This window comes from uncultured Sphingomonas sp. (assembly GCF_937871615.1).
In the GTDB taxonomy this organism is placed as follows: domain Bacteria; phylum Pseudomonadota; class Alphaproteobacteria; order Sphingomonadales; family Sphingomonadaceae; genus Sphingomonas.
Map to the genome: position 1 here is coordinate 115,344 of NZ_CALMPA010000070.1, position 57,671 is coordinate 173,014.

51 protein-coding genes (2 of these 51 cut by a window edge) are annotated in these 57,671 nt (G+C 64.8%); 22 read left to right on the forward strand and 29 right to left on the reverse strand.

What is annotated here, in order from left to right:
* The 3 genes in view from Q0316_RS18555 to Q0316_RS18565 are tightly spaced (at most 8 nt apart) and all read right to left on the reverse strand, a layout consistent with a single transcriptional unit that may run on beyond the window.
* Positions 1 to 293, reverse strand: the 5' portion of a protein-coding gene (locus Q0316_RS18555; RefSeq protein ID WP_298675184.1) for an acyl-CoA dehydrogenase family protein. 886 nt of this gene lie to the left of the window's left edge; 293 of the gene's 1,179 nt are visible here — the first part of the coding sequence; the start codon lies at positions 291 to 293; the stop codon falls past the left edge of the window.
* Positions 294 to 301: 8 nt separating this feature from the next.
* On the reverse strand, positions 302 to 811 hold the full coding sequence (locus Q0316_RS18560) for a MaoC family dehydratase (protein ID WP_298675187.1): 510 nt from the start codon (positions 809 to 811) through the stop codon (positions 302 to 304).
* Positions 811 to 1,656, reverse strand: a complete 846-nt coding sequence (locus Q0316_RS18565; RefSeq protein WP_298675190.1) for a CoA ester lyase — start codon at positions 1,654 to 1,656, stop codon at positions 811 to 813. The genes Q0316_RS18560 and Q0316_RS18565 overlap by 1 nt, the downstream gene beginning before the upstream one ends.
* A gap of 204 nt (positions 1,657 to 1,860) precedes the next feature.
* Between Q0316_RS18565 and Q0316_RS18570 the strand changes: the two genes are divergently transcribed.
* From Q0316_RS18570 to Q0316_RS18595, 6 genes are all read left to right on the forward strand, one after another.
* Positions 1,861 to 4,371 carry a TonB-dependent receptor gene (locus tag Q0316_RS18570; protein WP_298675193.1) on the forward strand — a complete coding sequence of 837 codons (2,511 nt, stop codon included), beginning with the start codon at positions 1,861 to 1,863 and terminating at the stop codon, positions 4,369 to 4,371.
* 186 nt (positions 4,372 to 4,557) lie between these two features.
* Positions 4,558 to 5,832 carry an MFS transporter gene (locus Q0316_RS18575; protein ID WP_298675196.1) on the forward strand — a complete coding sequence of 425 codons (1,275 nt, stop codon included), beginning with the start codon at positions 4,558 to 4,560 and terminating at the stop codon, positions 5,830 to 5,832.
* A gap of 14 nt (positions 5,833 to 5,846) precedes the next feature.
* On the forward strand, positions 5,847 to 7,391 hold the full coding sequence (locus Q0316_RS18580) for an FAD-binding oxidoreductase (RefSeq protein ID WP_298675199.1): 1,545 nt from the start codon (positions 5,847 to 5,849) through the stop codon (positions 7,389 to 7,391).
* A complete protein-coding gene (locus Q0316_RS18585) occupies positions 7,388 to 8,446 on the forward strand; it encodes a nitrilase-related carbon-nitrogen hydrolase (RefSeq protein ID WP_298675202.1) in 1,059 nt (352 codons plus the stop codon). Before Q0316_RS18580 ends, Q0316_RS18585 begins: the two co-directional genes overlap by 4 nt.
* Complete coding sequence (locus Q0316_RS18590; RefSeq protein ID WP_298675207.1) at positions 8,443 to 9,651, forward strand: class I SAM-dependent methyltransferase; 1,209 nt, start codon at positions 8,443 to 8,445, stop codon at positions 9,649 to 9,651. Before Q0316_RS18585 ends, Q0316_RS18590 begins: the two co-directional genes overlap by 4 nt.
* Positions 9,648 to 10,010 (forward strand): hypothetical protein, encoded by a 363-nt coding sequence (locus tag Q0316_RS18595; protein ID WP_298675210.1) that lies wholly within the window; start codon positions 9,648 to 9,650, stop codon positions 10,008 to 10,010. The genes Q0316_RS18590 and Q0316_RS18595 overlap by 4 nt, the downstream gene beginning before the upstream one ends.
* A gap of 48 nt (positions 10,011 to 10,058) precedes the next feature.
* On the opposite strand, the gene Q0316_RS18600 is transcribed toward Q0316_RS18595, so the two are convergent.
* The 4 genes from Q0316_RS18600 to Q0316_RS18615 are packed head-to-tail and all read right to left on the reverse strand — an operon-like array spanning position 10,059 to position 13,985.
* Positions 10,059 to 11,486, reverse strand: coding sequence for an aldehyde dehydrogenase family protein (locus Q0316_RS18600; protein WP_298675214.1), 1,428 nt, complete (start codon positions 11,484 to 11,486; stop codon positions 10,059 to 10,061).
* Positions 11,483 to 12,412 (reverse strand): polysaccharide deacetylase family protein, encoded by a 930-nt coding sequence (locus tag Q0316_RS18605; RefSeq protein ID WP_298675216.1) that lies wholly within the window; start codon positions 12,410 to 12,412, stop codon positions 11,483 to 11,485. Before Q0316_RS18605 ends, Q0316_RS18600 begins: the two co-directional genes overlap by 4 nt.
* Positions 12,409 to 13,305 carry a polysaccharide deacetylase family protein gene (locus Q0316_RS18610; protein WP_298675218.1) on the reverse strand — a complete coding sequence of 299 codons (897 nt, stop codon included), beginning with the start codon at positions 13,303 to 13,305 and terminating at the stop codon, positions 12,409 to 12,411. Before Q0316_RS18610 ends, Q0316_RS18605 begins: the two co-directional genes overlap by 4 nt.
* Positions 13,302 to 13,985: an isochorismatase family protein gene (locus tag Q0316_RS18615; protein WP_298675220.1), complete on the reverse strand. Its 684-nt coding sequence runs from the start codon at positions 13,983 to 13,985 to the stop codon at positions 13,302 to 13,304. Before Q0316_RS18615 ends, Q0316_RS18610 begins: the two co-directional genes overlap by 4 nt.
* A gap of 84 nt (positions 13,986 to 14,069) precedes the next feature.
* Here Q0316_RS18615 and Q0316_RS18620 point away from each other — a divergent pair, with 84 nt between their 5' ends.
* Genes Q0316_RS18620 through Q0316_RS18650 form a run of 7 tightly spaced genes read left to right on the forward strand, consistent with a single transcriptional unit; the run spans position 14,070 to position 20,945 of the window.
* Positions 14,070 to 15,620, forward strand: a complete 1,551-nt coding sequence (locus Q0316_RS18620) for an alpha/beta fold hydrolase (RefSeq protein ID WP_298675223.1) — start codon at positions 14,070 to 14,072, stop codon at positions 15,618 to 15,620.
* On the forward strand, positions 15,620 to 16,120 hold the full coding sequence (locus Q0316_RS18625; protein WP_298675226.1) for a DUF3598 domain-containing protein: 501 nt from the start codon (positions 15,620 to 15,622) through the stop codon (positions 16,118 to 16,120). Before Q0316_RS18620 ends, Q0316_RS18625 begins: the two co-directional genes overlap by 1 nt.
* Positions 16,113 to 17,495 (forward strand): 3-isopropylmalate dehydratase large subunit, encoded by a 1,383-nt coding sequence (locus tag Q0316_RS18630; RefSeq protein WP_298675353.1) that lies wholly within the window; start codon positions 16,113 to 16,115, stop codon positions 17,493 to 17,495. The genes Q0316_RS18625 and Q0316_RS18630 overlap by 8 nt, the downstream gene beginning before the upstream one ends.
* Positions 17,492 to 18,124 (forward strand): 3-isopropylmalate dehydratase small subunit, encoded by a 633-nt coding sequence (gene leuD, locus Q0316_RS18635; protein WP_298675229.1) that lies wholly within the window; start codon positions 17,492 to 17,494, stop codon positions 18,122 to 18,124. The genes Q0316_RS18630 and leuD overlap by 4 nt, the downstream gene beginning before the upstream one ends.
* The gene (locus Q0316_RS18640) at positions 18,121 to 19,050 is read left to right on the forward strand and encodes a hydroxymethylglutaryl-CoA lyase (RefSeq protein ID WP_298675232.1); all 930 of its coding nucleotides are present in this window, start codon (positions 18,121 to 18,123) and stop codon (positions 19,048 to 19,050) included. Before leuD ends, Q0316_RS18640 begins: the two co-directional genes overlap by 4 nt.
* Positions 19,047 to 20,231 (forward strand): CaiB/BaiF CoA-transferase family protein, encoded by a 1,185-nt coding sequence (locus Q0316_RS18645; RefSeq protein WP_298675235.1) that lies wholly within the window; start codon positions 19,047 to 19,049, stop codon positions 20,229 to 20,231. The genes Q0316_RS18640 and Q0316_RS18645 overlap by 4 nt, the downstream gene beginning before the upstream one ends.
* A gap of 42 nt (positions 20,232 to 20,273) precedes the next feature.
* Positions 20,274 to 20,945 carry a hypothetical protein gene (locus Q0316_RS18650; protein WP_298675238.1) on the forward strand — a complete coding sequence of 224 codons (672 nt, stop codon included), beginning with the start codon at positions 20,274 to 20,276 and terminating at the stop codon, positions 20,943 to 20,945.
* Here the strand turns inward: Q0316_RS18650 and Q0316_RS18655 are convergent, their stop codons facing one another.
* A complete protein-coding gene (locus tag Q0316_RS18655; protein WP_298675242.1) occupies positions 20,946 to 21,839 on the reverse strand; it encodes a LytTR family DNA-binding domain-containing protein in 894 nt (297 codons plus the stop codon).
* Positions 21,840 to 22,101: 262 nt separating this feature from the next.
* Between Q0316_RS18655 and Q0316_RS18660 the strand changes: the two genes are divergently transcribed.
* The 5 genes from Q0316_RS18660 (at position 22,102) to Q0316_RS18680 (ending at position 33,306) form a co-directional block, all read left to right on the forward strand.
* Entirely contained in the window at positions 22,102 to 23,691 is a 1,590-nt protein-coding gene (locus tag Q0316_RS18660) for a carboxylesterase family protein (RefSeq protein ID WP_298675246.1), read from the forward strand.
* 4 nt (positions 23,692 to 23,695) lie between these two features.
* Positions 23,696 to 25,105 carry an FAD-dependent oxidoreductase gene (locus Q0316_RS18665; RefSeq protein WP_298675249.1) on the forward strand — a complete coding sequence of 470 codons (1,410 nt, stop codon included), beginning with the start codon at positions 23,696 to 23,698 and terminating at the stop codon, positions 25,103 to 25,105.
* A gap of 90 nt (positions 25,106 to 25,195) precedes the next feature.
* Positions 25,196 to 27,502: a TonB-dependent receptor gene (locus Q0316_RS18670; protein WP_298675252.1), complete on the forward strand. Its 2,307-nt coding sequence runs from the start codon at positions 25,196 to 25,198 to the stop codon at positions 27,500 to 27,502.
* A 317-nt stretch (positions 27,503 to 27,819) separates the two neighbouring features.
* On the forward strand, positions 27,820 to 30,054 hold the full coding sequence (locus Q0316_RS18675; protein WP_298675255.1) for a TonB-dependent receptor: 2,235 nt from the start codon (positions 27,820 to 27,822) through the stop codon (positions 30,052 to 30,054).
* Between the two features lie 114 nt (positions 30,055 to 30,168).
* Positions 30,169 to 33,306 (forward strand): amidohydrolase family protein, encoded by a 3,138-nt coding sequence (locus Q0316_RS18680; protein WP_298675257.1) that lies wholly within the window; start codon positions 30,169 to 30,171, stop codon positions 33,304 to 33,306.
* A gap of 52 nt (positions 33,307 to 33,358) precedes the next feature.
* Here the strand turns inward: Q0316_RS18680 and Q0316_RS18685 are convergent, their stop codons facing one another.
* The 4 genes from Q0316_RS18685 to Q0316_RS18700 form a co-directional block, all read right to left on the reverse strand.
* Positions 33,359 to 34,663: an MFS transporter gene (locus Q0316_RS18685; RefSeq protein ID WP_298675260.1), complete on the reverse strand. Its 1,305-nt coding sequence runs from the start codon at positions 34,661 to 34,663 to the stop codon at positions 33,359 to 33,361.
* Positions 34,664 to 34,777: 114 nt separating this feature from the next.
* Entirely contained in the window at positions 34,778 to 36,295 is a 1,518-nt protein-coding gene (locus Q0316_RS18690; protein WP_298675263.1) for an AMP-binding protein, read from the reverse strand.
* A 38-nt stretch (positions 36,296 to 36,333) separates the two neighbouring features.
* A complete protein-coding gene (locus tag Q0316_RS18695; RefSeq protein ID WP_298675266.1) occupies positions 36,334 to 37,311 on the reverse strand; it encodes a nitronate monooxygenase family protein in 978 nt (325 codons plus the stop codon).
* A 172-nt stretch (positions 37,312 to 37,483) separates the two neighbouring features.
* The gene (locus tag Q0316_RS18700; protein WP_298675270.1) at positions 37,484 to 38,353 is read right to left on the reverse strand and encodes a LysR family transcriptional regulator; all 870 of its coding nucleotides are present in this window, start codon (positions 38,351 to 38,353) and stop codon (positions 37,484 to 37,486) included.
* Between the two features lie 230 nt (positions 38,354 to 38,583).
* On the opposite strand from Q0316_RS18700, the gene Q0316_RS18705 reads away from it, so the two are divergent.
* Positions 38,584 to 39,321, forward strand: a complete 738-nt coding sequence (locus Q0316_RS18705; protein ID WP_298675273.1) for an enoyl-CoA hydratase-related protein — start codon at positions 38,584 to 38,586, stop codon at positions 39,319 to 39,321.
* Positions 39,322 to 39,331: 10 nt separating this feature from the next.
* Here Q0316_RS18705 and Q0316_RS18710 read toward each other — a convergent pair whose 3' ends face one another.
* Together Q0316_RS18710 and Q0316_RS18715 are read right to left on the reverse strand one after the other, a co-directional pair.
* Positions 39,332 to 40,381 carry a PLP-dependent cysteine synthase family protein gene (locus tag Q0316_RS18710; RefSeq protein ID WP_298675275.1) on the reverse strand — a complete coding sequence of 350 codons (1,050 nt, stop codon included), beginning with the start codon at positions 40,379 to 40,381 and terminating at the stop codon, positions 39,332 to 39,334.
* Between the two features lie 26 nt (positions 40,382 to 40,407).
* On the reverse strand, positions 40,408 to 41,391 hold the full coding sequence (locus Q0316_RS18715) for a nitronate monooxygenase family protein (RefSeq protein ID WP_298675278.1): 984 nt from the start codon (positions 41,389 to 41,391) through the stop codon (positions 40,408 to 40,410).
* A gap of 578 nt (positions 41,392 to 41,969) precedes the next feature.
* Here Q0316_RS18715 and Q0316_RS18720 point away from each other — a divergent pair.
* On the forward strand, positions 41,970 to 43,280 hold the full coding sequence (locus Q0316_RS18720; RefSeq protein ID WP_298675356.1) for a site-specific integrase: 1,311 nt from the start codon (positions 41,970 to 41,972) through the stop codon (positions 43,278 to 43,280).
* A 28-nt stretch (positions 43,281 to 43,308) separates the two neighbouring features.
* Positions 43,309 to 43,452 carry a hypothetical protein gene (locus Q0316_RS18725; protein WP_298675281.1) on the forward strand — a complete coding sequence of 48 codons (144 nt, stop codon included), beginning with the start codon at positions 43,309 to 43,311 and terminating at the stop codon, positions 43,450 to 43,452.
* A gap of 311 nt (positions 43,453 to 43,763) precedes the next feature.
* Here the strand turns inward: Q0316_RS18725 and Q0316_RS18730 are convergent, their stop codons facing one another.
* From Q0316_RS18730 to rfaE2, 7 genes are all read right to left on the reverse strand, one after another.
* Positions 43,764 to 44,417, reverse strand: a complete 654-nt coding sequence (locus Q0316_RS18730) for a DUF4143 domain-containing protein (protein ID WP_367179706.1) — start codon at positions 44,415 to 44,417, stop codon at positions 43,764 to 43,766.
* Positions 44,418 to 44,429: 12 nt separating this feature from the next.
* Positions 44,430 to 44,984: an AAA family ATPase gene (locus Q0316_RS18735; protein ID WP_298675284.1), complete on the reverse strand. Its 555-nt coding sequence runs from the start codon at positions 44,982 to 44,984 to the stop codon at positions 44,430 to 44,432.
* A gap of 700 nt (positions 44,985 to 45,684) precedes the next feature.
* Positions 45,685 to 46,362 carry an RES family NAD+ phosphorylase gene (locus tag Q0316_RS18740; RefSeq protein ID WP_298675287.1) on the reverse strand — a complete coding sequence of 226 codons (678 nt, stop codon included), beginning with the start codon at positions 46,360 to 46,362 and terminating at the stop codon, positions 45,685 to 45,687.
* Positions 46,363 to 46,395: 33 nt separating this feature from the next.
* The gene (locus Q0316_RS18745) at positions 46,396 to 46,776 is read right to left on the reverse strand and encodes an MbcA/ParS/Xre antitoxin family protein (protein WP_298675290.1); all 381 of its coding nucleotides are present in this window, start codon (positions 46,774 to 46,776) and stop codon (positions 46,396 to 46,398) included.
* A 110-nt stretch (positions 46,777 to 46,886) separates the two neighbouring features.
* Positions 46,887 to 47,936 (reverse strand): mannose-1-phosphate guanylyltransferase/mannose-6-phosphate isomerase, encoded by a 1,050-nt coding sequence (locus Q0316_RS18750; RefSeq protein ID WP_298675294.1) that lies wholly within the window; start codon positions 47,934 to 47,936, stop codon positions 46,887 to 46,889.
* 264 nt (positions 47,937 to 48,200) lie between these two features.
* Positions 48,201 to 48,725 carry an HAD family hydrolase gene (locus Q0316_RS18755; RefSeq protein ID WP_298675296.1) on the reverse strand — a complete coding sequence of 175 codons (525 nt, stop codon included), beginning with the start codon at positions 48,723 to 48,725 and terminating at the stop codon, positions 48,201 to 48,203.
* Positions 48,722 to 49,243 carry a D-glycero-beta-D-manno-heptose 1-phosphate adenylyltransferase gene (gene rfaE2, locus Q0316_RS18760; protein ID WP_298675299.1) on the reverse strand — a complete coding sequence of 174 codons (522 nt, stop codon included), beginning with the start codon at positions 49,241 to 49,243 and terminating at the stop codon, positions 48,722 to 48,724. The genes Q0316_RS18755 and rfaE2 overlap by 4 nt, the downstream gene beginning before the upstream one ends.
* Here rfaE2 and Q0316_RS18765 point away from each other — a divergent pair.
* The gene (locus tag Q0316_RS18765) at positions 49,211 to 49,804 is read left to right on the forward strand and encodes a D-sedoheptulose 7-phosphate isomerase (RefSeq protein ID WP_298675301.1); all 594 of its coding nucleotides are present in this window, start codon (positions 49,211 to 49,213) and stop codon (positions 49,802 to 49,804) included. The two genes, rfaE2 and Q0316_RS18765, sit on opposite strands and share 33 nt — an antisense overlap.
* Here the strand turns inward: Q0316_RS18765 and rfaD are convergent.
* The 8 genes in view from rfaD to Q0316_RS18805 are tightly spaced (at most 10 nt apart) and all read right to left on the reverse strand, a layout consistent with a single transcriptional unit that may run on beyond the window.
* Positions 49,777 to 50,766, reverse strand: coding sequence for an ADP-glyceromanno-heptose 6-epimerase (gene rfaD / locus Q0316_RS18770; protein WP_298675303.1), 990 nt, complete (start codon positions 50,764 to 50,766; stop codon positions 49,777 to 49,779). The genes Q0316_RS18765 and rfaD overlap by 28 nt on opposite strands.
* Positions 50,763 to 51,710: a D-glycero-beta-D-manno-heptose-7-phosphate kinase gene (rfaE1, locus tag Q0316_RS18775; protein ID WP_298675306.1), complete on the reverse strand. Its 948-nt coding sequence runs from the start codon at positions 51,708 to 51,710 to the stop codon at positions 50,763 to 50,765. Before rfaE1 ends, rfaD begins: the two co-directional genes overlap by 4 nt.
* Positions 51,707 to 52,579, reverse strand: coding sequence for a hypothetical protein (locus tag Q0316_RS18780; protein WP_298675309.1), 873 nt, complete (start codon positions 52,577 to 52,579; stop codon positions 51,707 to 51,709). The genes rfaE1 and Q0316_RS18780 overlap by 4 nt, the downstream gene beginning before the upstream one ends.
* Positions 52,576 to 53,889 (reverse strand): hypothetical protein, encoded by a 1,314-nt coding sequence (locus Q0316_RS18785; protein WP_298675312.1) that lies wholly within the window; start codon positions 53,887 to 53,889, stop codon positions 52,576 to 52,578. Before Q0316_RS18785 ends, Q0316_RS18780 begins: the two co-directional genes overlap by 4 nt.
* 10 nt (positions 53,890 to 53,899) lie before the next feature.
* Positions 53,900 to 54,829: a GDP-L-fucose synthase gene (locus Q0316_RS18790; RefSeq protein ID WP_298675315.1), complete on the reverse strand. Its 930-nt coding sequence runs from the start codon at positions 54,827 to 54,829 to the stop codon at positions 53,900 to 53,902.
* Positions 54,826 to 55,803, reverse strand: a complete 978-nt coding sequence (locus Q0316_RS18795; protein ID WP_298675318.1) for an NAD(P)-dependent oxidoreductase — start codon at positions 55,801 to 55,803, stop codon at positions 54,826 to 54,828. Before Q0316_RS18795 ends, Q0316_RS18790 begins: the two co-directional genes overlap by 4 nt.
* A complete protein-coding gene (locus tag Q0316_RS18800; RefSeq protein WP_298675320.1) occupies positions 55,791 to 57,227 on the reverse strand; it encodes a nucleotide sugar dehydrogenase in 1,437 nt (478 codons plus the stop codon). The genes Q0316_RS18795 and Q0316_RS18800 overlap by 13 nt, the downstream gene beginning before the upstream one ends.
* Positions 57,188 to 57,671: the final stretch of a glycosyl hydrolase family 28-related protein gene (locus Q0316_RS18805; protein WP_298675323.1), read on the reverse strand. The gene runs 974 nt beyond the window's last position; 484 of the gene's 1,458 nt are visible here — the last part of the coding sequence; the start codon falls outside the window, past its right edge — the gene reads right to left on this strand; it ends in the stop codon at positions 57,188 to 57,190. Before Q0316_RS18805 ends, Q0316_RS18800 begins: the two co-directional genes overlap by 40 nt.

A 57,671-nucleotide genomic window follows, 5' to 3' on the forward strand; every position in this document is an offset into this window, starting at 1 on the left:
TGCGAATTGATGATCCCGCTCAGCGCCATCCAGTGCGACGCGATCTTCGCGACGATATTGGCATAGGTCGTGGCGGGCAGGCCAAGGCCGCCATATTCCTGCCCGATCGTCGCGCCGAACAGCCCAAGCTCTTTCATCTGCTCGACCAGTTCGGTCGGGTAGATATCGTCATGATCGTGCTTCATCACGATCGGCTGCACCTCGCGCTCGATCCAGCGATCAATCGTGGCGAGCAGGGCTGCTTCCTCGTCCGGATCAATCGTCCGGATCGCGCTTTCGGCATGGCTGGTCATTGCGCGCCTCAGCTATCCATCGGGCCGAAGCCGCGTTTCCAGATCAACATCGTGCGATTGAACGTGCACACGATATCGCCATTCTGATTCTTGCCGGTGGTCTTCACCGTCACGATCCCCTGTTCGGGGCGCGATTTGGACTCGCGCTTCTCCAGCACTTCGCTTTCGGCGTAGAGCGTGTCACCGGGAAACAGCGGGTGGGTGAGCCGGATATTGTCCCAGCCGAGATTGGCGATCGACTTCTGGCTCAGATCGCTGACGCTCATCCCCACCATCAGCGCAACGGTGAGTGGCGAGCAGACCAGCGGCTTGCCGAATTCGGTCTTCCGCGCGAATTCGTAATCGAAATGCGCCGGATGCGTGTTCATCGTCAGCAGCGTGAACCACACGTTGTCGGCGTCGGTGATCGTCCGTCCGGGGCGATGTTCATAGACGTCGCCCTCGACGAAATCCTCGAAATAGCGCCCGAACGATTCGCGATAGCGATTCGGGCCGACCTTGATGCTTCCTTCACGCATTACTGATTTTCCCCATTGGTCAGGATTTGATGATAGCGGCGCATCACGGGCGCCTCGAGCAGCCGGCCCTTGAAGCGCACCGCGCCGCCGCCGGCGGCGGCGAACGCCTCGATCGCGCCGCGCGCGTCCTCGATTTCCTGCGCGGTCGGGCGCATCACGCGGTGGATGGTCGTTATCTGATCCGGGTGGATCGCGGCCTTGGCGGTGAACCCGGCAGCCTTTGCGCGCCGCGTTTCGTCCTCCAGCCCCGGTTCGTCGGCGAGGTGGACGAAGGGCACGTCTATCGTGCGAACGCCCGCTTCGGCGCATCCGATCAGGAACTGGCCGCGCGCCGCCGCGAGCGGCTCCCACGCGAGTTCCACGCCCAGCTCGGCTGAAAGGTCGCCGCCGCCGAACATCATCGCGGCAACGCCGTCCGCCGCGGCGATGGCATGAGTCGCGCGCAGCCCGCGCGGCGTTTCGATCAGGGGGACGAGATAGCGCCCCGCGCGACCGAGCGCCGCGCGGACGATCACCACTTCCGCAGCACTTTCCACCTTGGGCAGCAGCAGCGGAGGCGTGGTGCCGGATTCGGCGAGCGCGAGCAGGTCGGCAAGCCCGGCGCGCGTCGCAACGCCATTGATCCGCAGCGCGAGCCGGCCCGTGCGATCCGCGGCAACGGCGGCGATCGCGGCGGCGCGCGCCGCATCCTTGCCCTCCGCCGGCACCGCGTCTTCCAGATCGATGCAAACGATGTCGGCCCCGCTCGCCAGCGCCTTGGCGAAGCGATCGGGGCGGCTGCCTGGAACGAACAAAAGGCTCTGCAGCCGGGCGGCGTTTTCGTCTTGATGGGCGCTGGCGTTCATCGGCTTACAATTTGTCCGGACAAATATAAAGTCAACCGCATTTTTTCCGCGCCTGAATTTGCGGCCTCGTGGTTCAACCCGGAAAACGCGACGCTCCATGCGTGCGGCGAACGAGCGGCTTGACATATTCCGCGTATTTGCCGAAATTTGTCCGGACAACTGGAAAACTGACCGGACGAATCGGCAATTTCAGGGAGCAGGATTATGATGCGCAACACGATGCTTCTGACGACGGCGGCGCTCGCGGTGATCGCGGCGGCGCCCGCTTTCGCCCAGGCGCGCGATGGCGATTCCGAAGCGGCGCAGCCATCGCGGGCGGCGCAGGGGGCGGGGGCGATACAGGATATCGTCGTCACCGCGCAGCGGCGCAGCGAGAATGTTCAGAACGTGCCGATCGCGATTTCGGCGTTCTCGTCGGAACAGTTGCAGTCGCGTGGCATCTCGAACACGCTGGCGCTCGCGGAATATGTTCCGAACTTCGTTGCGATGAACAATACCGGCATCGGCTCGGCGAACGCATATTATCTGCGCGGGCTGGGCAATACCGAATCGATCGCCACCTTCGATCCGCCGGTCGGCACCTATGTCGACGATGTGTATATGTCTCGGCAGAATGCGAACAATCTCAGTATGTTCGATGTGGAGCGCGTCGAGGTGTTGCGCGGCCCGCAGGGCACGTTGTTTGGCCGGAACACCACCGGCGGCGCGATCAGCGTCATCATGCGCAAGCCATCCGATACTTTCGGCGGCTATGGCGAGGTCGGCTATGGCAGCTACAACAAGCGCGTGGTGCGCGGCTCGGTCGATATCCCGCTGGCGCCGACGTTCTTCGCCAAGGTCAGCGGTTATTGGCAGAATGACGATGGCTATGTGAAGGATGTGACCACCGGCCAGCGGCTCAACGACGATGACGGCTGGGGCGTGCGCGTGGGGCTGCGTGGCGAGCTGGGTTCAGCGGCGACGTGGAACGCATCTTATGCCCATATAGTCTCGAACGGCGAGAATATCGTCAATTTCAAGTGCAATCCGGCCAAGCCCACCGAATGCGACGGGCGCTATGCGACGACCGGGATGAGCCAGACGCAAAGCGCGACCTCGCCCTATGCGCCGCTCGTCATCGCGGGGCGCAAGGCATATTATCCGCTCGGCAACCGCACCAATACGGAACTCGTCACCTCGAACCTCGGCTTCGATCTGGGGCCGAATGCGCAGCTCAACCTCATCACCGGCTTCGTCGATGTGAGTCAGCAATATGCGCTGGACTTTTTCGACGGTCGCGGCGGCCCCTCGATCAGCCGCCCCTATCCGCCCGTCATGGGCTTCACGCGCGGCGGCTTCACTTATCTGAACGACGCGCGCAGCACGCAATTCACCCAGGAAATCAAGGCCAGCGGGCATCTGTTCAACGGGTTCGTCGATTATGTCGCGGGGCTCTATTATATCAATGAGAGCAATAAGACCGATTTGGCGGGCATCCTTTCGATCACGCAGAACATCCCGCTGCTGCTGAACGACGATATCGTGCGCAACAAGACCGAGGCCGGTGCGGCTTATGCCCAGGCGGATTTCAACGTCACCGAACAGCTCAAGCTGACGGCGGGCATCCGTTATACGGACGAGACGAAGACGCTGCGCCTGAACGACAATCGACCGCAGTGCGCGGGGCTCGGCGGGGCGCTGCCGGCCAGTTGCATGGATAACGCCAATCTGATCGCGCCTTCGGGCAAGGCGATTCCGACGAAACTCAACAGCAAGATGTGGACCCCGCGTTTCGCGATCAACTACAAGGTCGCCAGCGATGTGCTGTTGTTCGCCTCGGCAACGCGCGGCTTCAAATCCGGCGGCTGGAATGCACGGTCGACCAGCCCGCGCCAGGTGCTGCCGTTCGGCCCCGAAAAGGTGTGGAGCTATGAAGCCGGGGTCAAATCGGAATTCCTCAATCATCATGTCCGCGTGAATCTCACCGCGTATCTGATGAATGTCAGCGATCTCCAGACCCCCTCCGCGCTGATCGCGCCCAACGGTTCGGCGACGTTCCTGACGCGCAATTTCGCGGATCTGCGCAACAAGGGCATTGAGGGCGAGTTCACCGTCGTGCCGGTGAACGGCCTCAATCTCTACGCCAATTTCGGTTATCAGGACGCGAAATACCGCATCAATCGCAACGCGCCCGATTTCGATGAATATGGCATCCAGTCGGTCGCGGCGCAGCAGCGGCAATGCCTTGCCGAGCTTGCGGCGGGCAATATTCCGGGCGCTGCGGGGGCGTCATCCTGTCTCGCCGGGATCATCACCGCCAATGGCAGCATCGCTCGCCCGGTGCGGACCCCGAAATGGTCGCTCGCGCTGGGCGGCAGCTATGAGGCGCCGATCGGCGCGAACGGGATGACCCTCGTGCCCTCGGTAAACGCCAGCTATCGTTCGGATTCCGAAGTGGCGACCGCCAACGACAATCTCTATACCGGCGCGATCACGGGAACCAACGGCACCTTCCCGGCCAATCCGTTCGGCGGCGGCTTCATCACCGGATCGCACAGCGACCCGGCGTGGCTGTTCAACGCGGCACTGGCGCTGAACGGGCCGGGCGGCAAATGGCAGCTCAGTGCCGACTGCATGAATTGTTTCAACAAATCGTTCGTGCAGACCTATCTGGCCGGCTACACCTATATCAACCCGCCGATGACCTGGCTGGTCAAGGCGCGGATCAATTTCTGACATGGCGGATCCGGCGTTTTTCGGATGTGCCGGCGCCAATGGTGTCGGCGCGACGGGATCGCCGGATCGGCGGGAACAGACGGTTGCGGGTTTGATCGGGGCGGGCGGGCCGGGATCGCTCCGGCTGACGGCGGAAGAGTCGGTGTGGGCAGATGCGACCATGCTGAAAATAATGGGGAAATTCGTATGACGCATCCGCGGGCGGCTCGATCCGAATTCAGCCTTGGCGGCAAGCCATTGTTCGCCGCCGTGATCGGGGTGACCTGCGGCGCGTCGCCGTTGCCGTTCAACGCGTTGCCGCTGGTGATGGGGCCGATCCACCAGGAATTCGGCTGGGATTTCGCGGTAATCAGCGCGGGCGTGACGATTTTCGGGGTGCTCGCCGCGCTGTTGGCGCCCGTTTTCGGCGCGATGGCCGATCGTTATGGCGTGCGCCCCGTCGCCTTATGGTCAACCTTCGCTTTTGGCGTGGTGTTTGGCGCCTTCTGGTTCATGCCCTCGTCGCCGATGGGCTATTTTCTGTTCTGGGCGGCGCTTGGCATTGTCGGCATTGGCTCCACCCCGGTGACATGGAGCCGCGCGGTCAGCATGTGGTTCGTCCGCAATCGTGGGCTCGCGCTGGCTCTGATGCTGATCGGAACGAGCATCGCTGGCATGGTGGTGCCGCAGATCGCGGAAGCGGCGATCCGCGCCGGCGGCTGGAGGCTGGTTTTCCCCGCACTGGCGATATTGCCGCTGTTCCTCGCCTTGCCCGTCGGGCTCCGCTGGTTTCGCGAGCCGGGGCCGGAGGAGCGGCCGGCGGGGGTGTCCGACGCTTCGGGGCAGGTGGTCGGGCTGTCGCTTGGCCAGGCTGTGCGCGGCTATCGTTTCTGGCTGCTGTTCGCCGCGATCGCGATCATCGCGCTCGCTTATGGCGGCGCACACATCCACATGGCGCAGCTGGTCCAGCTTCACGGCTTCGGCGCCGGCGTCGCGGCCACGGTGATGGGCGTGGTCGCGCTTGGCATTCTGGCCGGGCGGCTGATTATCGGGGTTCTGTTCGATCGCTTCTGGGCGCCGGGCGTCGCCTTCCCCGCGCTGCTCCTGCCGACGCTCGGCTGCTTCCTCCTGATGGGGACGACGGGTTCGCTGCCGATGGTGATTGCCGGCGCGTTCATGCTGGGTTTCGCGGCGGGAACCGAATCCGACGTGATCGCCTTTCTCGCCGCGCGCTATTTCGGGATCGCGCATTACGGTCGGATTTACGGCCTGCTCTACATGCCGTTCGGGATCATGTCCGGCGTCTCGCCGATCGTTTACGGCATGGTGCGCGATGCGACCGGCAATTACGATGCGATGCTGATCGCCGCGATGGGGCTGTTCGCGGCGGGCGGGGCGATGCTGCTCGCGCTCGGGCGCTATCCCGATCTGTCGAGGCCCGCCACCGATCCCGCCTTCGATGCCGTTGCCGAGGCGGCGTGATGGTGGAGCGCGTGTTGCAAAAAGCCGGTATCCTGTCCGATCTGGCGGCGGCGGTCGGCGACGAGGGGTTGATTACCGACCCCGCCGAATGCGCCTTTTACGCGCAGGACATCTATTCCGCAGGCCCCGCCCTGCTCGCGGTGCTTCGCCCCGCCAATAAGGAGGCGCTTGCGCGCGCGGTGGGGCTGGCGACGGCGGCGGGCGTCGCCCTGGTCCCGCGCGGTGGCGGGATGAGCTATACGGGTGGATATGTCGCCCCGGAAGCCGGCGCGCTGATCGTCGATCTGGGGCGGATGCGCCGGGTTCTGGCGATCAACCCGATCGACATGACCGCGACGGTCGAGGCGGGGTGCACGTGGGAGGAATTGCGCGTCGCACTCAGGCCGCATGGATTGCGTGCCCTTGCCTGGGGTACGCTCTCGGGCCTCAGGGCGAGCATCGGCGGGGGCATGAGCCAGAACGGCGTGTTCTGGGGCGCGCGCGACGGCACGATCGTCGATGCCGCGCTGCGTTTCGAGGTGGTGCTGGCGGATGGCCGGATCGTTGATACCGGCTCCGCGTTTTTCCGCCCGTTCGGCCCGGACGTGACCGGGCTGTTCGCCGCCGATACCGGCGCGTTCGGGATCAAGGCGACCGTCACGCTGCAACTCGTGCGCGAGGCGATGGCGTTCGGCTATGGCTCCTATGCGTTCGACGATGCGGGCGGCTTCTTCACTGCGATGAGCGCGGTGGCGCGGGAGGGGCTGGCCGCCGAGAGCTTCGGCTTCGATCCGTTCCTTCAGGAACAGCGGATGAAGCGCGACAGCCTGGCGAGCGATGCCAGATCGCTGGTTGCGATGATGAGGGGGCAGGGCTCGCTCTGGAAGGGGATCAGGGAAGGGGCGAAGGTGGTCGCGGCGGGGCGCTCGTTCCTCGAAGGCGCCAGTTTCTCGCTCCACCTGATCGCCGAAGGGCGCAGCGAAGCCGCGGTTGCCGCGGACATGGCCGCGATCGAGCGGATCGTTGCCGAAGCGGGTGGGCGCGCGGTTGAAAACACGATCCCCAAGATACTGCGCTCCAATCCGTTTCCCCCGGTCAATTCGATGGTCGGCCCGGCGGGCGAGCGCTGGGTGCCGGTTCATGGCTTCCTGCCGCACAGCCGCCTGATCGAGGGGTGGGAGAGGCTGCAGGCGCTGTTCGCCGCGCACCGCGCCGAGATGGATCGGCTGGGCGTCGGCGCCGGCGCGATGCTCGCGGCGGTCAGCCGCTCCGCCTGCCTGATCGAGCCGGTGTTCTACTGGCCGGATGCGCTCGGCGAGATTCACCGTCGCTCGATCGAGCCGGCGCACCTTGCTCGGCTTGAATGCTTCCCGGCCAATGCCGAAGCGCGCGCGTTGGTCGCGCGGTTGCGCCAGGCGGTGATCGACTTGTTTCACGGGCTTGACGCCACCCACCTTCAGATCGCGCGGACCTATCCGCTCAAACAATCGAGCGATCCCGTCGCCTGGGAAATCCTGCGCGCGCTGAAGGCGGCGGTCGATCCCAAAAGCCTGATGAATCCGGGGAGCCTTGGCCTGTGACCGAAAACGCCGCCACCTATGCCGCGATCGCCCTGCAGCTTGCCGCGCGATCGGTGGAGGGCGCCCCCGATCGCGCCGCCGCGCGCGCGCAGATGCTCGCACAGATCGAGGAAGTCGGCGCGAAGCTCACCGCCTCGATGATCTTTGTTGAGCAATATGGGGGCGCGCCGGTGCGATTGGCCGTGCTGCCCGAATATCTGCTGACCAGCTATCCAGGGCGCATCTCGATCCCCGAGTTCGCGCACAAGGCCGCGCTTGAACCCGATGGCCCGGAATATGAGGCGTTCGGGCGGATCGCCCAGCGCCGCAATGTGTTCATCGCGGGCAATGCCTATGAGATCGACGATCATTTTCCGGGCCTGTATTTTCAGACGAGCTTCGTCGTCGCGCCCTCGGGCGAGGTTGTGTTGCGCTATCGCCGGCTGAACTCGATGTTCGCGCCGACGCCGCATGACGTGCTATCGAAATATCTCGACATCTATGGGATCGACGGGGTGTTTCCGGTGGCGCGGACGGAGATCGGCAATCTCGCCGCGATCGCCTCGGAAGAAATCCTCTATCCCGAGATCGCGCGCGCCCACGCGCTGCGGGGGGCAGAGGTGTTCGTTCATTCCTCGTCCGAGATCGGCTCGCCGATGGCGACGCACAAGGCGATCGCGAAACGCGCGCGCGCCTTCGAGAATCTGGCTTATGTCGTCTCGGCCAATACCGCGGGGATCGCGGGAACGATGATGCCCCATGCCTCGGCCGACGGCAATTCGATGGTGGTGGATTACAAGGGCATGGTGCTCGCCGAATCCAATGCGGGCGAGACCTTCACCGCCTTCGCCGAGATCGACCTTGGCGCATTGCGGCGCGCGCGGCGCAAGCCGGGCATGACCAACTATCTCGCGCGCCAGCGAACCGAATTGTTCGCGCCCGTCTATGCCACAACGACGGTGCAGCCCGCCGACGGGCTGATCCGCGACGGCGCGATAGAGCTTCCCGATCGCAACCACTTCGTTGAAGCGCAACAAAGCGTGCTGGATCGGCTTTGCAAGGATGGACTGATATGAACCGCGACGAAATTCCACCGCCCTATACCGCGCTGGCCCGGCACGGCATGTTTCCCACCGCGAGCCACGATGAGGCGGCGCGGTTCAATCTCATCACGCACCTCAACCGCCATCTCTCGCGCACGCTAGGCCCCGGCAATGTCGTCGCTTACGAGCGGCGTGCACTGCCCGCCTTCGTCGCCGAGCATGGGCGCGAGCCGAAGGACCGCTTCGAGGTGCGCGAGGCGATGAACCGGGTGCCGTATCATCGCTTCTGGTCGGCGCTCAAACGCAACACGATGGAGATGCGCCAGCAGGCCGGGCGCGCGATGGCGCTGCGCCAGCTCGATCAACTTGATGCGCAGGCGCGCCAGTATAATGAGGGCCGCGATACGCTCGAACTCGATCCCGCTATCGCGATCCCGCATTATCAGGCGGCGGTCGATATCCATTGTATGCCCGGCAGCTACCATGGCGAGGAACGGCCCGGCGATGTCTCGGCGGGGGCGAATTACGATTGCGGCTTCTTCGCGACCGTCGGCGGCGCCATGGGGGCGCTGAACGATGGCGGCGGGGTGGCGCTGGCCGAGTGGGTGAAGCGCGAGCGACCGGGGTGGCAGCCGCGCCGCATCCTCGATATCGGCTGCACGATCGGGCACAATGCCGTGCCGCTGGCACAGGCCTTTCCCGATGCGGAGGTGATCGCGATCGACACCGCGGCGCCGTCGCTGCGCTACGGCCATGCGCGCGCGCAGGCGCTTGGCGTCCGCAATATCCGTTTCGTGCAGGCGAACGCCGAGGATTTGTCGCGCTGGCCCGACGGGCATTTCGACTGGGTGCAGACGACGATGTTCCTGCACGAACTGTCGATCAAGGCGTTCCCGCGCATTCTCGGCGAATTGTATCGCGTGCTCGCGCCGGGCGGCCTGATGCTCCACCTCGAACAGCCCGAATATAGCGCGGACATGCCGGTTTACGAACAGTTCATCCGCGATTGGGATGCGTTCAACAACAACGAGCCGTTCTGGTCGGCGATGCACGCGCTCGATGTGCGGCAGGAGTTGATCGACAGCGGGTTCGGCGCGGATGATCTGTTCACCACCGGCGTCACCGCGGTGGTCGATGAGACGGTTTTCCCCAAGGCGAAGCTCGGCGGCGCGGAGGATCATGGCCGCGCGGCATCATGGCACGCTTATGGTGCGTGGAAGAAGGACAATGCGAAATGAGCGACGAACCGATCGACTGGATGCTGCGCGCCAACGCCAAGGCGAAGGGCCTGCGCCCGCAATATTTCGATGATCCCGCGCTTGATACGATGCTGTCGATGGTGATGGCGCTGGTCGGCGAGGTATCGGTGGTGCGCGAGCGGCTCGATACCGTCGAGCGGCTGCTGGACGCGAAGGGCACGATCAGCCGCGCCGATATCGAAAGCTATGCGCCCGATCGCGATGCGGCGTTCGAGCGCGGCAGCCTGACGCGCGAATATGTCGCGCGCATCATGCGCGGGATGCAGCAGAATATCGAGACGATGCAGGCGGATGAGCCGTCCGTCGAGGACGTGCGGCAAAGCCTGCTCCATAGCTGATGGAGGGCGCTCCGGGCATCACCCGGAGCACCCCCGAACCAGCTTTCGCTATCCCGCGCGCTCGGCATAAGCGGCGAGCGGGAGCGCATCGCCCGCCTGGCGGATCAGCACGCGCCGGCGGAAAAATCGGGTGAGGCCGCTATCGCCCATCCGCGATGGGCCGAGGCCCGACTGGCGGAAGCTCGATTTTTCCGCCTCCCACACCATCGCGGTAAGGCTGCCGTCGTTGATCGACACCGCGCCGACTTCCAGCCGCGCGCCGACCGTTTCCGCCTCCTCAATCGAACCGGCGACGACGGCGGCGGAAAGGCCGTAAACGCCGCTGTTGGCGAGGGCGACCGCCTGATCGACATCATCGAATATCGCCACGGGGATGACCGGGCCGAACGTCTCGTCGGCCATTACCGCCATCTCGGGCGTAGCGTCGGCGATCACCGTGGGGCGCAGGTACAGCCCGCCGCCATGCTCCTCGATCTCGCCGCCGCTCAGCACCCGCGCGCCCTTGCTTCGCGCATCCTCGATCTGCGCCGCGACGATATTTGCCTGGCGATCGAAGATGAACGGGCCGATATCGCCCTCCGCGATATCGGGATGATTGAGCCTGACCGCGCGCGCCTGCCGCACCAGCGCATCGAGGAACGGCGCGGCGATCGCGCGCGCGACATAGACGCGCTCGATCGACTGGCACGCCTGCCCGGTGTTGACCACGCTGGCCCTGAGCGCGATCCCCGCGGCGCGCTCCGGATCGGCGCTCGCCAGCACGATCATCGGATCCTTGCCGCCGAGTTCGAGGCTGGCGGGGATGAAGGCCCGCGCCGCCGCCTCGCCCACCTTGCGCCCGGTGGGCACCGATCCGGTGAAGCAGACGAAATCGACCTGTTCGATCAGCGCCGCGCCCGTTGCGCCATCGCCAAGCGCGAAGGCGAGCACCTCCGCAATTTCGGGCACTTCGGCGGTGGCCGCCGTGAATGGCGCGACGAAGCGCGGGGTCACCTCGGACGGCTTGACCAGCACCGCGCAGCCGGCGGCGAGCGCCGGCACCGCGTCGATCAGCGAGAGGGTGAGCGGGAAATTCCACGGGCTGATGACGCCGACGAGCGGATAGGGGATCAGCGCCGTCGTGGTGGTGATCGTGGGCTGCGAAGTCGGCTGGTCGCGCCGGGCATGGCCTGCGATCAGCGCCGGCGCGCGATCGGCCCAGCGGCGGACGAGCTGGGCGACGCCCGCCACCTCGATCCGCGAGATGGTCTGTCGCCCGGTGTCGTCGGTCAGCGCCGCCGCGATCGTGGTCGCATGGCGCTCGATCGCCTCGGCCCAGCGCCTGAGGATCGCGCCGCGCTCGTCGGGCGTGCGCGCCGCCCAGGCGGGTTGCGCCGCGCGCAGCCTGCGCGCCAGCGCGGCGAGATCTGCGGGGCTGGCGGGGTCGATCGTATAATCGTTCGCGCCAGTGCGCGGATTGCGGACCGCGATGGTCATGCTTCTTGCTCGTTCCAGCTAGCGACGATCGCGCTGCCTGTGGCGAACCAGGCGCCCGGCTGCGCGCCGATCCAGCCGAGCAATTCCTCGAACGCGGCGATGCGATAGGGCAGGCCGATGATATAGGGCGTCAGGTGCAGTGGCAGCATCCGTCCGCCGCCGCCGCTCGCCGCCTCCGCCGCGAGCCAGCCGTAAGCGTCCCTGATCTGTTCGGCGTAACTGTCGACCGATTGCTGTTGCACGGTGAGGATCTGGCGATCCGACAATTCGTGGTTGAGCGGCAGGCTGACGATGCCGCCCGCCGTTGTCGCCATGCGGTAGGGCAGTTCGTCATTGGGCCAGTCGCACAGATAATCGAACCCCGCCTCGGCGAGCAGGCGCGGCGTATTCCAGCTTTCCGAGCGCGCGATCGAAAGCCAGCCGCGCGGGCGCGTGCCCGAAACGCGGGTGAGCGTGTCGAGCGATGTCGCGATCAGCGCGCGTTCGTCTTCCTCGGCAAGGCCGGTGGCGATCGTGCCGTTCATGTCGGTCGAATGCGCGATGATCTCATGCCCGCCCGCGACGATATCGGCGATGATCTCGGGATAGCGTTCGGCGATCACCGCGTTGGTGGCGATCGAGGCGCGCACGCCTGCCTTGGCGAACGCGTCGAGCAGCCGATAGAAGCCGATCCGCGTGCCATATTCGCGCGCGGTATAATGGCGGTAATCGGGATAGGCGGTCTGCATGTGCCCCGGCGCGCGGAACGGCGCGTCGCTGGGCGTCATCGGAAACCATTCGAGGCTGACGACGCAGGCGATCGCCACCTTCGCGCCATCGGGCCACACAACCGGCGCGCGCTCTGGCAGCTTCGAATAGGGATAAAGCGCGTGATCCATCCCCCGGCGCCGCGCGCGATATTCGAGATAGGCGGGATCGAGGCTCATCGCACAGCCTCCCCGGTTTGCGCGACATAGGCATCGACGATCTCGCCCGCGCGCGCGATCCAGGCGCGGCCATCATCGGCGATGTGGCGGAGCACTTCCTCGAACGCACCGATGCGATGGGGCTGCCCGATCAGATAGGAATGGAGCGGAATGCACATCACGGTGCCGGATCGCGCGCCTTCCTCCGCCAGCCGATCGAACTGGCGGATCAGCGTCTGCGCATATTCGCGCGGGCTCATATTGTAGATGAAGAAGCCATAATGGTCGTTGACCTCAAGGCTATAGGGGATCGCGGTCAGCCGGCCCTTCGCCACCTTGATGTCGGTCGGCTGATCGTCGTGATAGAGATCGCAGGTGTAATCGAGGCCGTATTCGGCGATCAGATCGAGCGTGCGTGGCGTGTGGGTCAGCGCGGGCGCCAGCCAGCCGCGAATGCGCTGCCCGGTCGCGGCTTCGACCGTGCGGATCGAATCCTCGATGATCGCGCGCTCCTGGCGTTCGTCCATGCCGTAGCTGTAGCGCGTGTTGTAGATGCCGTGGCTGAAGAATTCCCAGCCGCGCGCGGCGGCATCCTCGACCACTTCGGGGATATGATCGCACAGCGCGACCGACAGGCTGACCGAGCCGGGAAAGCCGTATTTGCTCATCATATCGGCCATCCGCCAATGGCCGACACGGTTGGCGTGATCGCGATGGGCATAGCCGACCACATCGGGATGCGGCTTCGTCCAGCTCTTGCGGTGCGGATTGGCGGGCGGGTCGATCTCGTAGAATTCAAGGTTCGGGGCGATCCACACCGCGCAGGTCTTGCCCTCGGGCCAGACGAGCTTTGGCCGATCGCGATACCGCTGGAAATCGTAGAGGCCGGGATCGGCCTTCTGCGCCTCGCTCATCGCGCCGCCTCCAGCCAGTCGATCACCGCCTGCACCGGCTCGACATCGGCATATTTCAGCTGAAGATCGGTGAGATTGGCGAAGTGATAGCTCTCATGCTTGTCGGCGCAGGTTTCGATCGGAACGATCGTGCGATAGCCGTGGCTGAGCGCGTCCACCGCCGTCGCGCGCACGCAGCCCGATGTGCTGCCGCCGGTGACGATGACGGTATCGACCTTGTGCCACACGAGATAGCTCGCCAGCGGCGTTTCGAAGAAGGCCGAGGGCATCCGCTTGGTGAACTGAAGATCATCGTCCGCGATCTCGCAGCGCGGATCGAAGGCGTGGCGGTCGCTGGCGCACTTGATGTTCTGGAGCGAATCGGGCGTGTCGGTGCGCGTGCCCCACACGCCCGCGTCGCCCGCGTCGGCTTTGTAGGCGACATGGCTCCAGATGATGGGCATTCCCTTTGCGCGCGCCAGCCGGGAGATCTGATTGACGTATTCGATCTGGCGCGGATCGGTTTCATAGGCGGTCTTGAACATGTCGATGCGGGTATAGGCCTGCTGGAAATCGACGTTCAGAATCGCGAGTCGTGATCCGAAGCCGAACTTGCGCCGTGCGGGATTCGCCATCACCTCATCGAAAATCTGCCGGGCGGTCTTGCCGTCCGACACCATTTTCGTGCCCACGATCTCCATCTTCACCTCCTGAAACCGACGAAAAAAACATGGTCGGAAAATTAGGGCTTGTCGAGAAGAATTTGTCCGGACAAGTTAGGGGGTGTGAACATCACCCGCCACTTTCTCGATGTCGCCAGCCGGCGCGTCCACTACCGCAAGGCGGGCAGCGGGCCGCCGTTGCTGATGGTGCATCAAAGCCCGCGCTCGTCGGCTGAATATGAAGGGCTGATGCGTGAATGGGGGGCGCATTTCACCTGTATCGCCCCCGATACGCCCGGATTCGGGCAATCCGATCCGCTTGCCGGCGCGCCCGATATCGGCGATTTCGCGGAGGCGATCATCGCCTTCCTCGACGCCGCCGGGCTGGGGAAGGTGGCGGCCTATGGGTTTCACTCGGGCGGGATCATTCTCGTTTCGGCGCTGCGCCGGCATCCGGAGCGTTTCGCCGCGCTCGCGGTTGGCGGTTATGCGGTGTGGACCGAGGCGGAACAGGCGCTGTTCGATCAGGCGTATCTCCCGCCGTTCCGCCCGTCGGCATATGGTGAGCATCTGGCCTGGCTGTGGAACCGGCTGCTCGAACAGAGCTGGTTCTTCCCGTGGTTCGATGTCCGTCCGCCCGCGCGCCTGCCGCTGGCCCATGCGGATCCGGTTCGGGTGGATGCCGCGGCGCGCGAGTTGCTCGACAGCGGCGATGCCTATCGCGCCGGCTATGGCGCGGTGTTGCGCGCGCCGCGCGACATTCCCGATGCGGATGCGCAAACGCCGCCGGTGCTCATCACCGCTTATGACGGCGATCCGCTTCAGGCGCATCTTGCGCGACTGGGCGCGCTGCCCGCGCGATGGGAGGCGCGGGCGGTGGCGACGATGGGCGATCATCGGGCCGCGAGCCTTGCGTTTCTGCGCGGTCATCCCGCGCGGGCTTCGGCTGCGCCGGGGCAGATGCTGGACGAAGGCTTCGTTCGTGTGACGGGCGGGGGATTCGACGGCCTGATCCATTGGCGCGGCGATCGCGCCGCGCGCCGCATCCTGCTCCACGCGCCGGGCGGATCGACCGAACTGCTCGATGCGGCGGGCGTGCTGCTGATCGACCTGCCGGGGCACGGCCTGTCCGATGATTTTCACGGTGCGGGCGATCTTGCGGCGTGGGAGGCGGCGGTCGCCGCCGCCGTCACCGCGATTTCCACCGCGTCGGCGCGCTCGATCGTTGGCGAGGGTGTGTCGGCGCTGCTCGCGCTGGCGGTGGCGCGGCGGGTTGGCGCGGCCACGGTCGAGGCCTTTGATGCGCATATCCCGTTCGCGCGAGATGGCGCGGCGTGGCTCGCCAGCCAGCCCGATCCGGCGCCCGACCGCTTCGGCGGCCACCTCACGCGGGCATGGGGGATGGCGCGCGCGTCGCGGCTGTTCTGGCCGTGGTTTCGCGCCGACGCTGCCCATGCCATTCCATTCGAGCCGGGCGATCTCGCGCCCGAACGGCTCGCGCTCGCGCATCGCAGTCTGATCCGTGGCCGCGCCGCCGGGCCGCTGCTCGCGGCGCTGCTCGGGGCCGACCGCGCCGCGCTGGTCGCCGCCGCGCCGCCGATCACCAACTGGCAGTGCGCCGACTGGGCAAACGATCATCCCGAAATCTGGACACCACAAGCAGGAGAGAATTGATGGGAATTCGTGAAGACATGCCGCTGCTCGGGCGGCACGAGGGCGTCTGGGACGGCGTCTATACCTATTACAACGCCGCCGGCGAGAAGGTCGACGAACACAAGTCGCGCCTGTTCTGCCGCCTGCCCGATGGCGGTGATTATCCCTATCACCAGACCAATTACTACACCTGGGCCGATGGCCGCACCGAGACGCGTGACTTCCCGGCGGCCTATCGCGATGGCCGCATCTGGTGGGACAATGATCTCATCAAGGGCTGGGCCGCGGAGGTGCCGCTCGATGAGAACAAGCGCACGATGATGCTCTACTGGCAGCGCCAGGGGGATCCCGAACTGTATCTCTACGAGATGATCCAGCTTTCGGACGACGGCAAGAGCCGGTGCCGCACCTGGCACTGGATCCGCTCCGGCAAGCTCGAAACCCGCACCGCGATTCAGGAAACCTTCGTGACCGCGGACTGGCGCGCGCTCGAAAAGGAAATGGAGGCAGCCGCTGGCTGAGCCGCGCACCCTGTTCGCGAAGATCTGGGATCAGCACCGCATCGCCGATTTGCCCGGCGGCGCGGCGCTGATCGCGATCGACCGCATTTTCCTGCACGAGCGCACCGGCGCGGCGGCGCTCAACAGCCTCGCCGCCGCCGGGCGGGCGGTGCGCGATCCCGCGCGCATATTCTGCGTGATGGATCATATCGTCGATACAAGGCCGGGCCGCGATGATCGCACGCTGATGCCCGGCGGCCAGGCCTTCATCACCGAAACACGCGCGGCGGCGAAGGCGGCGGGGCTGACCTTGTTCGACGTGACCGATCCGGATCAGGGCATCGTCCATGTCGTTTCGCCCGAACTCGGGATTGTCCTGCCCGGCGCGACGCTGATCGCGCCCGACAGCCACACCTGTACGCAGGGCGCGCTTGGCGCGCTGGCCTGGGGGATCGGCTCGTCGGAAGCCGAGCACGCGATGGCGACGGGCACGCTGCGCGTCGCCCATCCCGGCACGATGCGGGTGACCTTCGCGGGCGCGCTCGTCCCCGGCGTCACCCCCAAGGACATGATCCTGACGCTTATCGCGCGGCACGGCGCCGGTGGCGGCAAGGGGCACGCGATCGAGTTCGCGGGGGAGGCCGTCACCGCGCTGGACATGGAAGCACGGATGACGCTGTGCAACATGGCGACCGAATTCGCCGCGATGATCGGCATGATCGCGCCCGACGAAACAGTCTTCGCCTGGCTCAAGGGGCGGCGTTACGCGCCGAACGGGGCGCAATGGGATGCGGCGGTCACGCACTGGCGCGCGCTTGCCGGCGATCCCGGCGCGGCGTTCGACGCCGAGATCACGATCGACGCCGCCACGATCGAGCCGATGATAAGCTGGGGCACCTCGCCCGAGCACAGCATCGGCATTTCCGGCGCGGTGCCTGCCGACGCCCCCGAACGCCCGTGCGCCTATATGGGGCTGGAACGCGGCCAGCCGCTCGCCGGCCTGCCGATCGACGCCGCCTTCATCGGCAGTTGCACCAACAGCCGCCTGTCCGATCTGCGCCGCGCGGCGGCGCTGCTTGAGAGGCGGCGCGTCGCGCACGGGATCAAGGCGCTGTGCGTCCCCGGATCGTCCGCGGTGAAGCGCGCCGCGGAAGCCGAGGGGCTCGACCGGATTTTCGTCGAGGCCGGTTTCGAATGGCGCGAGAGCGGCTGCTCGATGTGCTTTTACGCGGGCGGGGAGAGTTTCGCGCCGGGATCGCGCGTCATCTCCTCCACCAATCGCAATTTCGAGGGGCGGCAGGGGCCGGGCATCCGCACCCATATCGCCAGCCCAGAAATGGTCGCGGCGAGCGCGATCGCCGGGTGTATCGCCGATCCGCGGGAGTTGATGCGATGACCCCGCTCGTCACCCATGACGGCATTGCCGCGCCGCTCCTGCGCGACAATATCGACACCGACGCGATCATCCCCTCGCGCGAGATGAAGACGACCGGCAAGACCGGGCTTGCCGCCGGGCTGTTCGCTGGCTGGCGCTACGCGAGCGCCGGGAGCCGCGAACCAAACCGCGATTTCGTGCTCAATCAGCCGCGCTTCGCCGATGCGACGATCCTGATCGGCGGCGCGAATTTCGGTTGCGGTTCGAGCCGCGAACACGCCGTCTGGGCGCTGGCCGAATATGGCATCCGCGCGGTGATCGCCACGGGCTTCGCGCCGATCTTCTTCGGCAATTGCATTCGCAACGGGATCGTGCCCGTGGTGCTCGATCCCGGCGCGGTGGCGGATATCGCGGCTGCGGTGGCGGTCGACCCCGAAGCCAACCGCATCCATATCGACGTGCCCGCGAGAACGATCGCGCTGCGCGACGGGCGCGTCTGGGCCTTCCCGCTGGAGGAGGAGGCGCAGGCGATGCTGGTCGAGGGGCTGGACGCGATCGACCTCACCCTCAAGCTCGACGGCGCGATCGCCGCCTTTCACGCGCGCGATCGCGAAACGCGACCGTGGATCTATCTCGAAGGACAGAAATGACCAGTGTTCTCATCAGCGAGGTCGGCCCGCGCGACGGCCTGCAAAGCATTGCGCGGGTGATGCCGCTGGAGGCCAAGAAGGCGTGGATCGCCGCCGAGGCCGCCGCCGGCGTGCGCGAGATCGAGGTGGGCAGTTTCGTGCCCGCTAGCCTGCTGCCCCAGATGGCGGACACCGCCGCGCTGGTCGCCTTCGCGAACACCATTCCCGGCCTGGCGGTCGCCACGCTGGTGCCCAATCTGAAGGGCGCGGAGGACGCGATCGCGGCGGGTGCGGGCAAGCTCTCGATCCCCTTTTCGATGTCTGAAACGCACAGCCTGAAGAACGTCCGCAAAGGTCACGCCGCGATGATCGCCGAGATCGGCGCGATCGCCGCGCGCGTCGCTGCCGAGCCGGCAGCCACGCGCCCGCATTTCGAGGTGGGGCTGGCGACCGCGTTCGGCTGTACGATCGAAGGGCCGGTGGCCGAGGATCAGGTCGTCCGCCTTGCTGAATCCGCGATCGCGGCCGGCGCGGCCGAAGTGGGGCTGAGCGATACCACGGGCTACGCCAATCCGGCGCAGGTCAGGCGGCTGGTGCGGCGGGTGAAGGCGGCGATCGGGGCCGAGCGGCTCAATACGCTTCACCTCCACAACACGCGTGGGCTTGGCCTCGCCAATGCGCTCGCCGGGCTGGAGGAAGGGATCACCACGCTGGACAGTTCACTGGGCGGGCTTGGCGGATGCCCCTTCGCGCCGGGGGCGTCGGGCAATATCGTCACCGAGGATCTGGTCTTCATGCTCGAAGCGATGGGAATTGATACCGGCGTGGACCTCGACAAGCTGCTCGGCGTGCGCGCGATCCTCGCCGAGGCGCTGCCGGGCGAGCCGCTTTACGGATTCACGCCTGACGCGGGGCTGCCGCTCGGCTTCCGGGGGAACCGGGCATGAGCGCGCCGCAGCCGCTGGCCGGGATCAAGGTCGTCGAATTCACGCATATGGTGATGGGGCCGGCGGTCGGCGCGATCCTCGCCGGGCTGGGGGCGGAGGTGATCCGCGTCGAGCCGATCGGCGGCGATCGCACGCGCCGGCTGCTCGGATCGGGCGCCGGCTATTTCCCGATGTACAACCGCGACAAGGCGAGCATCTGTCTCGATCTCAAGCATCCCGATGGCGTCGGGATCGCGCGGCGGCTCGCGGAAGGGGCGGACGTGTTGATCGAGAATTATCGCCCCGGCGCGATGGATCGGCTCGGCCTTGGCTATGAGGCGCTGGCGGCGCGCAATCCGCGGCTCGTTTACTGTTCGGAAAAAGGCTTCCTTCCCGGCCCCTATGAGGAGCGCACCGCGCTCGACGAAGTGGCGCAGATGATGGGCGGCCTCGCTTATATGACCGGGCCGCCCGGCCGCCCGCTGCGCGCCGGATCGAGCGTGATCGACGTGACCGGCGGCATGTTCGGCGTGATCGCGATCCTTGCCGCGATCGAGGAGCGGCACCGCACCGGACGGGGGCAGAAGGTGCAAAGCTCGCTGTTCGAAACCACCGTCTATCTGATCGGCCAGCATATGGCGCAAAAGGCGGTGACCGGCAAAGCGGCCAGCCCGATGCCAGCGCGTATTTCCGCCTGGGCGATCTACGACGTGTTCGAAACGAAGGACGATGCCGGAATCTTCATTGGTGTCGTCAGCGATCCCTTGTGGGAAAAATTCTGTCGCCTGTTCGCGCTCGACGATCTGTGGCGCGACGAGAGCATCCGCGAAAACAACGCCCGCGTCCTCGCGCGCGATCGCATCCTGCCGCCGATCCGCGATCTGCTGCGCGGCTTCACCCGTGACGAACTCGTCGCGAAGCTCGAAGGCAGCGGGCTGCCTTTCGCCCCGATCGGCCGACCGGAGGATATGTTCGACGATCCGCACCTCGCCGCGAGCGGCGGGCTGGAGCCGGTGACGCTTCCCGATGGCGCCGAAACGCGCCTTCCCGTCCTGCCGATCGAGATGGCGGGGCAGCGGCCCGGCGGGCGCGCCACGCTGGCGCGCGCGGGGGCGGATACCGAAGCGATCCTGGCGGAACTGGGCTTCGATCGCGCGGCGCTAGACCAGTTGATCGCGGGCGGCGCGGTGGCGATCGCATAGCGGCGGCGGCTTGCGCGGGCGGATTTGGCAGGGGAGGGCGTAATGACGGATCTGGCCTATCCGGTGCTCGTATTCGCGCACCTGTTGCTGTTCGTGCTGTGGCTTGGCGGCGATGTTGGCGTGTTCATCCTCGGCCAGCATTTTCGCAAGCGGCACCGCTATACGCTGGAGCAGCGGCTGGCGTTGCTGACCCTGCTGGTCGAAGTCGACATGGTGCCGCGGACCGCCTGGGCGCTGATGGTTCCCGTATCGCTCTCCGTGGTCGCCATCGCCGGTTATTGGGCGATGCCGGCGTGGTTGCTCGTGGCGGCGTGGCTGGTGGGCGGCTGCTGGGTCTGGCTTGTCTGGGATGCGCATCTGCACGATCAGACCCCGCGCGCCGCGCGCGACCGGCGGATCGAATTGGTGCTGAAAACGGGGCTGGCGCTGTTCTATCTCGCGCTCGGCGCGATATCGCTTGCGACCCGCGCGCCGCTCTCGCCGCAATGGCTTGCCACCAAGGCGTTGCTGTTCGGCGTGATCTTCGTCGCGGCGATCATGATTGATGTCGCCTTCAAGCCGGTCGGGGCGCAACTTGGCCGCCTCATCAGCGAGGGATCGAGCGACGCGACCGAACTGCCATTGCTGAGAACGATGAACCGCACGCGCATCTGGGTGTGGGTGGTCTATCTGTTGCTGCTTGCGACAGCCTATCTCGGCCTTGCCAAGCCTTGATTACCGATGCGCCGGATCGAGATGGCGGAAGCGGGCTTCGACCTCCGCGCGATATGACCGGCTGACCGGCACTTCCAGTCCGTTCGAGAGCGTGACGATGCCGGTGTGGCCCGTGCGCCGGAACCCGCTGACGGCGCGATCGGCGATCCAGTTCGAGCGATGAACGCGGATTCCGGCGGTCGGCGCGGCCATCCTGATCGCATCGCCCAGCCGCAGGAGCGTCAGCGCCTCGCCCGCATCGGTGTAGATGCGTACATAATGATCCTCAGCGCGCAGCGCGATGATCGCGGCGCGCTGGGCGGGCGGGATTCGCTCTATCAGCCGTGGCAGCGCGGGGCGCGACGCTGCCTTGGCGGCGGGCGCGGATTGTGTCGGCTCCTTCGCGGGATAGCGATAGCGCGGCACGCCGAGCAGGCGATCGAATACGTAATTGGTGCCGATCCATGCGATCGTTCCCGGCGACAGCTTGAGCAGGAACTGGCCGAAAAAGCCCCAGCTCAATCGCATCGGCTCCGGCGTGCCGCCGATCGGCCCGCCCGAATGGAGCGAACTGATGAGCGCGAGAATCTCGACGATCGGCTCGCGCAGCACCAGCCCGGTAAGCAGCGGGCCGAGCAGGGTTATCACCCACATGGGAGGCCGAAATCGCGCGCCCAGCCGGAATATGATCGCGCTGCCAAGCGCGCCGGCCAGCCAGCCGATCATCACCGTCGCGCTCCACAGATAGAACGCGACGACGAAGCTCGCTTCTGCGCCGACGGTGATCCTGAGCAACGCGAGCGGCAGCGCGAGCAGCGCGAGCGGCACGACGCCGTACAGCAACGCCCCTGGCGAGAACGGCAGGGGGCCTGCCTTGCCGGGCTCGGCCCAGCGCAGAACCAGCGAGTTGCTCATGTCCGCCGGCGCCTCAGGAGGGTGGCCGATTTGGCGCCAGAAACGGGCAGACGCTGGCTCGCGGGGCATTCGCGAAATGCCAATGCCGTGGCATTTCGCGCAGCATCATGGCTATTCCCGAATAACATGCCACCCCCATTTGGCTCGTTGCGTAAATGACGCTGCCAACTTTCGTCGCGCCTCGTAAATTTGTCCAGTCAAATATCGGACGCTCCGATCCCGCCTGAGAGGTGATCGGGGCCGGCGTTGGAGGGGGCAGCGAATGAATGGTCTGAACGGCGGCGCGCGTCCGCGGCTGGTGGCCGCATTGTCCGGGATGCTTGCATTCGGCGTATGCGCGAGCGTGGCACTTCCGGCGACCGCCGATCCGATCGTGACGACCGCGGCGGGCCGGATCGCCGGAAAGCAACTCGGCAGCGCGACCGTGTATCACAATATCCCATATGCCGTCGCGGCGCGATGGGAAGCGCCGAAGGCTGCGGCGCGCTGGCAAGGCGTGCGCAACGGCGCGCGTCCGGGGCCGATCTGCCCGCAGCGCGCCGAAGGCCCGCTCGCCGCGATGCCGCAGAGCGAGGATTGCCTGAACCTCAACGTCTGGGTGCCCAGCGGCCACCACGCGAAGCCGCTGCCGGTGATGTTCTGGATTCACGGCGGCAGCTTCCGCGTCGGCAGTGGCTCGTCGCCGCTCTATGATGGTCAGGCGCTCGTCTCCAGAAACGTCATCCTGGTGTCGATCAACTACCGGCTCGGCGTGCTGGGGCGGTTCGCCTTGCCGGAACTGTCGAAGGAGCAGGCAGGCCAGCCGCGCGCCGATTACGGCCTGATGGATCAGATCGCCGCGCTCAAATGGGTGAAGCGCAATATCGGCGCATTCGGGGGCGATCCCGCCAATGTGACGATCTTCGGCTATTCGGCAGGCGGCGTTTCGGTCAATTATCTGATGACGGCGCCCGGCGCGCGTGGCCTGTTCGCGAAAGCGATCGCCGAAAGCGGCGGCATCCAGATCGACACCACGCAGCATATTTCGGAACGGCGCCCCGGCCCGCTGGGGGCACCGCTGGAGGAGCAGGGCGAGGCGCTGGCGAAGAATTTCGGGGCTGATGGCGCGCCCGCCTCGCTCGCGCGGCTGCGCACCGTGCCCGCCGCCGATCTGATCGCCTATCAGGAAAAGCACGCGATGGGATCGCTCAACCCGGTGGTCGACGGAATCCTGATTCCGGACGATATCGGGCGTGCTTTCAGCGAAGGGAAGCAGGCGCGGGTGCCCTACATGGCCGGATCGACCAGTTGGGAAGCGAGCCTGATCCATTATGTGCCGCGCCCGCTCCCGCCGCGTATGGTGCTCAGTGGCATCGCTGATGTCGAGGCGGCGCGCGCGGCGTTCGGCGGGCTGGACGACGCAGCGCTCGCCAGCGCGTGGTTCGCGGATTCGGTGTTTCTCGGCACCGCGCATTATCTGACGCGGGCGAGCGCGCGGATCGGCGAGCCATCCTATCTCTACTATTTCGATTATGTGCCCACCGCGCTTCGCGGCACCGTGCCCGGCGCGGCGCATGGCGACGAGGTGCCGTTCATTTTTGGCACGCTTCCCGCCAAGGTGCGCAACTTATCTGAGGCGCAGATCACGCCGGAGGATCGCAAGGTCTCCGCGCTGATGACCGCTTACTGGACCAATTTCGCGAGGAGCGGAAATCCCAATGGCGCCGGGCTGCCGCAACTGATCGCGCGCGATCCGGCGAGCTACGCGATCAACGTGCTCGATCAGGCGCCGCGCGTCATCAGCGATTTCAAGGCCGGGGAGATGAAATTCCTCGATGCTTATTATGCTGAACATATGGGTGGGGCGAAGTAGGGCGGTGAAGACCGATGTATCTCGCAGGGAATTGCTCGCTGCCGGGGGCGCGGGCGTGATCGCCGTGGCAGGCGCCGGGCCGGCGCGCGCGAAGGGCGCGGTGGAGGCTGACGTTGCCATCGTCGGTGCCGGGTTGAGCGGCCTGATGGCGGCGGCGTTGCTGGAGGAGGCCGGCGCGCGCGTCGTCGTGCTGGAGGGTGCGCGGCGCGTCGGGGGGCGCGCGTACACGCTCACCGATCTTCCGGGGAAGCCCGAAGCGGGCGGCATACAGATCGGTAGCAATTATGCGCGGCTGATCGCGCTGGCGAAGCGTCACGATATCCCGCTGGTGCCAGGCGGGGAGTTCGATCGGACGGCGCTCTACCACATTCGTGGAGAGACGTTGACCGACGCGCAATGGCCGACCGCGACGGCCAATCTGTTGACCGGGGCCGAACGCGCGGTGCCGCCGGCGGCGCTGGGGATGGTCTTCGCCCGGCGGATGCCGCATCTGGCGAATACCAGCGCCTGGCGCGGCGGCAAGGGCCACGCGCTCGATACCGCCTATGACACGGCGCTCCGGGCGGCTGGCGCGAGTGACGAGGCGATCCGCCTGATCGCGAGCAATATGGATCGCGGCAATCTCGCGCATTATTCGGCGCTCAATCCCGCGCGGTCGGCGGCGTTCTTCGCCTTGTCGCAACCGGGTTCGCTGCGGGTGATTGCGGGCGGGTCGCAGCGCCTGGTGGAGGCCGCCGCCGCATCGCTCAGCAATCCGCCACGGCTCGGCCAGATCGTTACCGGCATCAGCGAGGGCGCGACGGGCGTGCGGATCGCGATCGCGGGCGGCGGCTCGCTTTTCGCCCGGCATGTGATCTGCACGATCCCGTTCGCCGCGATGCGCGGCATCGCGCTCGACGGGCCATCGGCGGCGGCGATGAAGCCGGCAATCGCCGCGCTGCCCTATACCCATGCGAGCTTCGCCTATATTTCGGCGACCGAGCCGTTCTGGAACAGCGACGGCCTGCCGCGGATGATCTGGAGCGATGATCCGCTGATCGGGCGCGTCTTCGTGCTTGGCGACGATCCGGCGATGCTCAAGGTGTGGCTCAGCGGCGCCGACGCCGATGCGATCGACCGCGCCGATCCGCGTGAAGCAGGCGCGACGATCATCGCGCGGCTGGAGGCGGCGCGCCCGTCGGCGAAGGGCAAGCTGCGGCTGGAACGCATGTTCAGCTGGCAGCGGGAGCCGATGGCGCGCGGCGTCTATCACCATATCGGCACCGGCCAGCAGGCGCTGCTCGCGCGCGCGGTGGTGGCCGCGGGCAAGCGGCTGCACTTTGCCGGCGAGCATCTGGCGCAGGAGGCGTCGGGAATGGAAGGCGCGCTCGAATCTGGCGAGCGCGCCGCGCGGGAGATCATCGCGAAGCTTTAGGCGGCGACCGGCCGCGACCCACCGGAATTTGGTTCAAGGCGACCAAGATCGCTGATTGGAGGAGACACTCTCGTGAAATATGTTGTTGCTTTGAAACTGTCGGTCGCCGCGATGGCGCTGCTGCCGATCCCCGCCTTCGCCGAGGAGGTCGCGCAGGCCGGTCATCAGCCAGCCGCCGCCAGCGACAATCCGTTCGCGGAGGGCGATGTCGTCGTCACCGCGCGGAAGAAGGCGGAAGCGCTGTCGGATGTGCCGCTGGCGATCACCGCGTTCGATTCCAGCCGGATAGACCGCGCGGGGATCCAGGATCTGAACGATGTCGCGCGGCTTACGCCGGGGCTGAACTTCACCTCGGTGATCGGCGAATTCATGCCCACGCCGATCATCCGCGGCGTGGCGCAGACCGATCTGTTCGGCTCGGACCCCAATGTCGCCATCTTCGTCGACGGCGTTTACACCGGCGCGCGCGAGGCGCTCAACTTCGCGCAGGCGGATATCGAGCGGATCGAGGTCGTCAAGGGGCCACAGAGCGCGCTTTATGGCCGCAACGCCTTTGCCGGCGCGATCAACATCATCTCGAAGCGCCCGACCAAGGATTTCTCGGGGCGCGGCGAATTCACCTATGGCACCAACGGGCGCTTCGCGGCGGTCGGCTCGATTTCGGTTCCGGTCGTCCCCGATGTGCTCGCGGTGAAAGTCACCGCCTCCCACAGCGAATATGACGGCGCCTACCGGAACACGCTGGGCGGCCCGCGCCTCGGCGGGTATGATTACAATACCTTCCAGGGTACCGCGCGCTTCACCCCGATCCCGGACATGGAGATTGTCGGCGGGGTCTATTATTCGGACGACAAGATCAGCCCGCCCGCCGTTTCGGCGCTTCAGCCCAATTGCCAGCCGTCGCGCGGGGTCAACCAGACATGGTGCGGGGAGCTTCCGACGCTTGGCAAGATGGAACTGGGCTCCCACCCGGACGCCTATGGGCAGACGCGCAAGACGCTGCGCGCCTTCCTCGACGCCAAATTCAACATCGGCGACTGGCAGTTCAGCTGGCTGACCGGGTATAACAACGTCAAGCTCACCGCGCTGACCGATGCGACGCGTGGCGATCTGGCGACCTTTGCCTATCGCACGAAAACGGGGGGCATCAGCAGCTTCAACACCTATCTGCTGCGTGACGAGGGCACGCCCCGCTTCCGTGAACTGAGCCAGGAAATCCGCCTGACCTCGCCGCAGCAAGCGCCGATCCGCGGCAGCATCGGCGCTTATTTCTTCTCGGGCGATCAGACGCGGCCGAATTTCGACGGCGTCATCACTGCGCCGTTGCCCGCCAATTTCCTGATGACGTTCCCCGTGCCGGGGCCGTGGAACACCTTCTTCGACGGGGTGCACTTCGACAAGACGGTGACGCGGCACACCGAGAATGCGGCGGCTTTCGGCTCGCTCGAAGGGGACATCACCTCGAAGCTCACGCTGCGCGGCGAGCTTCGTTACAGCTACGAGAACCAGCATACGCTGCGCCAGGCTTCCAATATCGGGCAGCCGACGGCGGCGATCAACAAGAAGCTCAGCTTCACCACCTGGACCCCGCGCGCGAGCCTGCAATATAAGGTCAGCCGCGAACTGATGTTCTATTCGTCCGCGGCGCGCGGCGCGAAGCCGGGCGGCTTCGATCTCAATGCCCCGACCGAGCATTACAATCCGGAATATAACTGGACCTATGAACTGGGCACCAAGGGCAGCCTGTTCAACGGCCATGTCACCTTCGATATCGACGCATTCTATATCAACTGGACCCAGATCCAGATTCCGGTGCTCGATCTGACGCAGGCGCCCCCGGTCACGGTGACGCGCAACCTCGGCGACGCGCATTCGAAGGGCGTCGAGGCCCAGTTCAACATCTATCCCACGCGCAACTTCAGCATCGGCCTTGGCGGATCATATACCGACGCGCGCTATACCAAGGCGGTAAACGCGGGCTTCGCCAGCTTCCCGTCGTTCGCGCCCAATGGCGATGTCACCGGCAACCGGCTTCAGGCCGCGCCGCAGTGGCAGTTCACCGGCTCGCTCGATTATCGCCAGCCGATCGTGGATGATGTTGCCGGCTTCCTGCACGTCGATGCGTCGTATCGCGCGAAGGAATATATGGATTCGACCAACCTCACGGTCATCCCGAGCCAGACGCAGATGAATCTGCGCACCGGCGTCGAGGATGGCCGGCTGCGGGTGGAATTCTTCGTCACCAATCTGTTCGACAACCGGCGACCGACCTTCGCCTTCCGCGACGTATATCTCAGCAACGTGCTGAACGGTCAGCCGATCGTCTATGCGCCCCGGATCACGGTTTCGAACCCGAGCGGGCGCGAACTGGGGGTGCGCACCTCGATCCGCTTCTGATTTCGTGAATGAAGGCCGCGCGGGATCGCGTGGCCGCCAAGCGCGATCCCCTCGTCACGCTGCCGCTTATGGCATCGTGACGGGGGGATGTCGCTGTGGACATGATCGCCGCAAGGCCGCAAGGGGAGGTGAGCTACATTCATCTTTATCAGGCGCTATTCGTTTGAAGACGAAAAAGGGAAGTCGTTACCCTGTCCCTCCGACACCGTTCGCTTCATCGCCGAAGGCTGCGGTTCCGCAATAAACGAATCCGTTTCTGGACAGGGAGAGCAATGGTCAATTTCAAGCACGCTGCCGCTGCGGTGGCATTCGCAACGATGCTGAACGCGACAACCGCGCTGGCGCAGGTCGCCCCGGTCGCCGAGCGCGATACGGCGGCGGAGGACAGCGGCGCGCTCAACGATATTCTCGTCGTCGCGCAGAAGCGGCAGGAAAAGCTCGGGGACGTTCCGATCTCGGTCGATGTCGTCCAGGGCGAGAGCCTCCAGCGCCTGAACCTTTCGAATTTCGAACAGATGTCGCGCTATGTGCCGACGTTCAACGTGTCCGAAACCGCGAGCGGCAATCGCATCACCTTGCGCGGGATCAGCTCGGGCACCAATCGCGGATTCGAGCAGTCGGTCGGGCTGTTCGTCGATGGCATCTATGCGGGCCGCGCGGCGCAATTCTCCTCGCCCTTCTTCGATGTCGAGCGGATCGAGGTGCTGAAGGGGCCGCAGAGCATCCTGTTCGGGAAGAACACGGTGGCGGGCGCCGTCAGCATCATCACCGCGCGTCCGACGAAGGAGGCCTCGCTGCTGATGAGCGCGGGCTATGAGACGCGCTTCGGCGGCTACAATGTCTCCGCCGTGGCGAACGAGCCGCTGACCGACAATCTGCAGATGCGGATCGCGGTGCGCCGCGAGCAGCGGCTGCACGGCGTGCTCTACAACTCGTTGATGAAGGCCCACGAGCCATCGCGCGAGAACGATGTGGCGCGTGTCTCGCTCGCGTGGCAGCCCGGCGCGGTCGAGGTGAACGCGAAGTACGAATATTCGGATCAGGTTCGCAACGGCAGCCTGTTCCAGGTCATCGCTTCGGGCGGGCGCGATGCCTTGTTTAAGAGCGTCGACCCGCAGTTCGAGACCAACCTCGATCTGCGCAACAGCATCGGCAAGCCGAATTCCGATCTCAATTCGATCGCCGCGCACAATGCGGCGCTGCGCATCGACGTGCCGATCGGGCGCGGCCATCTGACCTCGGACACGGGCTATTCGACCTATAAGGTGAAATCCGAGCGTGAGGATGCGGATTTCACGCCGGTGCAACTGATCGAGTTCAGCAACCGCGAGAAGTTCACCCAGTTCAGCCAGGAATTGCGCTACGCTTCGCCGGCGGATGACACGATCGCCTATACGATCGGCGCATTCTATCAGAACCAGCATTATCTGAACGCGCCGGTCTATTTCATCACCGCGAGCGCCGTCGGGCTGTTCGACGTGAACAGCGCGCGCCATTTCAACCAGCGCGCCGACACGTACAGCGCGTTCGGCGAACTGAGCGTTCAGTTGGCGCCGGGCCTGCGGGTGATCGGTGGTGGTCGCTACGTCGCGGAAAACAAGCGCGTCGCGCGCGATCTTTCGGTCATCAACCCGCTGACCGGGCTGCCCGCGACGGACCCGACCGTTCTTGCGCTGACCCAGCGCCTGTTCGGGACGCGCAACTTCGCGCTCGATCAGAAGCTGAACGAGCGCCAGTTCACCCCGGCGGTGACGTTGCAGTACAAGCCTTACGAAGGGCTGATGACCTATGCGAAGTTCTCGCGCGGCTTCAAGAGCGGCGGGTTCGACGCATCGGACGGGATGGGGACGGCCAATCCTTATCTGAGCGAAAACGTCTCGGCATATGAGGCGGGCGTCAAATGGGATGCGAGCCGCCGTCTCAACATGAACCTCACCGGCTTCTACTCGCGCTTCAACAATCTTCAGTCGCAGGTGTATAACGGGATCGCGTTCATCACCACCAACGCCGCGCGGGCGAGTGCGCGTGGGGTGGAGTTCGAAACGCGGTGGCGCCCGATCAAGCCGCTCACGCTCTCCGGCTCGGCGGCTTATCTCGACGCGCATTACGACGATTATCGCGGTGCTGCTTGCACCACCGGGCAGGCAGCGGCATTCGCCGCGTCCGGCGCGGCGGGCTCGTGCACCCAGGATCTGAGCGGGCGTCCGTTGACGGATGCGTCGCGCTGGACGGCAAGCCTCAACGCCAATTTCGAGCAGGGCCTGGCGAACGACTGGCGGATGCAGCTCAACGCGGGGACCAATATCCGCAGTTCGGCCTATGTCGCGCCCGATCTCGATCCGATCGGATTGCAGAAGGGCTATGCGACGATCGACGGCAGCATCGAGTTGATCTCGCCAAGCGATACGTTCACCATCTCGCTGGTCGGCAAGAATCTCGGCGATGTTCGCGCGAAAACCTATGTCGTGAACAGCCCGTTCTTCAGCGGCACAAAGAGCGCATCAATCAACGAGCCGCGGACGGTGGAAATCCGCGGAACACTTCGCTTCTGATCCACAACCTGAACCGGCCGGCGCGGTGGCGCCGGTCGGGCGGGAAGCATATGTAACCCCGGCCACCAGCCGATCGCGGCCAGGCGCGTGGGGCGAGGCAAGGGAGGCGGGGCTTTGGACTGGAAGGTCAACCGGCGGCAGACGATGGCGATCGGCATCGCGGGCGCCGCCGGCGCGGGTGCGATGCTCGAAGGAATGGGTGTCGCGGCGGTCTCCGGCCCGGAGCCGATCGTCACACGCGGCAGCGCGCGCGATCTGATTACCGTCACCGCCGGCACCAACTTCGTCGTCGCGCCAGCCCCTGACGGATCGACGCTGGCGATTGATCTCGGCGGCATGATCTGGCTGCTGCCCGTCGCGGGCGGCAAGGCGCATCGCCTGACCGATCCGATGCTTGAGGCGAGCCAGCCGGATTGGCTGGGTGATGGCAAGGGCCTTGTCTTTCAGGCTTATACCCATGGCTATTTCCAGCTCTGGCGCGTCGATGCGACGAGCGGCGAGTTGCAGCAACTGACCACCGGCACAGCCGACAGCCGCGAACCTGCGGTATCGCCAGATGGCAAGCGCATCGCTTATGTGTCCGATCGCGGGCGACGGTGTCGTGTCCATATTCTCGATCTCGCGACGCTCCAAAGCACCGCGTGGAACGATTTCCCCGGAGAGGCGGCGCAGCCGAGCTGGTCGCCGGACGGTCGGGAGATCGTCTGCGTCGTGGATGGCCACCGGATCGTCGCCGCGTCGCAGGCAGGCCCGGTGCGCGAGATCGCGGCGGTTCCGCGCGGGCGCAATCCGCTCGACCGCAGCCTTGTCGCCGGCCCGGCCTTCACGTTCGACGGCAAAGGCGTGGCCTATGTCGAGGTGATCGGCGTGGCCGCGCGGCTGCGAACGGGCGGTGGCGCGGACCTGGTTTCCGGGGAAGATGTGTTTCCTTTCCGTCCGCGCTGGCAGGCGGACGGCAGATTTTTCTATTCCGCCGACGGCGCGATCCGCCGCCGGGCGCCCGGCGCTGCCAAAGCCGCGGACGTTCCGTTCGAACTGGCGCTGGCGCTGCCGCGCAATCAGCCGCGCAAACCGCGTGCCGCTGATGCCCCCGGCAAGCCACAGCCGGTGCGCGGGATCGGTTCCCCGGCGCTTTCGCCGGACGGGGGGCAGATCGCTTTCCGTGCATTGAACGCGCTGTGGATCATGCTGATCGGCCAGCCGCCTCGCGAGATTCTGGCGGACGGCTATTGCATCGTCGATCCGGCCTGGTCGCCCGATGGCAGACAACTCGCCTTCGCCAGCGATCGCGGCGGCACGTTCGACATCTGGCTGCGCGACAATGCGAGCGGCGCGTTGCGCCAGCTTACGCATCATGACGGCGCGGCGAGTGGCCCGGCCTGGTCGCCCGATGGCAAGCGCGTCTCGTTCCTCGACCAGAAGGGCGCGCTGTTCGTCTGCACGGTGGACGGCGGCGAGGTGCGCAAGGTGCAAGGGCCGCTGTTCCTGCCCGGCAAGCCGAGTTGGGGGCGGGACGGCAAGACGCTGGCGCTCGCCGCGCTGGTGCCGTCGTCGGCGCGATTCCGCGAAGGCAAGAACCAGATATTGCTGGTCGATGTCGACAGCGGCAAATCGCGCTACCTCTCGCTGCCCGGCGAAGCCTCGATCGCGACGCGCGGGGATGACGGGCCGGTCTGGTCGCCAGACGGGAGCCATATCGCCTTCGTCGTCGCCTCGCGCCTGTGGGTGTGGCCGATCGGGCCGGACGGCACACCGACGGGCGACCCGCGCGCGATCGGCGACGAGATCGCCGATTGCCCGTCGTGGAGCGCGGACGGACGCAAATTGCTCTATCTGTCGGCGGGGAAACTGCGCCTGACCGATCCGTCGGGCGCCGCACCGGTAACGATCCCGATGCGGTTTCAGTGGGCGCGACCGAAGCGCGATCGCCGGATGCTGGTGCGCGCGGGGAAGATGTGGGACGGGCAGCGCCGCATCGCACAGGAAATGACCGATATCGGCATCGTCAACGGCACGATCACCTCGGTCTCACCCGCGTCGGGCGAGAAGCCGGGCGGCGATGTCGAGTTCGTCGACGCGTCGTCGCTGATGGTCATGCCCGGTCTGGTTGACGTGCATACCCACCTCCAGATGGCGGGCCATGGCTATGGCGATCGCGAGGGGCGGTTGTGGCTCTCCATGGGGATCACCACGATCCGCTCGCTGGCTGGCCCGGCCTATCACATGGTCGAATATCGCGAGGCGATCGCGAGCGGGCGGCGCGTCGGCCCGCATGTGATCGCGACGGGGGAGGCGATCGACGGGCCGCGCATTTTCTATCACATGATGCGCCCGGTGACCGAGCCGGGACAACTCGCCCGCGAACTGGAGCGCGCGCGGGCGCTCTCTTATGATGTGATGAAATGCTATGTCCGGCTGCCGGCCGAGACGCAGCGTGAGGTGGTGCGCTGGGGGCATCGCCACGGCCTGCCGGCGACCTCCCATTATCTCTATCCCGGCGCCTTCTTCGGCATGGACGGGCTGGAGCATATGGGCGCCACCAACAAGCTCGGCTATTCGCACACCGTTTCGCAGACCGGCCGGGTCTATGGCGATGTCGAGGCCGCGCTGGCCCATACCGGGGCGGCGCATGTGCCGACCCTGTTTCAGGCATCGGTGCTGTATCGCGACGATCCCGCGCTGGTCGAGGATGAGCGCCTGCGCACGCTGTTGCCGCCATGGGAATATGCGCGTCTGAAGGATCTTGTGCGTGCCACCGATCCCGCCTCGCGGGCGGCGCAACTGGGCATCCTCGAACATAATGTCGCGCATGTCCGGCGGCTGATGGCGCTTGGCGGGCTGATCGTGTCTGGCACCGATGCGCCGCTCGATCTTGCGGGGGCGAGCCTGCACATGAATTTGCGCGGCATGGTGCGTTTCGGTGTCACGCCGGTCGATGCGCTGTTCACCGCGACGCGCAACGCCGGGCGAATGCTCAACCAGCGCATTGGCGAGATCGCCCGCGGCGCGCGCGCGGACCTCGCGATCGTCAGCGGAAATCCGCTTGAGCGGATCGAGGATGCGGCGAATGTCCGTCAGGTAATCGCGGGCGGCGTGCGGCATGACATCCCCTCGCTGCTCACGCCGTTCCGCGCGGGGAGCGCGGGGATGCCATCGCCGGTCACCGCATCAATTCTGCCGCGCTCGCCTTATTGGTGGCATCAGGCGGCGTTCGTGGAAGGCTGTCGCGGCTCCTGTTGCAGCCACGCCTGATCTGGCGCGCTTTTGCGAGCCGGCGGGTGGTTTCACCCGCCTTGAAATCGCTTTAGCCGTGCCCCGGTGCTCCGTCCGTGCGCAGCGCACGAACGAAGATAGCGGTCAGCACGAAGCCGAGCAGCGGGGCCGCCGTGGCGACGATCAGCAGCAGATGCGCCGCGCCGTCACTCGCGCCCGCCTTCGGATCGAACCCGAGCAGCGCAAGCGGCAATAGCGCCGACGCGCCAAGCCCGCTGCCCAGCTTGTCGAAGAAATTGGTCATCGCGAATGCCGCGCCACGAACTTCGCAGCCGGTACGCGCGATATAGGCGTTGGCGAGCACCCCGGTGATCGAGCGCAGCAGATACGGGCCGGCGCCGAAGCCGAGGCCCATCAGCGCCTGCATGGCGAACAGCCCAGCCGCGCCCATGCGCGTTGCGAACGGCAGTAGCAGGACGGCGGCGCAAAGAAACAAACAGGCCGCGAGCAGCGTCTTCCTGTCACCCAGCCGGTTGGCGATCTTCATCCAGCCGACCATGCCGAGCGGGGCGATCGCGAAGGTGAATGCCATGCTCAGCGCGAAATATTTCGGCGCGTGATAAAGGTGCTCGGCGACGAAAAAGCCCATCGTCGCCATCGCCGTCCAGGCGCTGTTGTAGATCAGGATGGCGAGCGAGAGCAGCACGAAATCGCGGCTGAGCAGGAAGGGGCGGAGGATCGACCAGTCCGCCACGGCGTGCGCGCTGATCCGCCCTTCCCGATCGGGCGTGAAGCAATAGGTTATGATCGTGCACAATGTGATCGAGACGAGGATGAACAGCCCGGCGGTGCGCGCCTGCGCGGCGATGTCGCTGCCGTAAAAGTGGCTGGCGGTCGCCACCAGCCCGAAGACCCCGAGAATGCCCGCGATAACGCCGACTTCGCGATAGCCGAACAGGCGGGAAAGCGTGCGCGGATCGTCGGTCATCGCCGCCGCCCAGGCCTGATGCACGATCATCCCGATGGTGAAGGCGATGTAGATCGCGCCGCCGCCCGCGATCAGATAGACCGGCCCGACGAGCGACTTGATCGGCATGAAGATCAGCAGCACCGCGATCAGATAGAGCGGTAGCGCGATCAGCAGCCATGGGCGGTGCTTCTGACGGAAGGGGGCGCGGTCTATGGCGATGCCGATGAAGGGATCGCAGATCGCGTCGATCACCCGGATCAGCATCAGCGCCGAGGCGACGAGCGCCAGCGGCATCCCCAGCGCCTGGCTGTAGAATGGCGGAATGAAGCTGCCGATCGCCGCCGTGGTGGCGATGAGCGGGATGGCGTAGATGCAATAAGCGAGCAATTGCCCGCGCGAGAGCGGCCGGTCGGCAGGTGCGGTCATGCCGCGCTCTGCCGCCAAATGCCGCGCGCCACAATGGCGGGGGCCGGCGTGGCGTTCCAATCCTCGATCCGGTTTTCCCGAGCCATCCCCGATCCTCTCTGGCTTGTTTTCGTGTCAGTCGATGAAGCGCGCGAGCAGCTCGCTCTTGTAGAGCTTGCCCGTGTCGTGGCGGGGCAGGCTGTCGGCGAGTTCGATCCGTTTGGGCGCCTTGACCGGGCCGAGCCGGAGACGGGCATATTGCAGCAGCGCCTCGCGCAATCTGTCGGTGTCCGCCACGCCCTCGACCGGCTGGATCACCGCCACCGCGACCTGGCCGAGATCCTCGTGCGGAATCCCGATCACCGCCGCGTCGCGCACCTCATCATGTTCCAGGAACATCGCTTCGATTTCCTGCGGATAGATATTCACGCCGCCGGAGATGATCGTGAAATGGCGCCGGTCGGTGAGATAGAGGAAACCATCCGCATCGACATGGCCGACATCGCCGAAGGTGCGCCAGCCGCGATCGTTGGTCGCTCGCCGGGTCTTCTCGTCATCGTTCCAATAGGCGAACCGCGCGGCGGATTCGAAATAGATGTCGCCGGTTTCGCCGGGCGGCAGATCGTTACCCTCGGCATCGAGGATATGCACCGTGCAGCCCGATGGCCGCCCGACCGATCCGGGATGGTTCAGCCAGTCGATCGAGTTGATCGACGCCGATCCGATCCCTTCGCTGCCCGAATAATATTCGTCGATGATCGGCCCCCACCATTCGATCATCGCGCGCTTCACATGCACCGGGCATGGCGCCGCGCCGTGCACCGCGTGGCGATGACGCGACAGATCATGCGCCGCGCGCTCCGCCGGCGGGAGGCGGAGCAGGCGATGGAACATGGTGGGCACCCACAGGCTGTGCGTGCAACCATATCGCGCAAGCTGGCCGAGCGCCTCCCCCGCATCGAAGCGTTCGGGAATGACGACCACGGCACCCGCCGAGAGCGCGGCGGTGAGGAAACGGTGCGGGGCAGCGTGATAGAGCGGGCAGGGGCAGTAGAATACCGCCTCATGATCCACGCCATAGCCCCTGACGAGGCCGGTGTTCGCAGGGTCGGATATCCCCATCGGGCCATCGGGCAATTCCTTGCGGATGCCCTTCGGTCGGCCGGTCGTGCCCGAACTGTAGAGCATCACCGCGCCGGGCGAGCAATCGTCGGGCAGCGTATCGGGCATCCGCGCGGTCAGCGCGTGCCAATCGGGGATGCCTTCGCCCAGGTCTATGCCGAGGATCGTGTCATGGATCGCGCGCAGCGCGGCCATATCCTCAGCCGCGAAGCTGCCGTTGGCGAAAATCGCGGCCCGCGCGCCGGAATCGGCGAGGATATAGGCCGCATCCTCGACCGACAGCTTGGTGGAGAGGAGGACGTAGAACAACCCGCTGCGCTGCGCGGCGAGCATCGCCGACAGGAATTCGGGCCGGTTGGTGATCGACAGCGCGACGCAATCGCCGCGCTTCAGCCCGAGCGAGCGGAAGGCGTGCGCCGCGCGATTGGCGGCGGCATCAAGCTCGCCACGGGTAAGCGTGATCCCGCTCGACGGGAAGATCGCGACCGGGCGATCAGGGGTGGCGGCGGCATGGTCGATGAAGCTGGGCATAAGCGGGCCGGTTTTCGTCCTGTCCTGTCTCGCGGGGTTCAGGCGGCGACGAGCCGGTTCATGTCCTCGGCGGCGGCGCGATACTGACGCGCCAGGTCATCAACGATCCCGGCGACAGGCTCCGCGCCGCTGATCGAGCCGCAGCCGTGCCCACAGCCGCGAATGTCCTTCCAGACCTTGATCTCGCCATCGTCGCCCTTGCGGTATTTCGCGGTTTCGGGGCTGTATTTCGGCAGATTGTCGAGGTCGAAGCCGGCGGCGGCTATGGTTTGCTTGATATAATTGCCGTAAATGCCGGTGAACATGTTGGTATAGATGATGTCATCGGCGCCGGAGGCGATCACGTCCTCCTTGTGCGCTTCCGACGCATTCGATTCCGCCGCCGCGAGGAACCGCGTGCCGAGATATGCGAAATCGGCGCCCATCGCCTGCGCGGCATAGACATCGCGCCCGGTGCTCATCGCGCCGGACAGGATGATCGTGCCGTCGAAGAATTCCTTCACCTGATTGACCAGCGCGAACGGGCTCTTGTCACCTCCCTGACCACCGGCACCGGCGGCGACGAGGATCAGCCCGTCCACCCCCATTGATGCCGCCTTGCGCGCATGGCGCAGGTTGGTGACATCGTGAAAGACCAGCCCGCCGTAGCGATGCACCTCATCGAGGATTTCGCGCGGCGGCGCGCGCAGGCTGGTGATAATCAGCGGCACCTGTTCGCGCACGATGGTGATGAGATCCTGCTCCCACCGATCGTTGCGTTCCGACATTACCTGATTGACCCCGAACGGCGCCACCTTGCGCCCCGGCTCCGCCGCCTGGATCGCGGCCAGCCGCTCGCGGATTTCCCGAATCCAGTCGGTCAGCGCGGCCTGCGGACGCGCGTTGAGCGCGGGAAAGGTGCCGATGATGCCGCTGGCGCATTGCGCGACGACCATTTCGATCCCCGATGCGATGAACATCGGCGCGCCGATCACCGGAAGCCTCAGATGGTCACGAAACTGGGCGGGAACGGTCAACGCGGGTCTCCTTCACGGGCGTCACGCGCTCGATCGGCGTGATTGCGATGATGGTTCCCCCAGCGCGGGTTCGCGAGCAAACGATTTGAGGCCGTGATAGGTGATTGTGGTTCACCAACCTTGGGCTGGCGCCGCGAAATGCGCGCGCAAGCGCATTTCAAAAACGATATTCTCAGCCGGTGCGCTCGATCGCGCTGTTGAGCCAGCGCCGGAAGCGGCCATAGGTGGACTGGAGCTTGCGCGATTTGCGCACCGCGATCCAATAGGACAGGTCTGACCGGATCACGCCATCGCCGAGCGGCAGAACCTCGCCCTGCGCGACCAGCTTGTCCGCGAACCACGTGGGCGCCAGCGCGATGCCCTTGCCCCGTGCGGCGGCGTGGCAGGCGGTGAGCACCGAATCGAAGCGCACCTGCCGCGCGGTGGGCGCCATCGTATAGCCCAGCGATCTGAGCGCATTTTCCCACGGCATCGAATTGGTGCTGGCGTTCAGGATCGGGCCAAGCACGATATCGCCCGAAACGATCGGCGTTTCGGATTGCGCGGAATAGACCGCCTTCAGCGTGAACGGCATCAGATCCTCATATTCCCAGCCTTCGCCGGGATATGGCCCGATGCCGATCAGGATATCGAAATCCCCCCGCATCCCGCCTTCGCTGATGGTGAGGCTGGTGGAATCGACCTGAAAATCGGGGAAGCGGCGGCGGAACTCATCGAGGTTGGAAAGGATGAACTGTTCGGCGAACGCCGCCATCGAACAGAGCCTGACGCGCCGGGTTTCCGGGCGGTCGGTAAGTTCGCGCCAGTGATCGTCGATCGTGGCGATCGCCTGCGCGATCGTTGCCGAAAGCTGGCGGGCGTTGTCGGCCGGGCGAATGCCCTGGCCATCGCGTTCGAACAGCCGCTGGCCGAATTGCTCCTCCAGCAGCCGGATGCGATGGCTGATCGCGGAAGGGGTGAGGTGCATTTCCTCAGCCGCGCGTTTCAGGCTGCCAAGGCGGGTGACCGCCTCCAGCGTCTGCAACAGGATCAGTGGCGGCATCGACGGTCTCAAGTGGCAACCCTTGCGAGCGACACAGCAACAAATGAAGGCGCCGCTGCGTGAAGCGCGGCCCGGATTAGCTCGGGAGGGCGTTCGGCTCAATCGCCGCCGGGCCATGCGGTTGAAATGATTTCACAGGCGGCGGCGCAATTTCGCTTGAGCAGCGGCGCCGATTGGGTTTGGACCCTCAAAGGCCGCGAAGCCGCGCGATCAAGAAGGAGAGAGCCGACATGGAATGCGTAACGGTCGAGATGGATGGGCCGATCATGATCGTGACGCTGAATCGGCCGGAAAAGCGCAATGCGTGGAACGGCGCGATGGTGGAGGCGTTCCGCCGCGTCTGGATCGACTTCGCCGCGCGCGACGATGCGAGCGTCTGCGTGGTGCGCGCCGCCGGCCCGGTTTTCTCCGCCGGGCTCGATTTCCGGGATCCGCCCGCGAACGACGATGGTGCGCTGCCCAACACGAATGTGCCGTGCGACAAGCCGATCATCGTCGCGGTGGAGGGCGCGTGTCTTGGCATGGCCTGTTCGCTGGTGCTGATGAGCGATATCGTGATCGCCGGCCCCGGCGCGAGCTTCGCCTATCTCGAAGCGACGATGGGGTTCCACGGCGGGCTGATGGCGGGCTTTGCCGGGCGGATGCTCTACAAGCCCGGTCTGCAATGGATTTTGACCGGCGAGGCGATGCCGGCGGCGCGCGCGCGGGAGATCGGCTTCGTCAATGAGGTGACCGAGGAGGGCGCGGCGTTCGATCGCGCGATGGCGGTGGCGCGGCGGATCGCGGGCAATGCGCCGCTCGCGGTGCGCTCGATGAAGGCGATCGCGTTGCAGACGCTGCCCAAGGGGCCGGTCGAACAGGCCTTCGCCGCCGCGCGCATGGTCGAGGCGATGCGCGTCAGCGACGATTTCCGCGAAGGCATCGCCGCGCTGCGCGATCGGCGCCCCGCGCGGTTCACGGGGCGCTGACCGAAACCGCTCAGCCGGCGGGCGGCGCGCCTGCCGCCGGTGGGCAGGCGATCGCTTCATAGCCGATCAATTCCACCTCGGGCGCGATATAGCCCGGCTTCACCGGCTCGACGCGGGCGAGGTCGGTCGACAGATATTTCTTGTTATCGTCGCTGAACACCGTCGCGACCACCGCGTCCGGGGAAAGCCGATCCTGCGCCAGCAGGGCGGCGACAAGGTTCGCGCCGGATGAGATGCCGACGGCAAGCCCCAGTTCGCATGCCAGCCGCTGCGCCATGATGATCGCATCCCCATCCGAGACGCTGAGCACCGCGCCCAGTTCGCCAAGATCGACCACCGGCGGGATGAAATCATCCGAAACGCCCTGGATGCGATGCGCGCCGGTCTTGTAGCCGGTCGACAGCGTCGGCGATTCGAGCGGCTCGACCGGGTGGACCTGCACGCCGGGCGCGATCCGCCGCAGCGCGCGGCCGACGCCCATCACCGTGCCGCCGGTGCCCACGCCCGCGACAAAGGCGTCTGGGCAGAGGCCACGGCTCGCGAGTTGCCGGATCAGTTCGGGGCCGGTCGATTGCTCATGCGCCTCGCAATTGTGCGGATTGCCGAACTGATCGGGCAGAAACACGTCGTCACGCGCGCGCGCCATTTCCTGCGCCGCCGCGATCGAGCCGAGAAAGCCATCCTCCGCGCGGCTGAACAGGCGCAGTTCCGCGCCCATCGAGCGCATCAGCGCCTTGCGCTCGTCGCTCATCCAGTCCGGCATATGGATGCGCACCGGGTGGCCGAGCATCCGCCCGAGCGAGGCGAACGAAATGCCGGTGTTGCCGCTCGTCGCCTCGACGATCGTATCGCCGGGCTTCAGCGCATCGCAGGCATAGGCCTGGCGCAGCACGTTGAGCGCCATCCGATCCTTGATGCTGCCGGTGAGATTATAATGTTCCGCCTTGGCATGAACGACGCGGCGCGCGCCCTTCCAGCGCAGGTGGATCGCCAGCAGCGGGGTCTGGCCGATCAGATCGGCGAGCGTGTCGATGCGCTGGCTCACCGGGAACGGATGCATGGCGCCACCTTCCGAATAGGGGGGCATCAGGCGGCGCACCGGGCGAATGCGGCGAGCCGATCGCCGATGATCCGATCGGCCTGCTGCATGATCCGCCCGATCAGTTCGGCGACCGGCGGCGCGTCGTCGATCAGCCCCGCGACCATCCCGCAACTCCACGCCCCGGCCTCGACCTCGCCATCCTTCATCACCCGCGGATAGATGCCGGCCACCTCCCCGGCGATATCCGCGAAGGACAATGCGGCGCCGAGCGTGCGCTCCTTTTCCAGCAGCCGCTCGACGGCGGCGTTGTTGAGGACGCGCTCGGTATTGCGCAGCGGGCGCATGACGAGGCGCGTATCGAGTTCGCTCGCCGCGATGATCGCTTCCTTGACGCTGGGATGCACCGGCGCCTCACGCGTGCAGAGCAGGCGGGTGCCCATGTTCATCCCGTCCGCGCCGAGCGCGAGCGCGGCGACCAGCGAACGGCCATCCGCCATGCCGCCGGATGCGACGAACGGGATTTTCAGCTCATCGGCGGCGCGTGGCAGCAGGATGAAGTTCGGCACATCATCCTCGCCGGGATGGCCGCCGCATTCGAAGCCGTCGACGCTCACCGCGTCGCAGCCGATCGCCTGTGCCTTGAGCGCGTGGCGGACGGCGGCGCATTTGTGTATGATCCTTACCCCCGCCTCGTGCAGCGGGGCGATCCACTTCTGCGGATTGTTGCCCGCGGTCTCCACCGCGCGGATGCCTTCCTCCACGATCACCCGCATGATCGCGGCATAATCGGGCGGCCGGGTGATCGGCAGGAAGGTGACGTTCACGCCGAACGGACGATCGGTCATCTCGCGGCAGCGGCGGATTTCGGCGCGCAACGCTTCCGCGTCGGGCAGCGTCAGCGCGGTTATCATGCCGAGCCCGCCGGCATTGGCGACGGCGCTCGCCAGCTCGGCCAGCCCGACGAAGTGCATCCCGCCCTGAACGATCGGATGCTCGATGCCGAACAATTCGGTGATCCGGGTCTTCATTCTTCGCCCTCCCATGTTTCCGCCGCGTTTCGTGCGGCCGGGGTTTGACCGTGGCGATCGCGGATCGCATGGCATGAGCGCGATGCCGAATTAATTCAGGCGCGCGCAGTTGACCTCACTTCACGGCTCACCCTGTCGATCAGCGCAGGAAAAGGCGCGCTTCCGGCGCTCCAGCGCGCGCCCGCATCCGGTGCGCGGGCTCGCGCGGGCCGACCGTTCCCGCTAGCGGCCTCGCCGCGGCGATCAGCTTTCAACCATCTGATTTTCTTGGAAAAACTTGAGCGGGCGAAGGGATTCGAACCCTCGACCCCAACCTTGGCAAAGCTAACCATAGCCATTCCGAACGTATTCGGCTCTACGATTAATTACGATAATTCAAATGCATACTTGAAAGTCGCCGAAAGCAATAGCACCTTCATATCCGTGTTTTTCCGGTCTCGGTGTTGACCATGTGTTGACCGAAAACGGCCAAGAAAGTGGTGGATGTGATGGTGCAGCGAGTCGCAATTCCTCTCACCAATCGCGGCGTCCTGGCAGTGTAGCCGCGAAAGAATCGCTATTGCGTCTGGGACCGCGATCTGCCGGGCTTCGGCATGCGTGTGGAACCGGGCGGCACCAAGACCTTCTTCGCGCGCTATCGTGTTCATGGCGGGGGTCGGCGTGCGGCTCAGAAGCTTGTCACGATCGGTCGTCTGGGTATCCTCACACCGGAGCAGGCACGGAAGAAGGCCAAGGTAATCCTCGCCGAAGCGGTCGGTGGCAGCGACCCTGCCGCCGAGATCAAGGCGCGGCGGCGACTGATGAAAGTGGCCGAACTCGTCGATCTCTATGAGGAGGAAGGCTGCTTTATCCAGCGCGGCAAGCGCCAGGGTTTTCCGATGAAGGAGCGGACCAAGACCTATACGATGGCGCGCCTGCGCCATCACGTCATACCGCTGCTCGGCCGGCGGACGGTCGCCGAACTCGGCGCTGGTGAAATCGAGCGTTTCTTCCGTGACGTCGAGGAAGGAAAGACCGCCCGGCAAGAGAAGCTCGGGCCGCGCCGGTTCGTGAACGTGCGCGGCGGCGAAGGCGCGGCGCGCAAAGTGTTCCGCGACCTGTCGGCGATTCTCAGCTTTGCGGCCCGCCGCGAAATCATCGATCGCAACCCTTGCGAAAAGGCCGCGGTCCGCAAGACGGACAATCACAAGGAGCGGTATTTGACGCTCGACGAAGTGACGCGGCTCGGCAAGGCGATTGACGAATTGGCCGAGGAAGGAACCAACCCCAAGGCGCTTGCGATCATGCGGCTGTGGGCGCTTACCGGCTGTCGACGGGAAGAGATTGCCGCCCTTAAGTGGAGTGAGGTCGATCTCGAGCGCGGCTGCCTGCGTCTGGAAGACAGCAAGACGGGCAAGTCAGTGCGGCCGCTCGGCGTCGCTGCGATTGCAATCCTGGAAGGTGTCGCGCGCTCGGACGAAACGGATTTCGTTTTTCCCGCCGGCACAGGTGAGAATCATTTCCAGGGCTACAAGACGCCGTGGAAACATGCGGTGAAAAAGGCCGAACTTGTTGGCGTATCGCCGCATACGCTTCGTCACACGATGGGGTCGATGACGATTTCGTCCGGTGAGGCCATGGCGTTCGCCGGCGCGATCCTTGGTCATTCGAATCCCCGCTCCACAGCCATTTACGCGCATGTCCAGTTTGATCCGGCAAAGCTGGTGGCGGATCGTATCAGCGAACGGATCGCGGCCGCTTTGGCGGGGGTGGCGGCCATCGTTACCGATGCGGAACGCGAACACGCAGCCAGCGATGAGGAACTGCTTACCGAAGTCGCCAAGGTTCTCGCGAACGACAATCAGGATGCTGACCGGCTATGCGCCTTGCTGAAGCTGTTTGCCTCGTGACAATCAGCTCTCGATCGAGCGGATGGCGTTGGCCACCACCATCCTATTCGCCGAGGAGGGCGCAAACATCATCGTCAAGGGGCTCATTCGCCTTGCGCGCAAACAGCGCAAGATGTCGGAGGCTGACACCTATCGGCCGAGGTCGGTATCGCGCGCAGCACGCTGCGACTGATCGAAAAGGGGCACCTCAAGGTAGAAATTGGGCTGGTCTTCGAAGCCGCGACGCTGATGGGTGTACCGCTCTTCGTTGACGAACCTTCGCGGCTTGCTCCCGCGATTTCCAGGGTCAACGACAAACTGTCGCTCCTTCCGCAGCCAGCGCGGCGTCCGCGCTCGGAGGTGAAAGATGACTTCTGATCGCCCTCATCCCGCAGCTGCGGCTATCCCCAAGTGGGGCGCGGCGATCAGGATGAAAACGCGTATTGCCACCGGGCCTTGTCGGGGGGCGTAAACCGCGCGTTGAGATCGGTCCACGGACGCGCCTTAGCCCCACAAGCTCGACAGCGGTGCCGCAAATAGCTTTTCGCCGAAGGGTACCACATCCGCGCTGTCGTAAAGGACGACGCCGCAGGCGAAGCGATCGCCGCATGCCTCGGTCAGTGCCCGCAGCCCCCCAAAGTCGCTGGGCTTGACCGTCGCGCTCGCCTTCACCTCAATGCCGACGATCATGCCATCGTCGCGCTCCAGCACCAGGTCCACCTCACGCCCATCTCGATCCCGGAAATGATAGGGCGATAGTCGCAGGTCGGTCGCGCTCATCAGCTTCAGGATTTCTGAGAAGACGAAGCTTTCCAGCAGCGCACCGAACGTCGTGCGATCGGCCTTTACCCGATCGAAGGTCAGCCCACGTGCCGTTGCAAGCAGACCGGAATCCAGAAAATGAAGTTTGGGCGTCTTCACCATGCGCTTAAGCGCATTGGTGAACCACGGCTGCACCATGGCGATCAGGAACACCTGCTCGAGCAGGCCGACATAGCGCTGGCCCGTCTTGTGGCTCACGTTAATCCCGCTGCCGAGTTGGGAGTAATTGACCAGTTGACCCGAATGCTCGGCCAGCAATCGCACGAATTTTGGCAGTTCCGTCAGCTTCTCGATATCGGCGATATCCCGCAGGTCACGAGTCAGGATCGAGGTCAGATACGACCGTAACTAATCCTGCCGCCGACGCTCACTTTCGCGGCTAATTGCCTCAGGGAAGCCGCCATGCAAGACGAGTTGTGCCAGATCGTCCCCGACGACAGCATCGGTTGGTTTAAGCGGTTGCCCATCGAACATCATTTCGAGAAAACGAGGCGCGCGTTGCGCGATCTCGGCGCGCGCCAAGGGGAGCATCGAAATAGTTTCCATTCGACCTGCCAAACTGTCGGTGACCCGTGGCAGTGTCAGCACGTTCGCCGATCCGGTGAGCAGGAATCGCCCGGATCGATAGTCCTCGTCGACCGACTTCTTGATCGCTAGTAGCAAATCCGGCGCTCGCTGAATTTCGTCGATGATCGCTCGATCGAGGCCCCGGATGAATCCTACCGGATCCGCCTGAGCCGCCTCAAGCGCGGTCTGATCGTCAAGCGTAATGTAGGAACGGTCGGCATTACCCATTTTTCGGACGAGCGTTGTCTTGCCCGCCCGTCGTGGTCCTACGATCAGCACCACGGGGGTATCCGCAAGAACTTCCCTGGCCCGTCGCTCTACAAGTCGCTCGAACATGGCTTCTCGGTCCCTCCAGCAGATCGGGACTATGGTGGTCGGCCAATTGGAAGTCAACGATGCTCTGATTGGAAGTTATATAACCGCCATCTGGAAGGCTGCTTCATCCAGCGCGGCAAGCGCCAGGGCTTTTCGATGAAGGAGCGCACCAAGACTGTGGATCGACATCCAAAGCGGGACTCTATCAGATTTAACTATAACTTTGATTTTGTACAATTTAACAATATCAGCGATTATGAAATCGGCGTCGCTTAAGACCAAGCCTTGTAGCGCCTTTCTCCCGGCTGCTCAGTCGCTTATCGACAAGTTTACAGGGGGTTGCGATTTGGGCGCCTATCCACAAGCTTGGGGCTCGGCTCCGGCCTATCAGGGGCAACCTCCGTCTTCAGCTTAGCGCGGGGCAGGTCACCTCGAGAGAACGATCATACGGTCTACGCACAGCCGGTCATGAGAGCTTCACGAGGGGGCGGATCGCGCGAACGGCCTTGGGGGCCACGCCTTCCGAATTCATACTCGAAAGCACGAACTATACGGGCCGAAAAGCTCTTTCCCCCGGCGAATGGCGGCGAGATGCCAAAAGTTCGTGCTTTCGAGTATGAATTCCAGCACGGTGCCCAATCGCCAACATGTCTTCATGTCGACACTCATATATCGGCCGCGATTCCGAAGCCCGCCGGCGCGAAGCGCCATGCTTCGTCGCTCATTTCGCGCGTGGCGAGCAGGCCGTCACTGGTGACGAGAAACGCCCAGCTCGAATGCGGGCGGGGCGGGGGATCAACGCGCCCGCATCGAGCACTATCACGTTGATACCGCCGCTGTGCCGCGCGGAAGGCGCGCGGATCGCGGCCACGCCGGCGCGATGCGCCTCGGCCGCCAACGCCTGGGTCGCGGCATAATCGTGCGGATCGGTCCAGCGGCCGGGCGGATCGGCAAAGGGGAGGGCGGTCAAGTCTATCGCGCGCGCCGTCTTTACCAGCACCGCAAAGGCAGACATCGGCGTTGGCGTGCGCGGCCGCACGAACCCCGGCGAGCGAGAGAAGCCGATCAGCCGCCAATAGGCCGTCTCGGCCACCGCCGTCGCCACATCCTCCGCCGCGTAGAAGATCCCCGGCAACACATCGCCCGCGCGGAACCGCGACGGCCGCCCCAGTCCATAGCGGAACGGCGAGGCAAGCAACCATGGCAGCTTGCGCGCAGCATAAGGGAGGGCAGGCTTCACCTCATCGGCGAGCGTCTCGAGTAGGGCCTGGTCGGCCGCATTGGCAGCGAGGCGGTTGGTCGAGATGCGATGCTGCGCCTCGACGATGCGGATCACGCGACCGCGATAGGTGCGCGCCTCAGCCGCGAGTGTGGCGGCGTCCGGCGAAGCAACGGTCATGCCGGGCAGGGGAGGGCGTCGCTGACTATCGCATCAAACCCGCGCGCGCAGAGTATCAACATAATCGCCGGTGCGCAGCAGCCCACGCACCGTCGCGATCAACTCGATCGGCGCGGCGCCGAGATCGGTGTTGCGCGTTTCAAGCCATGATCGCGCCGCGACATCATCCTGCCCCAGCCAGCTATCGAGCGAACGGAATAGCCGCAGCAGATGCTGCGCCAGCTCGAACGGCTTGCTCCCCGGCTCGAGCCGGTAGGCCCCGCTGCGCAAGCGCGAGACGGGCGGCGCGGACAGGCCGAGCACCGCGCCAAGCCGCGCATTCGACAAATGCCAAAATTCCGCGATCCGTGAGACCGCCTCGCTCAACACGCGCGATGCATCGGGGGTATGGACGGTACAGGCTGCGACAACCATTGCTCGCTCCTTATGAACGGAATATAGCACATTCGTTCAGAAGAACAACGAGACCTCGCGAAGCCGTTTCGACATTACGATACTCATACATATCGACATAAAGGACTATCTCACGCCTCCATCGCTTCGAGCAGCCGCTTCACTTCTTGGCTGCGGCCTCGTGGCAGGATCAGGATATCGTTACCCGACGCGATAATGGTCAGGTCGCTCACCCCCACCATGGCGATCCGCGCGCCATCGGTGCGGACTTGGCAGCGCTCACTATCGAGCGCGACTACGCTGCCGTGATGGACATTGCCGTCATCATCCGCCGCGCTGATCGCATGGAGCGCATCCCATGATCCCACGTCGCTCCAGCCCATTGTCACCGGCACCACCGCGACGCGATCCGCCTTTTCCATCACGGCATAGTCGATCGAATCCGCCGGACTGGCGGCAAAGGCCGATGCGTCGGGAAAGATGCGACAGCCTTCGTGGCGCGCCTCGGCCATCGCTGCCTTCGCCGCGTCGGTCATCTCCGGTCCGTGGGTCGCCAATGCGTTCAGGAAGCTGTCCGCGCGAAACAGGAAGATTCCGCCGTTCCACGCATGATCGCCGGAACGGATCATCGCTTCCGCGACCTCGCGCTGAGGTTTCTCAACGAAACGCGCGACTCGATGCACGCCGGGCGCGATCGGCTCACCAATCTGGATATAGCCATAGCCTGTTTCAGGCGCGTCCGGCTCGATACCGAAGGTGACGAGCCAGCCATCCGCGACCAGCGGCAACGCGGCGCGGATCGCGGCGTGGAAAGCCTTCACATCGGAAATGATATGGTCCGACGGCATGACCAGCAGCGGGGCGGCTGGATTCACCACAAGTGCGGCCAGCGCGATCGCTGGCGCGGTGTTGCGTCCCACCGGTTCGAGGATCAGCGCCTGTGGATGCGTACCGATAGCGTCAAGTTGCGCCTGGATCTCTCCGGCATGGGTGGCATTGCCGACGACGATTGGCGCCGTGAATTCAGCGCTCAGCGCGCGCTGCGCGGTAAGCTGAAGCATCGTTTCCTTGGCGGTCAATGCCAGCAGTTGTTTGGGTCGCTCCGGTCGCGACATGGGCCACAGTCGCGTACCTGACCCGCCGGACAGGATCACGGGAACAATGGCAAGTGTTTCCGTCATAAGTGCTCTCCAATCAGGCAGGAGCCCTAACCAAGAAACCGGACGCTGTGAAATAGCCGGCGAGAAGGGACGGCCCTGATCCGACCTGTCGACCCTTCGAAATATCAGATCAGGGCGCGCTCCAATCTTGTCTCAACGTCATCTCGTCGGAGCGGCGGCCACGCGGCGGGACAGCGATCCGTATGTCTTTCGGGCAGCGGCCAACGGATCATATCATAGAAGGCATTATCATATAAACATACCCACGGAATCACCACAGCTTACTTAGCGCGCGGCCAACACCTGCCGAACGCATGAGAGCAGGTCAGCGCCATCTCCATCCGCTCCGCAGAGGGCCGCGCTACCTGGTTCGCCAATAAGAAAGCATCGCGTCACGCCAGCGGAACGGCCGGCGGCAATATCCGACGGTTTGTCACCGAACAGGACGGATTCGTCCGGCGCAGCGCCAACATGCGCGGCACCATCCAGCAACATGCCGGGCATCGGCTTTCTGCACTCACACCCGTCGTCCGGCGCATGAGGGCAATGGAGTATCGCGGCGAATTCTATCCCTTCATCGGACAGAAGTGCGCGCATCCGATCTGTGACGCGCCAATAATCGCTTTCGCTGTAATAGCCGCGCCCGATACCGGACTGGTTGGTGACGACAATCAGCGCGTAACCTGCATCGCGAAGCATGCGCAACGCTTCCGGCACGCCAGCGATCAGCAGGAAATCTTCCGGTCGCCCGATATAGGAGAGGTCGTGGTTGATGACCCCGTCTCGATCGAGGAATGCGGCCTTGATCATATGTCGCGCACCCGGCGAAGCATTTCGCTCGTGGAAAAACCGTCGACGAACGGCATAATGACTGTCCGCCCACCCCATTCACGCATCACTTCGGCTTCGGGCAAACGATCGACCGTATAATCGCCGCCCTTCACATAAATGTCGGGGCGTATTCGTTTCAAAAGTTCGACCGGCGTGCGTTCATGAAACACGCCGACCGCCGTCACGCTCTCCAGTGCGGCCAGCACGATGGCCCGATCCTCCGCGCGGTTGATCGGGCGATCCGGCCCCTTGCCAAGCATCCGGACCGAATCATCTGAGTTCAACGCCACGAACAGCCCCGCTCCAAGCGCGCGAGCGGTGGTGAGATAGGTGACATGCCCGCGATGCAGCACATCGAAGACGCCATTGGTGAACACCAGAGGGCGTGGCAGGGCGGCAATCGCCTGCGTTGACAAGTCCAGGATTTTACCTTCCAAGCGCGCCTCCTTACCATGGAACAATATATGTCGGTCTTTGAACGAAATCTCGCCGAACATCTGGCATTGTTTTCAACGCTCAACACGCTTGAAACCGCCATCGCTCGCGCCGGCCGCGCGATTAGCGAAGCCCTGGCGGCTGGTGGCAAGCTCATGTTCTGCGGCAACGGCGGCTCCGCGGCCGACAGCCAGCATCTCGCGGCCGAATTCACCGGGCGTTTCGTCTCCGACCGCCGTCCGCTCGCCGGACTGGCGCTCAGCACGGACAGTTCCGCGCTGACTTGCATCTCGAACGATTACGGTTTCGAACATGTCTTCACCCGGCAGGTGCAGGGGCTGGGAAAAGCTGGCGATTGCCTGATCGGCATTTCAACCTCGGGCAATTCGCCGAACGTCGTCAACGCCTTCGGCTACGCGCGTTCGGCCGGCATCGCGACGATCGGGCTGCTGGGCCGTAACGGCGGAGCACTGGCCCCCCTATCCGACATTCCGATCATCGTGCCGAGTTCGGTCACCGCGCGCATTCAGGAGGCGCACATACTGATCGGCCACAGCCTGTGCGGAATGGCAGAGGAAGCGCTCGACCTGCTGCCTCAGGATCCAAGCAGCCGCTCGACATAATCCGCGACCCCCTGCTCGACCGTCATGAACGGCTCGCGATAACCAATGGCGCGAAGGCTGGTTATGTCCGCCTGCGTGTAGTTCTGATATTTTCCCTTCAGCGCCTCGGGAAAGTCGACATATTCGACAAGCCCCTGCGCCACTTGCTCCTCCAGCGACAACGCCGCTTTCCCCCCATGGGCGCGGATGCCGTTCACCACGGCATGGGCGATATCGTTGAACGGCTGCGCCCGCCCAGTGCCGAGGTTGAAGACACCCGCAACATCGGCATGATCGAGAAACCACAGTTTCGCTTTGACGAGATCCGCGACGTGGATGAAATCCCGGCTTTGCCCGCCAGCCTTCCAGCCGTCATAATCGCCGAACAGTCGGACCTTCCCCTCGGCACGAAACTGATTGACGTTATGAAAGGCGACCGAAGCCATTCGATCCTTGTGCGCCTCACCAGGACCGTAAACATTGAAATAGCGGAACCCTGCAACCTGCATCGGAAAGCCCGCCGCGCGCTGCCGGACAACATTGTCGAACAGCAGCTTGGAATAACCATAAACGTTCAGCGGCGCCTCGAACGGAGGCTCCTCGCGGAAAACGCGCGAAGAGCCATAAACCGCTGCGGATGAGGCGTAGAGCAGCCGCGTGCCGCGACGGATGCAGGCATCGAGCAATTCGACCGAACAACGATAATTGGTTTCCATCATATAGCGGCCGTCCTGCTCCATCGTGTCAGAGCAGGCACCTTCGTGGAACACCGCATCAACTGGATCGAACGCCCCGGTGGCAAAGCGGGTGTAGAAATCCGAATGATCGAGATAATCGCTGATCTTCAATCCGCTGAGGTTGAGGAATTTCCGACTGTCGGTGAGATCGTCGACCGCGATGACATCGGTAATGCCGCGATCGTTCAGGCCCGCGACAATATTGGAACCGATGAAGCCGGCGGCGCCGGTAACCACGATCCTCATCCGAAGACCTCCTCATATGAAACGGTTGATGTGCCGAATTTGGCGACGACCACGGCAGCCGCGCGATTGGCGGTGATCACCGCGTCGCGCAAATCCTGCCCCGCAGCCAGCATCGCGCCGACGACCGCGATTACCGTGTCGCCCGCCCCAGTGACATCGAACACCTCGCGCGCCTCGGTTTCGATCCGCAGGTGACCCCGATCGTCGAACAGCGACATGCCCTCTTCCGACCGGGTGACGAGCAAGGCATCGAACGCCAGCGCGGCGCGCAACGCCTGCGCGCGTTCCTCGAACTGCGCTTCGTCGCACCATGTCCCAACGACACGCGCCAATTCCTGGCGGTTCGGCGTTACGATCGTCGCGCCGCGATAAGGGGTGAAGTCGCTCCCCTTCGGATCGACCAGAGTCGGCACACCATGCGCCTTCGCGACCGCGATCATCCGCGCGACATGGGCCAGCCCACCCTTGCCATAATCGGAGAAGATCACCGCTCCCTGCTCGGGCGCGCGTCGCTCGAACTCAAGGAACAGATTGGCAAGTTGCTCATCGACCGGCGTTTCTTCGAAATCAATCCGGATCAACTGCTGGCCCCGACCGGACACACGCAGTTTGACGGTGGTCGCCAGTCGCTGGTCGCATTGCAGCGCGTAATCGATCCCCGCGTCGTCGAGCAGCGCGCGCACCCGATGCGCGTCGGCGTCATCGCCTGTGACGCTCAGCAAACACGGCTGCGCACCGAAGGCATTGATGTTGAGAGCGACATTGGCCGCGCCGCCCAGCCGATATTCCTCGCGGCGGACATGCACCACTGGAACCGGCGCTTCCGGCGAGATGCGCTCGACGTCGCCGAACCAGTATCGATCGAGCATGATGTCACCGACGACGAGTGCGCTGGCGTTGGCGAACCGGTCGCGGTCGGGAGCTTGGAATGGCAAGCGGGTCATTTCACATCCAGAAAGCGAGCAAGCGACAGATCGAGATCGGCGTCGAATACCGCCCAATGATCATGCGCAAGGCTTGATCGCGGTAGCCAGAAAATATTCGGTCGCGGCGACAGCACGAAAACCGGGCGACCCGCGCGCTCCGCCAGATGTGCCGGCAGGCTGTCCGCCCCAATCACCGACCCCACCGAATCGACCGCCGCGATCAATGCCTCGAAGCGCCGCGGCACCATTTCGAAGGGAAGGTCCGAATGCTCAAGGTCGGGACGCTCGCCTTCGAGCAGAAACAGCCGCGCATGCTTGCCGCTCCGTGCGATGGCGGCGAGCGCCGCGCGCACCACATGAAAGGGCAGGTTCTTCGCCGCGACGCGACTGCCGGGGAACAAGCCAACGACAGCATCCACCATTGCCCCCCCCTTGGCGGACACAGATCCCTCAAAAACGATCCCCGCAGCGGCGAGGAAAGCGTCATAGGCCGCGTAGATATTGCGTGCCGTTGGCAACGCCAGCGCGCCTTGCGGCGTAGCCAGCCAGCGTTCGCGCCAGCCATTCTTGTCCAGCACCAGCGTGGTACTCCGATCCCGCGCCTGACGAACGGCGCGGCGCAGCATGGTCGCGCTTCGGATCGCGGCGCGCGCACCGGCCCGGCGCGTATCGAAGATCGCCGGCACCCCGCTTATCCCGCTACCAAGGAAGGTAAGGCCGCAGGCTGGAGACACGGCTTCCGCCAGCGGTCGCAGGTGGTCGCCCGCCAGAATCGACAGCCGTGCCCGGTCTTCGGGCGCGGCTCGTTCAAGCGAAGTCGCGGCGATCACGAAATCACCGAACGCCTTCACGGAAAGGAACTGCAACCCGTAGCGTGCATCATTCACGGCAAGGCGCTTCCGGTGCCGGACTCAATCTTGCGACGATAACCGGCCTGATAATGGAAACCGGTGATGAGCAGGAATGCGACAATCGACTGCGCCGACAGTTTGACGGCCGGAATAATTCCGTCCCGCCAGTGGGGGATGAAGATGACGAGCGCCACGATGTAAGCGCCGAAGCGCAACGGCACGATCCCCGCCTTCACCCCCCTGTCCCAAGCCGGTTCGAAGCTCATCATCCTCTGGAAGAGAAAACCGAGCAGGCCGTATACGATGACAACCGCCACCATTCCGCCTTGCAGGACGACTTCGGCCAGGAACGAGGTCGCTCCGAGTGGCGAAACCCCCTGAAGCGCCAGATTTCCTTGATAGACCAGCGCGTCCTTCCCCTCCCATAAGAAGCGCGGCACGAACGCCAGGCCGGCGGTGAGGAAGCGCGCGCCATATTCATGGCCGATAGTCAATGTCTGGAGCCGTTCCTCGATTCCTGGAAGCGAATGGCCGGCGTAGATGCCTTCGGTGAAGGTGTAATACAGGAGGTTGAACCACGAGAAGCTGTCCGAGACGCGCAGCACCGAGACCAGGATCAGAACAAGCATACCGCCGCCAACCAGCGCAGCGCGCGATGCCGGTTTCCGCAGCCAATCGCGCGACGCGGCCAACAGCACCCCCGCCGGAAGCAATGCGCTTACCACCTCTAGTCGCTTGGCGCGCACCGCGAGGGCAAAAACCAGAATCGTCAGCGCCACCGCAATGAACATCTTTAACGGCACACGCCCCGATCGTTCGCCAAGAATCAACGCCAGAAGGATGGCGAAACCGAACGCCTCGATCGATGAATAGATGATTGCATTGCCCAGCGTCGCGATTGGCGAATAATATTCCGACGCATAGCCGCTGAAGAATTCCGCGACGCCGAAGAAATAGACGCCCAGTGGAAACAACGCGAAAAGCACCATGAACCATAGCATGGCCCGGGTTTCCGTACCCGTATTGAGACGAAAGCTGAGCACAAAAAGCGGGGTTCGCCGCAATCCGGCGATTATGCGCCCGCCCTCCATGCCGAGCAGGGCAAGTACGGCATAGCGCATCGACATCAATGCCAGCCCCGGATCGGCCGCGGCTGGGTGCAGGAACGCTAACCCCCGCGGATTGATCGACAGGAAACCGAGCGCGGCCAGCGGCACGGAATAGTAAACGGTCGACAGCGTCGCGAAGTCGATAAGCGACGGGAACCGGGCGGTAAGCAGGTTTCGCATCGACCGGGCGGTCAAGCCAAGTGCTATCGCCAGCAGGATCCAGAATTCGATCGCCACCGGCTTGGCCTTAACGCCCGTCGCGCAGCCATGCGCGATACATCGCCTCCAGCCCGGCGCGCAGCGGGGTGAAGCGATCGAAGCCGCCTTCCGCGAGCCGCGCATTGTCCATTAACTTGCGCGGTGCGCCGTCAGGCTTGCCGGTGTCAAAACGCAGGTTCCCATGGAATCCGACCACTTCGGCAATCAACCGCGCCAGTTCGGCCACGCTCGTTTCCTGGGACGATCCGGCATTGATCAGCCCGCCACGATCCCAGTGCCGCATCAGATGGACGCAAGCATCCCCCAGGTCGTCTGCGAACACCAGTTCTCGCAGCGGCGTACCGGTTCCCCAGACCACCACCTCTTCGGCCTTTGCCTCGCGCGCCTCGTGCATCCGGCGCATCATCCCCGCGACGAGATGGCTCGTTACCGGATCGAAATTGTCGCCGATGCCGTAAACATTGCTTGGCATCACCGAGAAAGCATCGAAACCATATTGCGCGCGATAGGCGTCACACATCGCCACGCCAGCGATCTTTGCCACGGCATAGGGCAGGTTGGTCGGTTCGAGCGGGCCGGTCAGCAGGGAATCCTCCCGGATCGGCTGCTCCGCCGCGCGCGGGTAGATGCAACTCGATCCAAGGAACAGCAGCTTCCGCGTACCCGCCCGGTACGCCGCATCGATGACGTTCACCTCGATTTCGAGATTTTCACGAATGAAATCTGCGCCATAGGTCTGGTTGGCGACGATGCCGCCCACCTTTGCGGCTGCCAGAAACACCCATTCCGGTCGCTCTGCCTCGAAAAAGGCGCGAACCTGCACGCGATCGCTCAAATCGCATTCGGCGCGCGTGCGAACGATCGGGCGGGGAAGGCCAGCGCGCCCAAGCGCGCGGACGATCGCACCGCCCACCATGCCGCGATGCCCGGCCACGAAGATGCGGGCCGCGCCGGTCATAACAGCGCATTCCTTTCCATCGGTCCATGGTCCACATACCACGCGATCGTGCGTAGCAGGCCTTCGTCAAGCGTTATCCGTGGCACATAGCCAATCGCGCCCATCTTCCCGATATCCGGGCAGCGGCGCGGCGTGCCACCTTCCATCGCCGGTCCTGGCCGTACGTCGAGTGCCAGCCCCAGCCCTGTGACGATACGTCCGACGAGATCGCGGATCGACACCTCTTCCATGGAACCGATGTGATAGACCTCGCGGTGGCCGCCCGCCGCGTGCATCCTTATGATGCCGTCGACGATATCGTCGACATAGCAGAAGGCGCGCGTCTCGCTTCCATCGCCCTGGATCTCAATCGCGCTTTCCCCGGCGGCCGCAGCGGCCTGCGCCTTGCCGATCAGTTGCGGGATGACGTGTTTCCACCCCATATCCGGACCATAGACATTATGCGGACGAAAAACCTGCACCTGCCGGAACACGTCCTTGCCGTAGTTGAAAGCGATCAGCTCACTGATCAGCTTCGACCCGCCATAGGAATAACGAGGGTTGAGCGGATCGGGGATCACCATCGCCGTGGTTTCGTCGGTCGGCACCACGGCGGGCGTCTGATAGACTTCGGCGGATGAGGCGACAACGATGTCCGGCACTCCGGCGCGCCGCGCCGCGTCCATCACCGCGAGCACACCCCGCACTCCGACATCGAGCACTAATTCCGGTCTGTTATAGAAATTCTCGGTGCCGTTGATCGCGGCAAGGTGGAACACCGTCTCCACGTCGTCAAGCGCGCTGGCCAGCGCATCTGTGTCGCGCACGTCGCAGCGCTCACCACGTATGCCGGCGTGCCCCGCGATACGCGCTGGTTCGCCACGCAGGAAATTGTCGATCGCGACAACATCATGGCCGTCGTCGGCCAGCCGACGACTGAGATATGCGCCGATGAATCCGGCCGCGCCGGTAACCGCTACTTTCACGCTTTCCACCCCGCAAGACCGCCGACCGTGAAATAGCGCTGCTTCAACACAGTTGGTCCCTCATGGCCGAAATGGTTCCAGTAATCATAGATGAAGCCGTCCGGAGCCAATCGATCGGCGATATGCTCGAACATTGTACGGCGATAGGCTGGATGATTGTTGGCGACAAACAGGATGTCGGCATCGTCGGCGGCCTCGACCAGCGAACCAGCGGGGGAAAGGTGAAGGTCGAGCGCCCGCACATTCGCGTCTGACACGACTGCATCAAATACTGCCAGCGGTGCCGAATAACCTTCGGCGCGAATCGCGCTTATGACGGCCAGCGCCATGGATCCGCGCAGATCATCGGTCTCGGGCACGCCCTTGAAAGCCAGTCCGGCCAGCGCCACTCGAATGGGTCGCCGCCCGGCGCGGCGTTCGAACAGCGCGAAGGCCTGACGTACCGTTTCCTGGGGCTGACGTTCGTTGACCCGACGCGATGCACCGGCGATCTCGAGATCGATCCCCCGCAGGCCGAGCGAATGGCGCAGGATATGGGGATCCTTCTCCAGGCACGGCCCTCCGACCAGGCCGGGAAGCGCGACATTGGTTCGCGCATATCCCAGCTTCCCCGATTCGATCACCTCGACGGCGTTGATGCCGATCGCGTCGCAGGCGCGCGCGACCTCGTTGGCGAAGGCGAAGCGGACATCGCGAAATGTATTGTCGATGAGCTTGATCATCTCGGCGGTTTCCGGTGCCGAAACACGCACCACCGAACTGGTCAGCGCGCCGAACAGCGCGCTCGCACGTATGGTGGCTTCCTCGTTCAGTCCGCCGACGATCTGGGGTAACGCGCCAATCTCCCGCAACGCATCGCCTTCCAGCGTGCGCTCAGGACACATGGCCACAAGCGCGCGTCTCCCGGCATCCTCCAGGACTTTCGCGACCACGTCTCGCGTTGTGCCGATCTGAACGGTTGAACGCAAAACGACCAGCGCATCGCCCTGTATATGCCCTGCGACCTCGGCAGCGGCATGGCGGACCATATCGAGCCGCGGCACGCCATTCGCATCCAGCGGAGTGCCGACGGTAATGATGTAGCTATCGCAGGCCGGGATATCGGCGAACGATGTAGCCGCTCGCAACTGGCCACGCGCGACGACCGCCGCCAGTACGTCGCCGAGCCCTTCTTCCGAAAAATGCGGGGTGCCCGCATTGGTGAGAGCGACGACATTTTCACGCCGCTCGATGCCAAAAACGGTCATTCCGCGCTGTGCCATGGCGACAGCGAGGGTCAACCCGACATAGCCTAGGCCAACGATAGCAACTTTCTGGGAATCCAAAGCGACGCGCCCCGTGAAATTGACGGCCCGGTTAGTCTCTCGCTCACGAAAACACAATGTCCGCTTGATTAGGCGACAGTCGATGTCTCCACCCCGATCAAGCGCCACCCCATCGCCGCCGTCACCACAATCGCGCGATCGGGTATCAGACGAAGCGTAACCTCGAGGGCGGACATCTGAGGCCTGAAAATGTGCTGCGTCACCGGCGCCTGAGCGCCATCGTCGCTGACGATCATCTCCTCGACGACAGGCCGGCCCCTCGAATCCCGCAGCCGCGCGACAACGCGCCACGCGGCTCCCGGCCAGGATGGTGCCAGCCAGCCGCCATCCCGTTCCTTCGCGAAGCCGGCAACATCGCGCACCCGCACATTGCCCGCTGCCCGATCGACGACGAGCAAAGGCGTCTGGCAATTCTCGACGAGACCGCCCGCAATCGCCAACCGTGCACCCGGACCAACCTTCGCCACGGCCCCGCGGAGATTGCGGAACTCGCATGCGTTGAACCGGAAGCGCCCTTCCAGCCCGGTGGCAAGGCCGCTCGAGGTTGACGCC

Excerpts from the sequence above, each read along its gene's own strand:
- Q0316_RS18715 (WP_298675278.1), bottom strand. The coding sequence starts at position 41,391 with ATGAAGACCCGGATCACCGAATTGTTCGGCATCGAGCATCCGATCGTT.
- Q0316_RS18705 (WP_298675273.1), top strand. The coding sequence starts at position 38,584 with ATGGAATGCGTAACGGTCGAGATGGATGGGCCGATCATGATCGTGACG.
- Q0316_RS18700 (WP_298675270.1), bottom strand. The coding sequence starts at position 38,353 with ATGCCGCCACTGATCCTGTTGCAGACGCTGGAGGCGGTCACCCGCCTT.
- Q0316_RS18660 (WP_298675246.1), top strand. The coding sequence starts at position 22,102 with ATGAATGGTCTGAACGGCGGCGCGCGTCCGCGGCTGGTGGCCGCATTG.
- rfaE2 (WP_298675299.1), bottom strand. The coding sequence starts at position 49,243 with ATGTTCGGCGAGATTTCGTTCAAAGACCGACATATATTGTTCCATGGT.
- Q0316_RS18745 (WP_298675290.1), bottom strand. The coding sequence starts at position 46,776 with ATGGTTGTCGCAGCCTGTACCGTCCATACCCCCGATGCATCGCGCGTG.
- Q0316_RS18590 (WP_298675207.1), top strand. The coding sequence starts at position 8,443 with ATGAACCGCGACGAAATTCCACCGCCCTATACCGCGCTGGCCCGGCAC.
- Q0316_RS18685 (WP_298675260.1), bottom strand. The coding sequence starts at position 34,663 with ATGACCGCACCTGCCGACCGGCCGCTCTCGCGCGGGCAATTGCTCGCT.
- Q0316_RS18740 (WP_298675287.1), bottom strand. The coding sequence starts at position 46,362 with ATGACCGTTGCTTCGCCGGACGCCGCCACACTCGCGGCTGAGGCGCGC.
- Q0316_RS18575 (WP_298675196.1), top strand. The coding sequence starts at position 4,558 with ATGACGCATCCGCGGGCGGCTCGATCCGAATTCAGCCTTGGCGGCAAG.
- Q0316_RS18565 (WP_298675190.1), bottom strand. The coding sequence starts at position 1,656 with ATGAACGCCAGCGCCCATCAAGACGAAAACGCCGCCCGGCTGCAGAGC.
- Q0316_RS18790 (WP_298675315.1), bottom strand. The coding sequence starts at position 54,829 with ATGACCGGCGCGGCCCGCATCTTCGTGGCCGGGCATCGCGGCATGGTG.
- Q0316_RS18655 (WP_298675242.1), bottom strand. The coding sequence starts at position 21,839 with ATGAGCAACTCGCTGGTTCTGCGCTGGGCCGAGCCCGGCAAGGCAGGC.
- Q0316_RS18765 (WP_298675301.1), top strand. The coding sequence starts at position 49,211 with ATGTCGGTCTTTGAACGAAATCTCGCCGAACATCTGGCATTGTTTTCA.
- Q0316_RS18610 (WP_298675218.1), bottom strand. The coding sequence starts at position 13,305 with ATGAGCGAGGCGCAGAAGGCCGATCCCGGCCTCTACGATTTCCAGCGG.
- Q0316_RS18735 (WP_298675284.1), bottom strand. The coding sequence starts at position 44,984 with ATGTTCGAGCGACTTGTAGAGCGACGGGCCAGGGAAGTTCTTGCGGAT.
- Q0316_RS18710 (WP_298675275.1), bottom strand. The coding sequence starts at position 40,381 with ATGCATCCGTTCCCGGTGAGCCAGCGCATCGACACGCTCGCCGATCTG.
- Q0316_RS18640 (WP_298675232.1), top strand. The coding sequence starts at position 18,121 with ATGACCAGTGTTCTCATCAGCGAGGTCGGCCCGCGCGACGGCCTGCAA.
- Q0316_RS18600 (WP_298675214.1), bottom strand. The coding sequence starts at position 11,486 with ATGACCATCGCGGTCCGCAATCCGCGCACTGGCGCGAACGATTATACG.
- Q0316_RS18625 (WP_298675226.1), top strand. The coding sequence starts at position 15,620 with ATGGGAATTCGTGAAGACATGCCGCTGCTCGGGCGGCACGAGGGCGTC.
- Q0316_RS18570 (WP_298675193.1), top strand. The coding sequence starts at position 1,861 with ATGATGCGCAACACGATGCTTCTGACGACGGCGGCGCTCGCGGTGATC.
- rfaE1 (WP_298675306.1), bottom strand. The coding sequence starts at position 51,710 with ATGACCCGCTTGCCATTCCAAGCTCCCGACCGCGACCGGTTCGCCAAC.
- rfaD (WP_298675303.1), bottom strand. The coding sequence starts at position 50,766 with ATGAGGATCGTGGTTACCGGCGCCGCCGGCTTCATCGGTTCCAATATT.
- Q0316_RS18650 (WP_298675238.1), top strand. The coding sequence starts at position 20,274 with ATGACGGATCTGGCCTATCCGGTGCTCGTATTCGCGCACCTGTTGCTG.
- Q0316_RS18615 (WP_298675220.1), bottom strand. The coding sequence starts at position 13,985 with ATGGAGATCGTGGGCACGAAAATGGTGTCGGACGGCAAGACCGCCCGG.
- Q0316_RS18595 (WP_298675210.1), top strand. The coding sequence starts at position 9,648 with ATGAGCGACGAACCGATCGACTGGATGCTGCGCGCCAACGCCAAGGCG.
- Q0316_RS18560 (WP_298675187.1), bottom strand. The coding sequence starts at position 811 with ATGCGTGAAGGAAGCATCAAGGTCGGCCCGAATCGCTATCGCGAATCG.
- Q0316_RS18645 (WP_298675235.1), top strand. The coding sequence starts at position 19,047 with ATGAGCGCGCCGCAGCCGCTGGCCGGGATCAAGGTCGTCGAATTCACG.
- Q0316_RS18750 (WP_298675294.1), bottom strand. The coding sequence starts at position 47,936 with ATGACGGAAACACTTGCCATTGTTCCCGTGATCCTGTCCGGCGGGTCA.
- Q0316_RS18675 (WP_298675255.1), top strand. The coding sequence starts at position 27,820 with ATGCTGAACGCGACAACCGCGCTGGCGCAGGTCGCCCCGGTCGCCGAG.
- Q0316_RS18755 (WP_298675296.1), bottom strand. The coding sequence starts at position 48,725 with ATGATCAAGGCCGCATTCCTCGATCGAGACGGGGTCATCAACCACGAC.
- Q0316_RS18690 (WP_298675263.1), bottom strand. The coding sequence starts at position 36,295 with ATGCCCAGCTTCATCGACCATGCCGCCGCCACCCCTGATCGCCCGGTC.
- leuD (WP_298675229.1), top strand. The coding sequence starts at position 17,492 with ATGACCCCGCTCGTCACCCATGACGGCATTGCCGCGCCGCTCCTGCGC.
- Q0316_RS18605 (WP_298675216.1), bottom strand. The coding sequence starts at position 12,412 with ATGAGCCTCGATCCCGCCTATCTCGAATATCGCGCGCGGCGCCGGGGG.